This window comes from Danxiaibacter flavus, assembly GCF_041060425.1.
Taxonomy (GTDB): Bacteria; Bacteroidota; Bacteroidia; order Chitinophagales; family Chitinophagaceae; genus Danxiaibacter; species Danxiaibacter flavus.
The window spans coordinates 1-57,671 of sequence record NZ_JAULBC010000012.1 but is presented as its reverse complement, the minus strand read 5'-3'; the positions used below and the strand labels follow the sequence as shown (position 1 = coordinate 57,671).

General features: G+C 42.9%; 44 protein-coding genes and 1 tRNA gene (1 of these 45 running past the window's edge). 15 read left to right on the top strand and 30 right to left on the bottom strand.

All coding sequences use genetic code 11. The features are described 5' to 3' along the window. The 10 genes from QTN47_RS26230 to QTN47_RS26185 form a co-directional block, all read right to left on the bottom strand. A protein-coding gene (locus tag QTN47_RS26230) for an alpha-N-acetylglucosaminidase (protein ID WP_369332425.1) crosses the window boundary here: on the bottom strand, window positions 1–1,534 show its 5' portion. Its footprint begins 626 nt before the window's first position; the window shows 1,534 of its 2,160 coding nt (coding positions 1–1,534); its start codon is at window positions 1,532–1,534; its stop codon lies off the left edge, out of view. Window positions 1,535–1,578: 44 nt separating this feature from the next. After that, window positions 1,579–2,901 (bottom strand): alpha-L-fucosidase, encoded by a 1,323-nt coding sequence (locus QTN47_RS26225; RefSeq protein WP_369332424.1) that lies wholly within the window; start codon window positions 2,899–2,901, stop codon window positions 1,579–1,581. Window positions 2,902–3,192: 291 nt separating this feature from the next. Then, entirely contained in the window at window positions 3,193–4,506 is a 1,314-nt protein-coding gene (locus QTN47_RS26220; RefSeq protein WP_369332423.1) for an IPT/TIG domain-containing protein, read from the bottom strand. Window positions 4,507–4,554: 48 nt separating this feature from the next. Further along, window positions 4,555–6,420, bottom strand: a complete 1,866-nt coding sequence (locus tag QTN47_RS26215; RefSeq protein WP_369332422.1) for a RagB/SusD family nutrient uptake outer membrane protein — start codon at window positions 6,418–6,420, stop codon at window positions 4,555–4,557. 21 nt (window positions 6,421–6,441) lie between these two features. Then, a complete protein-coding gene (locus QTN47_RS26210; protein WP_369332421.1) occupies window positions 6,442–9,870 on the bottom strand; it encodes a TonB-dependent receptor in 3,429 nt (1,142 codons plus the stop codon). Between the two features lie 178 nt (window positions 9,871–10,048). Continuing rightward, a complete protein-coding gene (locus tag QTN47_RS26205) occupies window positions 10,049–11,200 on the bottom strand; it encodes a FecR family protein (RefSeq protein ID WP_369332420.1) in 1,152 nt (383 codons plus the stop codon). Between the two features lie 34 nt (window positions 11,201–11,234). After that, entirely contained in the window at window positions 11,235–11,783 is a 549-nt protein-coding gene (locus QTN47_RS26200; protein WP_369332419.1) for an RNA polymerase sigma factor, read from the bottom strand. Between the two features lie 703 nt (window positions 11,784–12,486). After that, window positions 12,487–13,353, bottom strand: coding sequence for a pirin family protein (locus QTN47_RS26195; protein WP_369332418.1), 867 nt, complete (start codon window positions 13,351–13,353; stop codon window positions 12,487–12,489). 5 nt (window positions 13,354–13,358) lie between these two features. Next, on the bottom strand, window positions 13,359–13,736 hold the full coding sequence (locus QTN47_RS26190) for a DoxX family protein (protein ID WP_369332417.1): 378 nt from the start codon (window positions 13,734–13,736) through the stop codon (window positions 13,359–13,361). Window positions 13,737–13,755: 19 nt separating this feature from the next. Then, window positions 13,756–14,364, bottom strand: coding sequence for an FMN-dependent NADH-azoreductase (locus QTN47_RS26185; protein ID WP_369332416.1), 609 nt, complete (start codon window positions 14,362–14,364; stop codon window positions 13,756–13,758). Window positions 14,365–14,465: 101 nt separating this feature from the next. Between QTN47_RS26185 and QTN47_RS26180 the strand changes: the two genes are divergently transcribed. Both QTN47_RS26180 and QTN47_RS26175 read left to right on the top strand, forming a co-directional pair. Next, the gene (locus QTN47_RS26180) at window positions 14,466–14,855 is read left to right on the top strand and encodes a winged helix-turn-helix transcriptional regulator (RefSeq protein WP_369332415.1); all 390 of its coding nucleotides are present in this window, start codon (window positions 14,466–14,468) and stop codon (window positions 14,853–14,855) included. Between the two features lie 122 nt (window positions 14,856–14,977). Next, the gene (locus QTN47_RS26175; RefSeq protein ID WP_369332414.1) at window positions 14,978–15,208 is read left to right on the top strand and encodes a winged helix-turn-helix transcriptional regulator; all 231 of its coding nucleotides are present in this window, start codon (window positions 14,978–14,980) and stop codon (window positions 15,206–15,208) included. Between the two features lie 185 nt (window positions 15,209–15,393). On the opposite strand, the gene QTN47_RS26170 is transcribed toward QTN47_RS26175, so the two are convergent. Next, window positions 15,394–15,466: transfer RNA gene (locus QTN47_RS26170), tRNA-Lys, on the bottom strand. 555 nt (window positions 15,467–16,021) lie between these two features. Between QTN47_RS26170 and QTN47_RS26165 the strand changes: the two genes are divergently transcribed. The 3 genes from QTN47_RS26165 (at window position 16,022) to QTN47_RS26155 (ending at window position 22,589) form a co-directional block, all read left to right on the top strand. Beyond that, complete coding sequence (locus QTN47_RS26165; RefSeq protein ID WP_369332413.1) at window positions 16,022–17,017, top strand: NAD(P)H-dependent glycerol-3-phosphate dehydrogenase; 996 nt, start codon at window positions 16,022–16,024, stop codon at window positions 17,015–17,017. A 146-nt stretch (window positions 17,018–17,163) separates the two neighbouring features. Then, complete coding sequence (gene ggpS, locus QTN47_RS26160) at window positions 17,164–19,446, top strand: glucosylglycerol-phosphate synthase (protein ID WP_369332412.1); 2,283 nt, start codon at window positions 17,164–17,166, stop codon at window positions 19,444–19,446. Window positions 19,447–19,805: 359 nt separating this feature from the next. After that, window positions 19,806–22,589, top strand: coding sequence for a glycoside hydrolase family 2 protein (locus tag QTN47_RS26155; RefSeq protein ID WP_369332411.1), 2,784 nt, complete (start codon window positions 19,806–19,808; stop codon window positions 22,587–22,589). A gap of 609 nt (window positions 22,590–23,198) precedes the next feature. Here QTN47_RS26155 and zwf read toward each other — a convergent pair. Next, window positions 23,199–24,725 (bottom strand): glucose-6-phosphate dehydrogenase, encoded by a 1,527-nt coding sequence (gene zwf / locus QTN47_RS26150; RefSeq protein WP_369332410.1) that lies wholly within the window; start codon window positions 24,723–24,725, stop codon window positions 23,199–23,201. Between the two features lie 88 nt (window positions 24,726–24,813). Continuing rightward, on the bottom strand, window positions 24,814–26,226 hold the full coding sequence (gnd, locus tag QTN47_RS26145) for an NADP-dependent phosphogluconate dehydrogenase (RefSeq protein WP_369332409.1): 1,413 nt from the start codon (window positions 26,224–26,226) through the stop codon (window positions 24,814–24,816). A 706-nt stretch (window positions 26,227–26,932) separates the two neighbouring features. Between gnd and QTN47_RS26140 the strand changes: the two genes are divergently transcribed. The 4 genes from QTN47_RS26140 to QTN47_RS26125 all read left to right on the top strand — a co-directional run bounded on the left by QTN47_RS26140 (window position 26,933) and on the right by QTN47_RS26125 (window position 30,521). Beyond that, window positions 26,933–27,286, top strand: coding sequence for a carboxymuconolactone decarboxylase family protein (locus tag QTN47_RS26140; RefSeq protein WP_369332408.1), 354 nt, complete (start codon window positions 26,933–26,935; stop codon window positions 27,284–27,286). 43 nt (window positions 27,287–27,329) lie between these two features. Next, the gene (locus tag QTN47_RS26135; RefSeq protein ID WP_369332407.1) at window positions 27,330–28,364 is read left to right on the top strand and encodes a 2-oxoacid:ferredoxin oxidoreductase subunit beta; all 1,035 of its coding nucleotides are present in this window, start codon (window positions 27,330–27,332) and stop codon (window positions 28,362–28,364) included. A 174-nt stretch (window positions 28,365–28,538) separates the two neighbouring features. Beyond that, entirely contained in the window at window positions 28,539–29,405 is an 867-nt protein-coding gene (locus QTN47_RS26130) for a carboxylesterase family protein (RefSeq protein ID WP_369332406.1), read from the top strand. Between the two features lie 243 nt (window positions 29,406–29,648). Beyond that, window positions 29,649–30,521 (top strand): carboxylesterase family protein, encoded by an 873-nt coding sequence (locus QTN47_RS26125; RefSeq protein WP_369332405.1) that lies wholly within the window; start codon window positions 29,649–29,651, stop codon window positions 30,519–30,521. Window positions 30,522–30,848: 327 nt separating this feature from the next. On the opposite strand, the gene ric is transcribed toward QTN47_RS26125, so the two are convergent. The 6 genes from ric to QTN47_RS26095 all read right to left on the bottom strand — a co-directional run bounded on the left by ric (window position 30,849) and on the right by QTN47_RS26095 (window position 38,808). Next, entirely contained in the window at window positions 30,849–31,811 is a 963-nt protein-coding gene (gene ric / locus QTN47_RS26120) for an iron-sulfur cluster repair di-iron protein (protein WP_369332404.1), read from the bottom strand. 80 nt (window positions 31,812–31,891) lie between these two features. Next, window positions 31,892–32,329, bottom strand: a complete 438-nt coding sequence (locus tag QTN47_RS26115; protein WP_369332403.1) for an RrF2 family transcriptional regulator — start codon at window positions 32,327–32,329, stop codon at window positions 31,892–31,894. Window positions 32,330–33,093: 764 nt separating this feature from the next. After that, the gene (locus tag QTN47_RS26110; protein WP_369332402.1) at window positions 33,094–34,254 is read right to left on the bottom strand and encodes a sensor histidine kinase; all 1,161 of its coding nucleotides are present in this window, start codon (window positions 34,252–34,254) and stop codon (window positions 33,094–33,096) included. A gap of 70 nt (window positions 34,255–34,324) precedes the next feature. Continuing rightward, window positions 34,325–36,994, bottom strand: coding sequence for an MGH1-like glycoside hydrolase domain-containing protein (locus QTN47_RS26105; protein ID WP_369332401.1), 2,670 nt, complete (start codon window positions 36,992–36,994; stop codon window positions 34,325–34,327). Window positions 36,995–37,141: 147 nt separating this feature from the next. Beyond that, complete coding sequence (locus tag QTN47_RS26100) at window positions 37,142–37,498, bottom strand: phage holin family protein (RefSeq protein ID WP_369332400.1); 357 nt, start codon at window positions 37,496–37,498, stop codon at window positions 37,142–37,144. 29 nt (window positions 37,499–37,527) lie between these two features. Next, window positions 37,528–38,808 carry a M16 family metallopeptidase gene (locus tag QTN47_RS26095; protein WP_369332399.1) on the bottom strand — a complete coding sequence of 427 codons (1,281 nt, stop codon included), beginning with the start codon at window positions 38,806–38,808 and terminating at the stop codon, window positions 37,528–37,530. Between the two features lie 128 nt (window positions 38,809–38,936). Here QTN47_RS26095 and QTN47_RS26090 point away from each other — a divergent pair, with 128 nt between their 5' ends. The 6 genes from QTN47_RS26090 to QTN47_RS26065 all read left to right on the top strand — a co-directional run bounded on the left by QTN47_RS26090 (window position 38,937) and on the right by QTN47_RS26065 (window position 46,103). Then, entirely contained in the window at window positions 38,937–39,749 is an 813-nt protein-coding gene (locus QTN47_RS26090; protein WP_369332398.1) for a glycoside hydrolase family 16 protein, read from the top strand. A 392-nt stretch (window positions 39,750–40,141) separates the two neighbouring features. Then, the gene (locus QTN47_RS26085; protein WP_369332397.1) at window positions 40,142–41,284 is read left to right on the top strand and encodes a porin; all 1,143 of its coding nucleotides are present in this window, start codon (window positions 40,142–40,144) and stop codon (window positions 41,282–41,284) included. A gap of 126 nt (window positions 41,285–41,410) precedes the next feature. Then, on the top strand, window positions 41,411–42,073 hold the full coding sequence (locus QTN47_RS26080; RefSeq protein ID WP_369332396.1) for a succinate dehydrogenase cytochrome b subunit: 663 nt from the start codon (window positions 41,411–41,413) through the stop codon (window positions 42,071–42,073). A gap of 3 nt (window positions 42,074–42,076) precedes the next feature. After that, window positions 42,077–43,984 carry a fumarate reductase/succinate dehydrogenase flavoprotein subunit gene (locus QTN47_RS26075; protein ID WP_369332395.1) on the top strand — a complete coding sequence of 636 codons (1,908 nt, stop codon included), beginning with the start codon at window positions 42,077–42,079 and terminating at the stop codon, window positions 43,982–43,984. A gap of 276 nt (window positions 43,985–44,260) precedes the next feature. Next, the gene (locus QTN47_RS26070; RefSeq protein WP_369332394.1) at window positions 44,261–45,007 is read left to right on the top strand and encodes a succinate dehydrogenase/fumarate reductase iron-sulfur subunit; all 747 of its coding nucleotides are present in this window, start codon (window positions 44,261–44,263) and stop codon (window positions 45,005–45,007) included. A 352-nt stretch (window positions 45,008–45,359) separates the two neighbouring features. Then, on the top strand, window positions 45,360–46,103 hold the full coding sequence (locus QTN47_RS26065; RefSeq protein WP_369332393.1) for a sensor histidine kinase family protein: 744 nt from the start codon (window positions 45,360–45,362) through the stop codon (window positions 46,101–46,103). On the opposite strand, the gene argH is transcribed toward QTN47_RS26065, so the two are convergent. The 11 genes from argH to QTN47_RS26010 form a co-directional block, all read right to left on the bottom strand. Continuing rightward, entirely contained in the window at window positions 46,097–47,431 is a 1,335-nt protein-coding gene (gene argH, locus QTN47_RS26060; RefSeq protein WP_369332392.1) for an argininosuccinate lyase, read from the bottom strand. The genes QTN47_RS26065 and argH overlap by 7 nt on opposite strands. 96 nt (window positions 47,432–47,527) lie before the next feature. Next, entirely contained in the window at window positions 47,528–48,622 is a 1,095-nt protein-coding gene (locus QTN47_RS26055) for a M20 family metallo-hydrolase (protein WP_369332391.1), read from the bottom strand. Window positions 48,623–48,770: 148 nt separating this feature from the next. Beyond that, complete coding sequence (gene argB, locus QTN47_RS26050; protein WP_369332390.1) at window positions 48,771–49,553, bottom strand: acetylglutamate kinase; 783 nt, start codon at window positions 49,551–49,553, stop codon at window positions 48,771–48,773. 155 nt (window positions 49,554–49,708) lie between these two features. Beyond that, window positions 49,709–50,665, bottom strand: a complete 957-nt coding sequence (locus QTN47_RS26045; protein ID WP_369332389.1) for an N-acetylornithine carbamoyltransferase — start codon at window positions 50,663–50,665, stop codon at window positions 49,709–49,711. 137 nt (window positions 50,666–50,802) lie between these two features. Then, window positions 50,803–51,978, bottom strand: coding sequence for an aspartate aminotransferase family protein (locus QTN47_RS26040; RefSeq protein WP_369332388.1), 1,176 nt, complete (start codon window positions 51,976–51,978; stop codon window positions 50,803–50,805). Between the two features lie 124 nt (window positions 51,979–52,102). Continuing rightward, window positions 52,103–52,462, bottom strand: a complete 360-nt coding sequence (locus QTN47_RS26035) for a four helix bundle protein (protein WP_369332387.1) — start codon at window positions 52,460–52,462, stop codon at window positions 52,103–52,105. Between the two features lie 160 nt (window positions 52,463–52,622). After that, window positions 52,623–53,606: an N-acetyl-gamma-glutamyl-phosphate reductase gene (argC, locus tag QTN47_RS26030; RefSeq protein WP_369332386.1), complete on the bottom strand. Its 984-nt coding sequence runs from the start codon at window positions 53,604–53,606 to the stop codon at window positions 52,623–52,625. Further along, window positions 53,603–54,490, bottom strand: a complete 888-nt coding sequence (locus tag QTN47_RS26025) for a phosphotransferase family protein (protein ID WP_369332385.1) — start codon at window positions 54,488–54,490, stop codon at window positions 53,603–53,605. The genes argC and QTN47_RS26025 overlap by 4 nt, the downstream gene beginning before the upstream one ends. Next, entirely contained in the window at window positions 54,483–54,827 is a 345-nt protein-coding gene (locus tag QTN47_RS26020) for a cupin domain-containing protein (RefSeq protein WP_369332384.1), read from the bottom strand. Before QTN47_RS26020 ends, QTN47_RS26025 begins: the two co-directional genes overlap by 8 nt. Before the next feature lie 50 nt (window positions 54,828–54,877). Further along, window positions 54,878–56,137, bottom strand: coding sequence for an argininosuccinate synthase (locus QTN47_RS26015; RefSeq protein ID WP_369332383.1), 1,260 nt, complete (start codon window positions 56,135–56,137; stop codon window positions 54,878–54,880). Between the two features lie 125 nt (window positions 56,138–56,262). Next, window positions 56,263–56,982, bottom strand: coding sequence for a GNAT family N-acetyltransferase (locus QTN47_RS26010; protein WP_369332382.1), 720 nt, complete (start codon window positions 56,980–56,982; stop codon window positions 56,263–56,265). Window positions 56,983–57,671: the final 689 nt, after the last annotated feature.

The following is a 57,671-nucleotide window of genomic DNA, read 5'->3' as shown; positions in this document are numbered from 1 at the left end:
TTGCACTCCCCCAACTGGATACAGATTTTATCTGCAATGCAGGGCGGGCACATAAAATATTCTCCGGTGGTCCTTCTGCATAACCCAGCTCACTGCTGTAGGCAGTTTGCAGTAATAATTGCCAGGCAGCATTTACTGATTCGTTTGTTTTTCCATAGCGTGCGGTTGCATAATCCCTGATCCATTGTTTTACATCAACATGTTCAGCATGCCATGCAAGCTCCATCATCAGTTCATACACAACCGGGTTATTATTGATGCCTTCGGGCATAATGCCTACACCTTTTAAGTACTGCCCGTATGCACTCTTCCTTGCCCTGTAAACTTCGTCTGCAAAACGTTGCAGCTTTCCGTTAACGCCCGGCCGTTCGCCAAAATTTGTGACAGTGCACCAGATAAAGGGTGTGCCTTCATAACCTTTGCGATCCTCCCAGTTCTGTGTATTCTCACCAAACAATTCCTGGATAAGAATGCCTGATCTATCTATCTCTGCAAGCATTTCCTTCCGGGGATTGGCCTGCCAGCCCTGTAACACCCATACCGCTCCCGGAAAATTCCGCTGCATGGCTTTTTGAACAGCCAGCCCAGCCTTTGCCAGGTTCACACCATCACTTGTTCCTCCTTCATGAAAAGGGTCTCCTGAAAATAAATGGATGTCGTTGCCATAAAGCCTTTTGGTCTCCGCATAAAAAAGGTCAGCCATCTTATCAAACAATGCATCTGTAGGGTCAAGGATATCCGGACGTGTAAAGAATCCCCATGTACCTTGCGTAATAATATGTGCCTTCACTTTATGCTTCAAATCAGCAGGCACCATACCGAAGAACGCAGGCATCACCGGTTCTATGCCCATGCTTTTCATTCGACGCAACATTTTTTGAACCAGTTGTGCTCTATTGTCAATTTGCGACTGTGCCATAGGACCGCCCCAGGCTTGTATATTTCCCATTAGCCACCATGCATTGTAAGCAGGCCCGGTAATAAAACTATCAATCGCGTTAGCTGAATAATTCAGTGCTTTCAACACATGCTGCCACACGGCTTCGGCGCCATTGGCAACGAGCATTGTATTAACCCCGTTTAACGCCATCCAGTCAAGCTCATGTTCCCAGTCTTTCCAGGTGTAGAAACTTGTGGTATAATTATACGTGCAGTAATTCAACGCATAACGGTATTGCGCAAACGAACTAACCGTAACAGGTTTATCCAGCTTCGGTAATGGATAAACCGGGGACAGGTTGTCTCCCATCCTGCTCATTGAACGATGGCAATAATACTTGAGATACCAGTTAAGACCGAATGCTGCAGCACTTGCAGTGGTGGCGGAGATAACAAGTTTATTGTTGTCAGATGTCAACGTAAACTGTTCTTCAGTAAGGGCGGCTGTTTTTTTAAATACCAGCGCTTTGCTGAGCCAGGGAACCCTTCTCTGTGCCAGTGCCTGCACACCTTTAAAATCCGCGCCGGACACAACACTACTAATCACCATTCCTGAGAGAACACAAACCAGGAATTTTGCTTTAAAAAATCTCATACAACAATTCTTGATATTATTTGATGATAGAAGCTTGTTGATAATTATAATGCGAGCCATTGCGTGAACTGAAACGGCTTGTCCAGTTGCAGTGCAATAACCGGGATAAGATTATCCTCACCGGAAGCAGGCACTTCAACACTATATCCTTTCTCCTTTTTAGTAAGCCTGAGCGCCTTGCCTGTAGCTGCATCTTTTGCAGCAACAATGCTGTACCCGTGTAGATCTTTAAGAGCCACTTCTGTAACATTGGCGCGAATATGCAGGTAGATATAATTGCCGTTGTAAGTACTTCCACCCCAGTCACCCTGTTTAAACGGACCTCCGGATGTGTTATAAATGGCATCCTTGTTTTTCAACGCCCATGATGAAACTTCCAGGAAGCGGTCGGTGAGCGGTTTGGGCAAACTGCCATCCAGATCAGGCCCGATGTTCAACAGGAAATTTCCATTTCCACAGACTTCTTTATCAAACATGGTGATCAGGTCCTTTTTACTTTTCAGCGGAGCTGCCGGGTCATACGCATATACGGGGTAACTAACACTTGAACAGGCTTCCCAGGGATAGGTAGGTCCTTCGGATGTTTTTGCCTCAATACACAGGTAGTCTCCCGAAGATCCATCTGGTATAAAAATATCTTCATCGCCATACCTGGTGGATGATAATCCTCTTGATAAAGTGTTGGGCTTTGTTTTTTTGATATCTGCGTATAAGTTCTTTCCGTCTTCGTTTGTCCAGTACTGGTTCAGCCAGTAGCCATCAAACCACAGGATGTCGGGTTTATATTTTGTAAGCAACTCCTTTACCTGGTTATGCGTGAATTGTACAAAATTTGCTTTTCCGCCGGTTGGTTCCGGCATTGTTGAAATCTCAAATGGCATCTTATCCCATCCCATTTGCTGTATATCAAGGATGGAGTAATAGATGCCAAAGAGTAGCCCCTGCCTGCGTGCTTCTCTGGCCAATTCGCCAAGAATATCTTTTTTGAATTTTGTTTGCTGTATATCGAAGGAAGTGTATTTGCTATCCCATATACAAAAGCCGTCATGATGTTTGGAGATCACCGTGATGTACTTACAACCTGCTTTAACTGCAAAATCAACGATGGCTTTTGCATCGAATTTTTCAGGGTTCCATGCAAAGGAGATGGAGTCTGCAACTGCTTTGGGTGTTTTGCGTCCAATCTCCCAGGAGTCACCGGTAGCGGGTGTAAAACAGGCCATCCAATGAATAAACATCCCGAGCTTGGCATCCTGGAAGCGACGCAACAATTTCATATCGGTGCGGGGGTTAACCAGCGTAGTCTGGGCAAATCCGGTCGCTGCCAGCATGAGGATGGCAGCAACAGTGAAAACTTTCCTGATCATTTTGTTTTAATGTGATGTGAATGAGTGAATAAACTTTGCGGGCAAGGCAAGCATTTTCTCCGTGGAACTCTGTGTCAGACTCTGTGCAGCTCTGTGTAACTATAATTGTTAAGGGAAGTGTTAGTACACTTAAGGTGAATTATTGTTACATAGAGAAATACAGGAGAAGACACAGAGTTACACAGAGCTTTCGCGATGAGCATCTGTCAAAAGAAAAAAGGATTGTATTTGATCAGCAATTTCGCACACAACAAATCAGACATCTTCAAATCAGCGATCAGCGATCTATATTTATTCCGAGATTATTTTCCTTACCACATTGTTCCTTTTATCCAACACATACACGGTTCCATTCTTATCAACTGCAACACCAATGGGCCCGGAGAAAGTTGCTGCTGCACCAATGCCATTCGTATAGCCTGCTGTGGCGCTTCCTGCGAGCGTGGTTACATCCCAGGTGCCGGCTTTGATCATCCTTATTGACTGGTCAGCATTGCTACCACCATCTCCGGTGCCGTTGCCGGCTACGTACAAATTATCCGCATCATCTATAGCCAGTCCCCAGGGATTCGAAAACCTTGCGTCACCACCAACGCCATCCTGGTATCCCGCGGTACCCAATGCACCGGCTACAATAGAAGGCGTCCATGTATTGGCGGCAAATTTCCATACTGCCTGGTCGCCCGTTCCAACAGCATACACATTCCCGCTTTTATCGGAGGCAACACCTACCGGCCATAACATACCCTCCGCGATCTTCTGATGAACAGACAGGTCTTTTGTTAACTGATACAAGTCGGTGGACCAGATGCCGAGGTAAAAAATATCACCGGTTGTTTTGTTTACGGTAAGGCTCCAGGATTCTGTCTTTGTAAAAGCAATGGTAGTAGCCGTTCCATCAGGTGTGATCTTGCGGATATCCCAATTGATCGGATCCACACAATAAACATTATCATCAGCATCTATGCCCAGTGAATAAGGGAGCGCAAACCTTGCGGCAGAACCTTTACCATCCGCGTAACCTGAATTGCCCGGAGATCCCGCAAACAATGATACATTGCCGGCCGAATCAATTTTGCGAATACAATTATTACCGGGGTCGGTAACATATACATTCAGGGATTTATCTACCACAATACCTTCAGCACGATACCATGTATTCACCGGATCATAAAAATGAAACTGCGCATCCGCACCGCTTCCATTGAGATAACCGGGAACACCACTTCCCGCCAGCGTAGACACACTTCGCACATATTGATAGTGAAATGTATCAGCGCTTGTTACGGTCTGGCCGCCCATCGTGACCGAGATGACACCTGAGCCTGTTTTTTTCGGGACGATCGCCATGATCTGGTGATCATTGACCCCGATAATTTTTAACGGTTTGCCGTTTATGGAAACAGAAAGCTTTGATGTATCCGTAATAAAGTTTTTACCATTGATCAATATTTCGGTAGTGCTGCCACCCTGGCCGGGTGTAAAGCTTTCTATACTGGCGGAACCAGACGCAGGTTCCGTGCTGCTTTTTTTACAGGAGAGCAATAAAACGGATAGTATAATATATCCTCCCACTAAAATAGCAGGGATAGACCTCTTTTGCATATCATAATTCGTTTAAGATGATGATCTTGTTTTGTAAGGAAATGAAGACTACCAACCAGGATTTTGCACCAATCCTTTAGCATTATCCATTTCTGATTGAGGAATTGGGAACAAATACATTTTGTTTGCCCAGGTTCTTGTCTCGAATAAATTACGGGTATAATAATCCGTAAAAGCAAAGCCCTGGTTATTGTCGTTGGCATTTACATTCATCCGGTAGATGGCGAGGCTTTTAGGATCTCCCATCATCAACCTGCGGGTTAGTGTAAAGTAACGGTCATTCTCAAAGCATAATTCGATCTGTCTTTCACGAAGGATCACTTTGCGCATTTCTTCTTTATTGCCATTCAACCCGGGATAAACAGATTCAAATTCAGGAAGGCCGGCCCTGGACCAGATAGCATTGAGGTATTTCAAAATATCCGGATTGCCGGGACTGTATTCATTTAACGCTTCAATATAATCCAGCAATATTTCTGCATAGCGCATGTGAATGTAGGGGCGATAAGAAACCTGGCTCACGCGGATATTGCTGGCAGGACTTACCGGTTTTTGAACCAGGTAACCAGTCATATCCGGACGGTTGGTAGCAGGCGCACCCGATTTACCTGAATAATAGAATTCTGTTCTACCGCGGCCATCCGCATTTTGTGTTGATGAAAAATAGTTCCTGTCATCGCTTGTTGGCGCGGCAACAGCAGGCTTACCGTTATACATGACGGATGCATAAAAACGGGCTTCCCTTCCTACATACATGTTACTGTTGCCTGCAATATAACCGCGGTTAATGCCGTCTTTTGCTACACCCCATTGTGCAGGATCATCCTCCTGCGCAAACCCTTGTTCTGTATAACCGGATTTTGGATCATCTATCTTTCTGCCATTGCGCATGTAAAATGCATCAACCACATTTTGTGTGGCGCATTGCATATTAAAACCCGCAGGGCCGGGAGCACATCTTATTTCCATACCCCAGATCCATGAGTCACCGGCCAGGTTAGAGGAGAAGATGATCTCTTTGTTCCAGTTAGAGATAAATACATTTCTGTAAGAAACCAGCGGATCAAAATTCGCATCGCCATCATCTGTGTTCATGTAAAGTTTATACGCATTTAAGTCGATAACGGCTTTTGCTGCATCAGCTGCAATTTTCCATTTGTTGGCATCGTAGCTGGCAGGCGCCAATGCAGTCCCGTCTTGGTTTTTTAGCGAAGCAAACATGGTGTTGCCGTTCCATAAAGGGCTTGCGGCTAACAGCGCCAGTTGGGCTTTTACTGCAAGGCATGCACCTTTGGTTGCCCTTCCGTAATTGGCTGTGGTGGACCAGCTTGACGGCAGGCCCGCAGCTGCACGATCCATCAAACTATTAATTTCTGCCACACATGAATCGAAAGGTGCGCGGGTGTATTTGTTATAATCTTCATTTAAACTCAACGTTCCCCGTAACAATACAAAGGGCCCGTACTGGCGCAACAATCTCCAGTAAAACCAGCCTCTTAAAAAAAGGTCCTCGGCTTTATACTGGCTTTTTAACTCATTGCTTAATTCAGAGGAAGGTACTTTATCAATATTCTCTTCAAATACGATAGATTGACGAATGCCCGCATAATAACCCGGCCAGTAATTCCAGAAATCACTTTGTGCGCTCCAGTTACCTACTACCATTTTGCGAACAGAAACACCCGGTAAACTACACACCGTTTCATCGCTGGCGCCAAGCACGGTATAATCATCCGGTTGCAATATTACGTGGCTGTATACCTGGTTGAGATAAGATTCCGTCGTTGATCTTTTTTCCCAGATCAGCTCGGATGTTAAAAGGTTATCCGGTTGTTCGTCGAGATATTTTTTACAACCGCTTAATATAAAAACGGTGCAACAAACCAGGAAGCTGTATGAAAAAAACTTGTTCATTGTAATAGAATTAGTGATGGTTTAAAACAGTGCCCTTATTCCAAATGTGGCCATACGCGTAATCGGATACTTGGCTCCATTGGAACCCAGCTCCGGATCCCATAATTTAAATTTGGAGAAAGTGAGCAGGTTCTGACCGGAGAGATAAACATACAGGGAGTTGAACCCTGCTCTTTTCATTTTGGCTGAGGAAAAATTATATCCCACTGAAACCTGCTTCAAACGGATGTAAGAACCGTCTTTCAGCCACCAGGAACTGTTGAGATAATTATTGTCCTGTGTGCTCGCTATTGTGAGCCGTGGATAGGCTGCATTCTGCCTGGGGTTATCTTCCGTCCACCTGTCTTTGATAATTGTTAAGGAGTTATTGGGGTATCGTCCGAGGCCTGAAAAAGGAATCACACCCACGCCGGGCACACCATAGCCGCTGCTGATGTAATTTCCGTTAGCCATGATCCCCACATCTGAGATCCCCTGGAACAATGCAGATACATCAAAGCCGTGATAGCTGACGGTAAAGCCGGTACCATATTGCCATTTGGGAAAGAATGATTTACCAAGATAGCTCCAATCGCTTGCATCAACGATGTTATCTCCATTCATGTCTTTATAGCGCACATCACCTGGCGCAACGGTCCCAAACTGTTGAACAGGACTTTTATTGATGTCGTTCTGATCTGCAAATAATCCATTGGCGTTATATCCCGTAAACTCACCAAACATGTGGCCGGTGCCGCTCTGGTAAGCATATTTTCTTTGCGGCTCATCCTGGAAGATGATCTTGTTTACAGCATAAGTAAAGTTGCCAAACAGGCGCAATCCTACTTTACCAAACTGGTCATTGTACTCAATATTGCCGTCCACACCCCTGTTCCTCGCTTCGCCTAAGTTGGCATATACCTGGGAGCCGTTGTATCCGGCTATACCCGATACGGTTTTTCGTTCTACCAATATATCCTTACGATGATCTACAAAATAATCAGCTATGATGTTGAGTTTTTTAAACAGGCCAATCTCAATACCTATATCCGTTTTGTAAGAACGTTCCCAGGTAAGATCCTGGATGCCGATAATTTTTTCAGTAATCCCACCCGCATAACCACCATTTAATCCAAAGCCGGTATGCGATCCGTCACCTATCTGGGTTAAATAAGGGAATCGCGTATTGGTACCGCCGATGTTATCGTTACCCACAATACCATAAGAGCCCCGGAGTTTTAGCAGGGACACCGTAGACGACATTCCTTTAAAAAAATCTTCTTTAGATACTACCCAACCGGTAGATACAGAAGGGAAGAAGCCAAACCTTTTACCAGCTTCAAAGTTTTCTGATCCTGTATAACCGGCATTTACCTCCAGCAGGTATTTATCCATGTAACCATAGTTGATGCGTCCGGCAATGCTTTGGTTTTTATAAGGGATGGAACTAATCGCATCTCCGGCAGTGCTGATTAAATGGTTGCGCATATTGTAAAGCACCATGCCACCAAAACGGTGCGGTCCAAATGTTCTGTCGTAGTTAATGTTGGCTTCCAGGTACATGGTACGATCGCCGGTGGAGCTTTGGGAATAACCCAAAAATTCCTGGCCGATCCTGTTTTGTGTATAGATCAGGTTACCATTCTCATCCCGCCCTGTTGCTAAATACAGATCGCTCACACCTGTACGGCGGTTATCAAACTCACCATAACTATCAAAAGAAAAACGCCCGTAAGCTGAAAGACCTTTTGTTAATGCATCCAGCTTTTGTGTAACAGTAAATACAGATTGTACCGTAGGATGAAATTCCCTGGCATAACCATTGTTCTGAACTTCGTTTAATGGATTGGCGCCATCGTTTGGCCCTGCCCATTTTCCATCGGGGTATTGTGGAGGAAAGCCTACCGGTGTTGTAGCAAAAGTGAGGTACCAGAGATTGCCCGCAGAAATACCCGGAAACTGCTGATCTACCAGCATCGCATCCAGGTTCAATTGCATTAACGTAGTACGGGTTATGTTCACGTCGAGATTTGTTCTGAAGTCATACCGCTTAAAAGAGAGATTAGGGTTGTAATCATTTAATGTACGTACGTTATAAGGACCTTTCTGACTATAATACGAACCGGATACAAAGTAGCGTACGTTTTCTCCGCCACCGGTTACATTCAGGTTGATATTGGTAAGCGGTGAATAATCCTTGTACACCTGGTCCATCCAGCTTACATTGGGATAGATGTAAGGGTCCAGGCCACTTGCTGTTTTTTGGATCTGATCCTGTGAATAGGTTTCAGTAAGACCCATGTTTTTACGCGCCTCATTATATAACTGCATATAGCTTATGCCGTCCAGCATCTCAGGTTTTTTGGCAAAGCCTGTTGCCCCTGTTTCCGCTTTTAATGAGATCCTGGCTTTGCCGGCAACACCTCTTTTGGTGGTAATAATCAATACGCCATTGGCACCTTTGGCTCCATACATCGCCGTAGAGGAGGCATCTTTTAATAAAGATATGCTGGCTACGTCCTCCGGGTCTATGTTATTGTATGCGCCGCCGTAGGAACCATTCACATCGTCACGCTGCACACCATCTACAATAATGAGCGGAGAATTGTTGCCGGTAAAACTGCCAATACCCCGGATGGTGAAAGTGGAATTATCATAACCAGGTTCGCCGCTCGATTGTACGGAAATAATACCGGCTACTTTGCCTGCAAGCGCGTTGGTAAGGTTGGGCACAGGCGTTTGCATGTCAGTCATATTTACAGACGCTACAGCGCCGGTAACGGTGATCTTGGTTTGTTTGCCGTAGGATGTAACTACCACATCTTTCATTACATCCTGCTTGGCAGTTAACGTAACTTTTAAAACACCGCGATGTGGTACAAGCACATCCTGCGTGTTCATACCCACCATAGATACACTCAGCGTCTCTCCGGCCCTGCCCTGGATAACGAAGATGCCCAGGTCATCCGTCATCACGCCTTTGCCAGGATCACTTTTAAGCATTACTGCTACGCCGGATAAGGGATTTCCATCTACATCCATCACCTGCCCTTTTATTTCGGCCATAACTTCCTGCACCGGCGGGGGTGTTATCGATGCTTCTGCTGATTTGGTGGGTTCAGCTTTCTTTTCGCTCAGCAGAATTTTTTGTCCGTTGAACTGGTAAGTAATGGGCTTCTCCCGGAACAAATAATCCAGGACCTCTTTCAGTTTTGCATTCTGAAAATTCACGGTCAGTCTTTCTTTATCATTCAGCAGTTGGTTGCTGTAAAAGAAAACATAACCGGTTTGTTTTTTAATAGACTGGAAAACCTGGCGGTAAGAAGCATCATTAAAATGGATGGATACATGCATCTCCGCATCTTTTTGTGCAATTGCTTCATGTGTTGTTGCCAGCAACACGCAACAATAAAAAATGAATTTCATCAGCTGGTACGTGACCGGATGGTGTGGGGAATGATTTCTGCTCATAAGAAGTTCGAATTAGTCAATTAGTATTTAATCGCAAGCTTTTATATTCCAGGAACAACAAAAGGTATAAACCGGGTGAAGGGAAATAACAATTATTTAAAAAAAAAATTACAGACCGCGCCGTAACAAGGATGGAGCAATATTTTGTGTGCGTTTTTTGTAGATGAACAATGAGGCCTTAATAGAAATGCAAGGTGTTGCCGGCGTAATAATATTTTATACCAACAGTTGATTTTAAGTCCTGCAGTAATTCAGGAAAATTATTTTTATCCATAACACCCGATACGGATTTTTTTTCGATGAGAGGATCATCAAAACTGATTGTGACGCCGTATATACGGGAGATAGACTCCGCTAATTCGTGGAAAGAAAGGTCGTGAAAGTAATAAATGCCGTTTAGCCACGAGGTTACATCATCGGTATCAAAGTTTTCTATATTAAATCCTTTCGATGCGTTGAATATAGCTGCCTGACCCGGTGCAAGTTCCTGCTGCTTGTCGCCTCCCGGTATGCCTGTGCGCACTTTACCTTCTACCAATGCGGTGGCAACGGTTCCCTTTTGATACGTATTCACATTAAACTGTGTACCGAGCACTTCTACATTTGTAAGCGGGGTATGCACAATAAAAGGATGCCTGCTGTCTTTGGCCACTTTAAAAAATGCTTCTCCTTCCAGGTACACTTCCCTTGTTGCGTTTACAAACTTAAACGGAAACCTGAGCTTAGAATCTGCATTCAGGGTAATGGAAGTGCCATCTGATAAGTTGATGGTGTAGGTTTCACCCTGTGGAATAGAAAGCAGGTTGAATGCCGTGTCTGTAGAACTGAATCCAAGTTTATTGCTATCGAGATTTAAAGTCGTGTTGCCCAGTTTGAGCTGTTCTCCCTGTGCTTTATCCTTAAGGTCGATATCATTGCCGGTGGCAAGGCGAAGATGCACAGTGCCTTTTTTCTCCTTTATTAAGGATGCAATGGCGCGGTTATCTGTTATTTTCCTGTCGGTGAAAAACATCCATTTGGCGGTTGCTACCAGTAATATCAATACGGCCGCTGCCGCTGCAAGTGTCACTAAGCGCCGCACACGGGGCTTGCGAACAGGGTGGCTTAGCATTGAGCGCTTCAGTTGTTCCAGTTCTTCTTCCGGATGAAGCTGATCAAGAAACCCCTGTATATTCATATCCTCCCCTTCACGTTCCAGCTGTTCCCATATTTGTTTTGACTCCGGATCTGTTTCAAGCCTGTCTTTGAGCCACGCCTCTTCCTCCTGGCTGATCGTGCCAGCCAGTTTTTCGATGTAAAGCCTGTGTAATATGTTAGGATCTGTTGCCATGCTACTATTAGATACAGTAAAAATTCAAATCGGGTTAATTAATTTTTGGGTTCATTCCTTCACGGAGTTTTTTGATGGCTGCTTTCAGGTGTGTTTTAAACGAGTTGACGCCAATCCCCATACCTTCCGCTGCTTCACTGTATTTTTTATCATTAAAGTACACCATGGTAATGGCGGCTCTTTTTTGTCCCTTCATATTAGAAAGCATATCGTTTAATTTATCCCGCAGCTTTTCCTGCGTGTCTTCGTCAGGCGCCTCATTTTCCTGTGTATCGCAAAGCATGGTAAAGCCATTTGCTCTTTTTTCCTGTACCTTTTGTTTTTTAATAAAATTAAGCGCGCGGTTTTTTATTGCCAGTAAAAGATATCCTTTAACATCGTTGTGAAAATGCAGGTACAGCTTCTTATCCCAAATGTCCATGAATAAATTTTGCACCAGGTCCTTTGCATCACTTTCACTCTTCAGGAAAAAGTAGGCGCTTGCACATAGGAGTTTAAAATATTTCAGGTACAGCTCATCATAAGCAGCAAGATCATTGCTCTTTAGTCTTTCAACGATGAACTCATCCTGTTGCTGAGGCATACAACGTAAAAATTTAACGAAAGCGCCGGTTAGTTATGAATGTATGTCGTTTCTTTAAGAATAATTGGCATTTATCAAGTACGATTTACGAAGCCCGCCCGCGCCGAATGCGCATTCGGACGGGTACGAAATACCTAATTTTAGGCTTGCTTTTTTTTTCGTGTCCTCTTAAGGAAACGACATTGATTTATGAATGTATTTTAAATCAAGCTAAGCAAAATCGTTTATACTCATCCCTGTTCTGTAAAGCCAGTTAATTTTATTCCTTACTCAAACGCTCAACCGTTCAACCTGATCTTCAGTTGATCGCCGGTATGCATTACAAATAGGTCTTTAAATACTACATAAGTCAGTCGGTTGAGGAAATTTAGTAAAAAGCTTATGAAGAGATCATTTCAAACGTTTGCGTAAGTTATTGGGAGGTAAAGTTTTGTTTAAAGCGGTTCATTGCCGTCGGTTTTAACCGACGGATAGTGATTAAATTTAAACATGGCTTTAGCCCAATATTATAACATGTGGCTAAAGCCATATTCATGTTGCCTTATGGTTCCGTTCGCTAAAGCCCGCCTGAACTGATCGGGCAGGCGGAACGGCAATGAAAAAAATCACCACACCCAAATCTGTCATTGGCAATTATTAAAGTATGGAAGTCCTGATTTTTGATCTTTAAATCCCTCATATACGCTCAATCCATCATTTGAATTTATTGTTGTGCTTTTCCGAAGCTGATTTTTTGAGTGCCTGGCAAATTATTCAGATGCGGCATTTGCCCGTTGCCATACGCTTTGTAAAGCCTTACAATGTCGTCCTTCGTATCTCCGATAAATGGTCCGTGCGCAACTATGGGTACATTATGCGGTTGGGCAGCATACAATACAAAATGCGTGTCTTCAAGTGATTGCAAGGCAAGCTCACTGTTACCTGTTTCTGCGCTTCTGTTCAGCCATCCTGCTTGTCCTGCTTTAATAGTTTTATCCCCTACCTGAACGCTTCCATCCAGCACATAGATCAGTCCGTTTTGACTGGCAGGTAATTCCTGAACAACAGCCTGACCGGCTTTCATTCTGAAATCTACCAGTGTAAGTGGCGTATGGTTCCTGACTGGTGAAGTCAACCCATTGCTGCTTCCACTGTATACAAGGATTTGGTAATTGTCATTTTTGAGAGACGGTACATCTTCTAACAGAATTTTTTGCCAGAAAGGTTGTGCCCATCTTTTTTCAGGAGGCAATGCCAGCCATACCTGCAGAATGTGCAGGTTTTGTTTTGATGTAATCTCTTCCGTATGAATGATGCCTTTACCGGCAGTCATCAGTTCAAAACTGCCGGTTTTCCAATCTTTTTCGTTGCCTTCCAACACCAATGTAAGTGTTTCAAACCCGGCGTGCGGATGTGCGCCACCCACCGGTTCTCCTCCCGGAAGGTTTAATTTATCATCCATAAACAAAATAAAGGGATCAGATTCCTCATAAGGGATTCCGTCAAAAACGGCCGAAGCACTATGCCCAATCCCCAAAAATCCCTCATGCCAGCTGCCCTGGGTAACTTTCGATATGATTCTTTGTGTCATTGTTTTTAGTTTTTTGTGTTTGTTAAAAGCCGTTGTCTTAATTCGGGAAAACGGATGATGGCTGTGATCCAAAGAACAGTTTGAAAAACAACCGCCATTACCACCGGTTCCTGGTGTTCGAGGTGGGTAACGATGGCGCCACCTAAATAAGCGGCCAATAAAAGTGTTCCCAAAACTCCTGTTCTCGGTATGATGAAGAATATCAGTGAAATAATTTCAATCATCCCGATAAACTGGTAAGTATGCGCATCTATTCCAAATGAAGATGCCTGTTCAATAGCTGTTGCGTTTTGAGTGAGTTTCATAAAAGCACTCATTGTGAAAAGTAACGCTAAAATGATGGTTAGTACCCATCCTGTCATTTTAGATGTTTTTTGTGTCATAATTGTTGAGATTTAATTTTTAAAATGCAAATGCTTCTTCTACCGCATGAATGGCTTTGGGCATGGCTTCCTCTTTAATTCCTGGAATGGCAACGCCTTCCACCCTGAAAGCGAAAATTTCCTGTACACCAAGAAAACCAAGAACACTCCGCAGGTATTTTTCTGTGAAGTCAAAGTCCTTCATCACTCCCTCGGAGTAAATACCCCCCGAAGCAATTGCCAGGTAAACTTTTTTGTTTTTGAGCAATCCTTCTATACCATTTTCGCCATACCGGAAAGTAACCCCGGCTCTTGTAATATGGTCTATCCAGGCTTTTAGTGAAGAGGGAATGGTAAAATTGTACATCGGAACGTCTATCACTATAATATCCGACTCCATCAACTCTTCAATTGCATTATTGGAGTACTGCACTGCACGCTTCAGTTCCGTCGAAAGATCTTGTACCGGAGTTGCAAAAGAGGTAAAATGGATCTCGTTGAAATGCGGAATTTCGTCGTGAACCAGGTTGCGGGTATGCACCTGCGAACCGGGATATTTTTTCACCAAATTTTCCAAAATAGCATTGCCCAATTGAAAGCTTTTGGATGCTTTACCCTGGAAACTGGTTTCTAATCTTAAAATTTTCATTGATCTGATTTTTTGGTTAAATGCAGATGCAAATTTCCAAAGAAGTAGTATACCTTTGTTATCTGTTACAAAAAGGATAGTACTTACAAAAAGGATAGTATATGGAAAAACATACGGTTGAAAGCTGTAAAAAAGCCAAGCTGGCTATAAGGGATACACTGGATGTGGTTGGCGGAAAATGGAAGCTGGTTTTGATCTCCGTTTTAAGAAGCGGGAAGAAAGGGTTTAATGAGTTATCAAGGGAAGCGGGAATTTCTCCGCGTATTCTGTCTAAAGAGCTGCAGGAGATGGAAATGAATGGCCTGGTAAGCCGCGAAGTCTGCAATACCAAACCTGTAACAGTTCAGTATGAACTGACAGATTACAGTGAAACATTGAATGAGGTTTTAACGGCAATGGAGAAATGGGGCTATCTGCACAGGAAACATGTTAGCACAAAGTCCTCCGAAGCTTTCTCTGCACAAGACACTACTGTATCGCAGTTGCAATAAAGTACCTTTAACGCGTAGCAAAGTGTTCTTCTTCTTGAAGGCAAACAAGTAACAATATGGAGTGTAGAACATTGATAAAGAAGAAAATAAAAAAGAAATGAGGGCTATCCAGCATTCAATGGATGTGCTTAATGAGAAATGGAATAGCTATCATCTCGTCAATTTGCCTGTACAACAAAAGAAGATTTTCAGATATATTGAACGATGTAGTTGGGATTTCGAACAAAATGTTGAGCAAAGAACTAAAAGAGTTGGAAACAAATAAATTGATCAAACGAACTGTTTTAGACACCCAGCCCGTAACGGTTCAGTATGAACTCTCGAAACATGGCGCGAAACAATGCAAACAATAATTAAGAATCCTCAGCCTGGGGAATTCAACACCAAAAGGAAATTTTGGTAGAGATTGAATTTCGGGAATTTCCGGTGCATTTTAAAGGTATGGGTCTTGCACTTGCGAAGCAATTGATAAAATATGGGCACAAGGTAGCTATGACTCCAAAAAAACAAAAGCCAATCATCACTGACTGGCTTTCTGTGTCCCCGCAGAGACTCGAACTCTGGACCCATTGATTAAGAGTCAATTGCTCTACCAACTGAGCTACGGAGACATTTTCTTCGCTATTTAATTGCGAAGGCTGCAAAAATATTCATTACAACCGATTTTTAATCAATTAGTTCCTAAAAAGTTGAAAATTTCATTAACAACCTATTTGTTTAGATTTTTTTAACATTCGCCGTTATCCTCCTGATAATGGTAGATACAGACGCCGGTGTTGGGGCTTTGAAGGGGCAAGAGGAGCATCGGGCGGCTTTTCCGGGAGGAAAAAGGTAATTTTGAGATACCCCAGGTGTTAAATGAGAGTCGATATACTTTGGTAATGCTGTCTTGGCCAAAGTACGAAATACGAAGTACGAAGTACGGTACTTCGGTCAGGCTTACCAGAAATCGACTTGCTTATTATCGATCTTATCTGCCACTCTTTTCAGGATGCTGAAGAAATAAAGCGTGTTCGAGTTAACGTACCCGCCTGAATGGACTCAGTCCGGGCAGGCTTCGTACCCGCCTGAATGAGCTTCTGTTCGGGCAGGCTTCGTAGCTCGTACTTGATCAGCTCTGGAAAAGACAATGGTTGCAGATCGCAATTGTTTACTTAAAACCTATTATGTTGAAACAACTCGCCGTTATTGGCAGTGGGAGTTGGGCAACAGCATTGGTAAAAATTTTTGCTGAGAGCGGATGTCCTGTTTCGTGGCACGTTAGAGATGCAGAACAGGCAGATTTTATCAAATCAAACGGAAGAAATCCGCGTTATCTCAGTTTTGCCGAATTAGACCTTGAATATATTATGCCCTCTACATCGCTAAAGGATGTTGTACAGGAGGCACAGTGGGTCGTTTTTGCTGTACCAGCTTCGTACCTGTCTTATTACATACAGGATCTTGAACCGGAATGGATGGCTGATAAACAAATCGCCGTATCCATTAAAGGCTTTGTGCCCGGTACCGGGCTTATTCCGGGTGTTTACCTCAAAAAAATGCTGGCTCCTGATGATGCCGGTGATGTAATGGTACTCGCCGGTCCCTGCCATGCAGAAGAAATTGCCAAAGGACAGGATACTTATTTAACCATCGCCGGCAGTAATCCCGAACATGTTCATCAACTGGCAGCCACTATTAAAACGCCTTATATGCATGTGGTGGAAAACAACGATCCGCTGGGTGTTGAGTATGCCGCCATTTGTAAAAACATTGTTGGTATTGCCAGCGGCATTGCCAACGGGTTGCATTACGGCGATAATTTTCAGTCGGTATTGATTTGTAACGCCATGCGGGAAACCAGCAGGCTTTTGCAATACATCGATGCACGCGAGCGCGATATGTTCGACTCTGCCTATTTCGGCGATATGCTGGTTACAGCGTATTCCGATTTTAGCCGTAACAGAACATTGGGCAAGCTGGTGGGTCGCGGTATGCAGGCCGGCAAAGCGTTAGAGCAAATGGAAATGGTTGCTGAAGGTTACCAGGCATCGCTGGAGATGGCTGCACTGCTTCAACAATCCTGCCTCCGTTTGCCTATCTTACATGGCGTTTATCGCATATTACATCAACACGCAAACCCTTATCACGAGTTTAAACTGTTAGAGAAATTATTACGTTAACCAATCTGAATCGGAAAAGTCCCGCCTGCCCGCCAGGCGCGCAAATTCAACATGATCAATGATAGTGAAAAATCAGCGAGCCTGATCATTTCACTATTGGCCATTCACTATTGACTTCTTCTGATTTGGATTTAAAGAATTTACGCATGTTACTAGCAACAGATCTGGATGGAACTTTTTTGGGTGGCATAAGCCTGCACCGTCAGCAACTATATCGTATTATCAGGAGAAATCCTTCTATAAGACTGGTATTTGTAACCGGCAGAGGATTGGAAACCGTGTTGCCGTTGCTGAATGATCCCATTATTCCGAATCCTGACTTTATTATATGTGACGTTGGAGCCACCATCGTCAACGGACATACATTAGATGCCATTCAACCGCTTCAAAGCAAGATTGAACAGAAGTGGCCGGGCGTTTTACAGGTGCAGCAAAAAATGGAAGCGTTGCCGCAACTACAGTACCAGGAAGTGCCACAGCAAAGAAGATGCTCTTATTATACGAGTGATACTTCGCTGCTGCCCAAGGCCAAAGAGCTGGCTGCAGAAATTGGTTGTGATGTGCTGTATTCTGCCGGGAAATTTTTGGATATTCTTCCCGCAGGTATAAACAAAGGTTCCAGCCTTACCAACCTGGTGGATTACCTGCGCATAGATCCGTCTGAAGTATTGGTAGCGGGCGATACATTGAATGACCTCTCCATGTACCAATGCAATTTTAAAGGCGTGGTTGTGGGTGAGGCTGAACAGTTGTTGCTGGATGCCACACGTGATATTGCTGATGTGTACCAGGCTTCTATTGCCGGTGCCGGCGGTATTATGCAGAGTATGAAACATTTTGAGTTTTTCAGAAAATATATTCCGCAGGAAGCGGAGAAAATTTTACAGCAGAGTAAGTCGACGAGAGAGCCGCAGATCGTGATGATGTATCACCGTTTTCCTTACGAGGTTAAGGACAATGGTGTGCAGAAAGAACGTGTGGCGCCAAAAAGCCCGAATGGTATTTTGCCTACGTTGCAAAGTTTCTTTGCCAACGGAAGATCGGGTGTGTGGATTGCCTGGGAAGAAGTGGCGCGTAGTGGTGAAGTGCTTAGGAACCTGTATATAGATAAAGAAAAATATCCTAACCTGATGGCTTCGCGCATTGGCTTGACCAAAAAGGAAGTGGATATTTTTTATCGTATTTTTTCAAAGGAGGCTTTCTGGCCAACCATTTTTTCTTTTGTTGACAAGGTGAATTTCAATCACAGCCATTGGGATCATTTTGTAAGGATCAACAAACTGTTTGCAGAAAAAGCCGCGCAGCAGGCGGACAAAGGCGCCATTGTGTGGATTCATGATTACAATCTCTGGATGGTTCCGGGTTATTTAAGGCAGATGAGGCCCGATCTGCATATTGGCTTCTTCCACCATACGGCTTTTCCTGCGGCGAATACATTTAATATTTTGCCGTGGAGAAGGGAGATCATCAGTAGTTTGCTGCAATGTGATTATATCGGCTTCCATATTCCGCGTTATGTCGAAAATTTTGTGGATGTGGTGAAGAGTCTGATGCCTGCAACGGTGAAGGAGAAAGTGAATTGTGCACCGAAATATCTTACCTATAGCACGGCGCTTGGTGTTGAGCAAATGACTACGAGCCTGGATTTGGGTAATCGCGTGATACGTCTTGGCGCTAACCCGGTTGGTATTAATGTGAAGTATATTCAATCGTTAATGCAGCAGGATGAAACGCTGGAAAAAGTTGCCAAACTGCGAAGCGAGCTGGGAGATAAACAACTTATTTTAAGTGTGGAGCGACTGGATTATGTAAAGGGACCGTTGGAAAAGATCCAGGCATTTGAACAGTTCCTGGAAGAATATCCTGAGTTTCATGGAAAGGTTGAGCTGATCAATATTTGTACGCCGCCGGCGCAGGGAATGAAAGTGTATGAGAAAGTGCAGAATGAACTGGAGCAGGCTGTGGGCCGCATCAATGGTAAATATTCGCAGTTTAACTGGACGCCCGTTCGGTTCTTCTTCCGCTCGGTGCCGTTTGAGGAAGTGGTGGCTTATTATGCGTTGGCTGATATTGCGTGGATCACTCCGCTGCGTGATGGATTGAATCTTGTGGCGAAGGAGTATGTAGCTGTTCAGGGATGTTTGGAGCAATCGAATGGCGCGTTAATTCTATCTGAATTTGCAGGTGCTGCGGTGGAGCTTCCTTATGCATTGTTGACGAATCCGTATGATTATCGTTCGCTGAAGGAGACTTTATTGCAGGCTTTACTGATGAATGATGAAGAGCGCCAAATGCGAATGCAAAGACTGGCGGAGCATGTGAACCATTATGATGTGGATTATTGGGCGGATGATTTTATCGGCTGCCTGATGCAGCAATCCAGCTTCGAAGCGAAGGAGGAAAAAATATCGAAATTGAGTGTTGTTTAAAATGCAAATGCCTTGCGGCATTGGGTTAACCACAGAGGTAAAGGAGTTTTTTTCACAGAGGACACGGTTTTTGTTGCCACTGAAGCACAGAAGCACAGAGGTTTTGTACTGAGTAAAATAACTCCTTTAACGCTGAGTTTTTTTTTGCCACTGAAACACAGAAGCACTGAGGTTTTGCACTCCTCTGTGAAACTCCGTGAAAAAACTCTATGTTCTCTGTGGTTAACTTCTTTCTTTTTTCTTTGTTTATTTTCTGTGCTTCAGTGGTTATAATACGTCGTGTGTCTTTGTGTCGCCCTGCCCCCGTGGTTCAAAAAACTTTAACTTTGCCCATCTCCTTAAACATTAATTTCTTACAAATGAGAAAGACATTCCAATACCCCATTTTAGCTACTCTTTTTTTACTCTCATTACATTCTCTTTTTGCGCAAAGCGGCAAAGTAAAGCAGGTAAAGCTTACAGCATTTCAGTTACAATCATCATCTGTTACCTCCGCATCTGGCAAAGAATTATCAACTACCGGCTTTCAACCAAAAGAATATTGGTTCCCGGTGAAAGTACCATCAACAGTACTCACCGGGTTAGTCAGAAACAATGTCTATCCTGATCCATACCAGGGCATGAACAACATGCTCATTCCCGATGCATCGGATAGTTTCAATCATCGTTATAATTTATTTCAATACAGCCATCTGCCCAATCAGCAAAATCCCTGGGCAAAACCGTATTGGTACAAAACAACCTTTACAGTCCCTGAGGCTGACAAAGGCCGCCACTTTCAACTCCTGTTTAAAGGAATTAACTACCGCGCGGATGTTTGGCTGAACGGACAACAAATTGCAGATTCATCGCAAATGGTCGGCATGTTTGCCACCTACAGCCTGGATGTAAGTTCTGTTGTAAAAGCCGGAGCAAACAACGCACTCGCCGTTAAAATTTATCCGCTGGATGTTCCGGGTGAGCCTGATAAAGAACAGCTGAAAGCACTGGAAAGCTTTTATTTGAATGGAGGTCCTACGGGAGATATTGGCAAGAACGTCACCATGCTTTGTAGCGTTGGCTGGGATTGGCTTCCCCCAGTGCGCGATAGAAACATGGGTATCTGGCAACCGGTATATTTAAAAACTTCTGGCAATACAACGATCAATACGGTTCAGATCAAAACTGATCTGCCCAATCTTCCTGATACAAGCGTCGCCAATCTTTCTCTTTCTTTATCATTAAAGAATAGCGGCAAAGCAAACGATAATGGCAAACTTACGGTTAAGATAACACCTGAAACATTTGCAGGAACACCCATCACCATCACTAAAAATATTGCTGTCAATGCCGGTTCATCTTCTGATGTAACACTCGATCATAACAGTGTAAAAGAGATGATCATCAGGCAGCCGCATCTATGGTGGCCGCATGATTATGGAAAGACTGATCTCTACAGAATTCAATTGAGCTACAGCAACGGCACTACAGTTTCTGACGACACCTCATTTGTGTTCGGCATAAGAACGGTGGATAGTAAGACAACTGATGTAAACGGTTGGCTGCGTCGCGATTTTTATGTGAATGGAAAGAAGGTGCATTTGGTGGGAGGTGCGTGGGTTCCTGATATGATGTTGAATCGCGATAGCCTGCGATTGGATAATGAACTGCGGCTTTGTCAAAATGCCAATGTAAACCTCGTGAGAATTTGGGGCGGAGGTGTTACACCACCTGATGTATTTTTTGAAATTGCTGATCGTTTGGGATTGATGGTCTGGTCGGATTTCTGGATCACTGGTGATACACAAGGAGAGTTCAAGGGCTCGCCTGACTGGCCGTTGCAGGGTGATGTATTTAACAGGAATATGATCAATACCATTTACCGCATTCGCAACCACGCCAGCTTATTGGTATGGACCGGCGGTAATGAAGGTCATGCAAGAAAAGAAATTTACAACGCCATGCGTGATGGTATTGCCACGTTAGATGGCACTCGACCTTTTATTCCCAACTCTTCCGGCTTTGCAAAGTTCCCGGCAGATATGAAACACTCCTGGCCGGATGATAAAGCCTCTGGTGTTTACAGTGGCGGACCCTACGCCTGGCGCGATCCGATGGATTACTACAAATTCGTCAACAATGGTAAGGATTGGGTTTTTAAAGATGAAACCGGACTGCCTTCCCAGCCGCCAATTTCTACTTTGCACAAGATAATTCCGAACCTGACCTGGGATACATCATTGCCTTATCCGCTCAATCATACATGGGGTTATCATGATGCATGTACCAGCCCGATGTTTTATGATAAGTATTACAAAGAAATGGAAACGCGCTATGGTAAGGCCACCAGCCTGGAGGATTTTTCTACAAAAATGCAATTGCTGAATGCAATAGGCTACCAGGGAATTTTTGAAGCAGCCAATCACAAACTGAATGAAACAGGTGGCGTAATGTTATGGAAATTAAACGCAGCTTTCCCGAGTGTTGCATGGCAGATCTATGACTGGTACCTGCAACCCAATGCCGGATATTACTTTATGCAGAACGCCTGTGAGCCGTTGCATATCCAGTTTAATCATGATGATTCGACTATTGCAGTTGTAAATCGCACCCATAATTTGCAAAGCGGATTAACAGCTGATGTGAATGTGTATGATTTGAGTGGTAAATCCATTTTCAACAAAGGTGTTGGCAATATAAATCTCGCTGCATTGGAAGTAAAATCAGCCGTGGAATTAAACAAGACGTTGGCCTCCGCCAACGGTGTGAGTTTTGTTTTATTAAGATTGAAAAACTCTAAGGGGAAGATTGTTTCGTCCAATACATATTGGCTTGCACCGGGCAACAATTATCAATCCATGCAGAACATGGATAAGACTAGTGTCGGTGTGAAGTTGATAAGCATAGCTCCTTCGAAGAATGAAAAAACATTTACTTACCAGTTAACGAATTCAGGTAAAGAGGTTGCATTCTTTATCAATTTGTCTTTGAATAATGGTGCTGATGAACTGGCGCCATGTTTTTGGTCATCAAATTATATTTCCTTGGCACCGGGAGAGTCTGCGAATGTGTCTGTGACGGTTGCGGGTGATAAAATAACGCAGGGTTCTGTGATGCAGGTTAGCGGGTGGAATATTGAAAAACAACAGGTGCCGTTACCGTAGAGACGCGATGCATCGCGTCTCCACAATATGCATTTGCTCCGTTACAACATGCAATTTGCGGCAGGCCCTACACTCCGTAGAACGAGCCATTGATTTGATTTTTTGCTATCGCCCCTTCAGGGCTTGATCGGCATTTTCGATTTTTCCCAGGGCGTTGCCCTGGGCTAGTGATATGAGGCCTTCAGCCTCAGTCAACACGCGAATTACCGTAGATACGCGATGCGTCGCGTCTCTATCAAATACGGGCAAACCTTATATATCCTTATATGCCCTACATGGTTCAAAATCATTCGCACAAAGAAGGCACGCAGTTTAAAAACCGCGTGCCTTCTTTTGTATTACAATCTTGTCGTTAACAGTACGTTCCATTTTGCCCCCACATCGTACACCGTACATCAGACATCGTACATTGTCTCACATCGTACATCTAAGACCGTACATCTCACATTCCTTCACATCGTACACCGTACCCGCCCGAACGTGCCGTCGGTACGGGCAGGCATCTGACATCGTACATTCAATCGGCCTGTTTCACCTAAGTACTTCGTACTTCGTAACTCGTACTTACTACCCACATCGTACATCTAAAACCGTACGTCTTACATCCCTTTACTCCTTATGCGGTGCAGGCAACGTCACCCAATTTCTTCCATCCCTTGCTATCAATGCTTCTGCATCTTCAGGGCCCCAGCTTCCGGGTGAATAGTTAGGGAAATCAACCGGTGGTCTTTGTTCCCATGCTTCGATGATTGGCATTACTACTTTCCATGCAGATTCTACCTGGTCGGCGCGCATGAATTGTGTCGGGTTGCCTTCCATTACATCGAGCAACAATGTTTCGTATGCTTCAGGCTCATGACCGTCGTAAGCATCTTCATAGTTAAAGATCATATCCACAGGACTCAACGTCATTGTCTGACCCGGACGTTTAGCCTGGAACCTTAAACGGATATCCGTCTTAGGCTGAATGCTGATCGTTAAACGGTTTGGTCTCCATGTTTCGGCAGCTTCCGGTGGGAAGGCGTAATGCGGAGCCTGCTTAAATTGAACGGTAATGATGGTTGTTTTATCGTGCAGGTGTTTACCAGTGCGCACGTAGATAGGAACATCCTGCCAGCGCCAGTTATCAATATAGAATTTGATAGCCGCAAAAGTTTCGGTTGGTGATTGTGGAGCTACTTTCTCTTCCTGCCTGTAACCTTTTACCTTATCACCTTTCATCCAGCCTTCACTGTATTGACCGCGAACTGCATAAGCATGTACTTCATCGCGGGTAATCTTTCTCAACGCATTCAACACATCCACTTTCTTATTACGGATCTCGTTAGCTTCAAAGTTCACAGGAGCGTCCATCGCTATCATGCAGATCAGTTGCAGGATATGGTTCTGCACCATGTCACGCAATGCACCGCTTTGCTCATAGTAGCCACCACGACCTTCCACACCAACTGTTTCAGCGTTAGTGATCTGAATGTGGTCGATATAGTTGCGGTTCCAGATCGGCTCAAACAATGCATTTGCAAAACGCAATGCAAGAATGTTCTGAACGGTTTCTTTACCAAGATAGTGGTCAATTCTATAGATCTGATCCTCAGCAAACATGGAAGTAAGCAAAGCATTCAGTTCGTGCGCACTTTTCAAATCATGCCCGAATGGTTTTTCAACTACTATGCGCGTGTAGATCGTGTCTTTACAAAGATTCAGCTTACCCAGTTTCACAGCAATATCCGGAACCAGTTGCGGAGCAACCGCCAGGTAAAAAATAACATTAGGATGTTCGCCAAACTGTTCTTCAACTTCCTTAACCTTGTCTGCTATTTTGCTGTAAGCCGCTTCGTCTTCACCATCCATCTGCAAATAGCCCACGTGTTGGGAGAATTCTTTCCAATGTCCGTTCTGCTCGCCTTTTCTTCTGCTGAATTCCTGGATGCCATCATACAAATGCTTGCGGAATTTTTCATCAGAGTAAGCTGTTCTTCCCAAGCCTACAATCGCAAACTTTTCAGGCATCCAGCCATCCAAAAAAAGGTTATATAGCGCAGGAGATAATTTTCTTTGATTCAAATCGCCGCTTCCCCCAAAAATAAACAACAAGGTGGCCGGCGGACGGGTGTTATTGTTATTCTGTGTTGACATGTTCATTGGTTAATAAATGCTGTTGCTGAACATCGTTCATGCAAAACATTCAATAGTTAATATAAATGCAGGTTAGCAATCCAATAAATTAGCTCGCCCAATCTTCTGTATGGAATATTCCTTCTTTATCAATTCTCTGGTAAGTATGTGCGCCAAAGTAGTCGCGTTGTGCCTGTACCAGGTTGGTTGGCATTTTTTCTGTCGTGAATGCGTCAAAATAAGCCAGTGTGCTCATCAGGGCAGCGCCGCCAATTTTACTTTCAACCACTTTCGCAACTACTGCACGCAGGCTGTGTTGTTTGCTATCCAATAGTTTTACAATTTCTGTATCGAGCAGGATATTTGTTAACTGAGGATTGCTGCTGAATGATTCATAGAAGTCTTCCAATAGCACCGAACGGATGATACATCCACCTCTCCATACTTTTACGGCTGCTTTTAATTCTATCGCCATATCCAGTTCTTCAGAAGCTTTTTTCAACATTGCCAGGCCTTGTGCATAGCTGATCAGGATCGCAGCGAACAACGCTTCTTCAGCCTGTTTGATGAATGATTCTGCATCCGTGATCTTTCCAAAATCAGATTTGTACAAGCGGGCTGCAAGAATTCTTTCATCTTTAAATCCGGATAAAGTACGCATTGCAACGGCCGCGTCAATTGTAGGAATGGCAACGGGCAGATTCAGCGCATCCTGTGAGGTCCAGATCCCTGTTCCTTTAGAACCAGCTTTATCATTGATCATATCCACCAGGAAGTTGCCGGTAATAGGATCTTTCTTTTTAAGAATATCAGCAGTAATTTCTACCAGGTAAGATTTCAGTTCCCCTTCGTTCCAGCTTTTGAAAATTTCATGCAGGCGATCATTGGGAATGTCTGAACCGCGGTGAAGTAGGTCGTAGATCTCGCAGATCAGCTGCATCACGGCATACTCGATACCATTGTGCACCATTTTCACGAAATGTCCGGCAGCGCCTTTACCCATGTAAGCAACGCAAGGTTCGCCGTCTACATGCGCCGCAATGGATTCAAATATTGGTTTTATGATTTCCCAGGCTTTTATATCACCGCCGGGCATAATGCTTGGCCCGGTACGTGCACCAAACTCACCGCCGGAAATACCAGTGCCCATAAAATGAAAACCTTTATCACTTACATATTTAATTCTTCTCAGTGTATCGGTATAGTGTGAGTTACCGCCATCTATTATAAGATCTCCCTGATCCAGAAGAGGTAATAAACTGTCAATTACATCATCAACCGGCTTCCCGGCAGGCACCAGCATCATAATCTTTCGCGGCACCGCCAACTGCTTGACCATTTCTTCCAACGTTGTTACGCCCTTTACAGTTGTACCCGCTGTTGCCGAAGATTCCAGGGAAGCTCCCTTTTCTGCATCTTTATCAAAACCGATAACGCTAAAGCCATGATCAGCTATGTTTAGCAAGAGGTTGCGGCCCATAACGCCAAGACCAACCATGCCGAAGTCAAATGATGTGTTCATGTGGATATTACTAAATTAAAAGAAATGCAAGTTAAGGCATGTACGTAAATAATTGGCGCTCTTGTTTGAATAACCTGTTAGCTAACAGACGTGTGTATTGCCTGATGCCATTGAGAAAAGAACCAATTTTTAGCTAATGCAAAATACAAAGTGGCCTTGTTTTTTTGTTGTATAGATTGTGGGAGCACGCGTACCCGAAAGAGCATTTAAATGTCTTTTAAAGTTATCTGTTTAAATATGGCTAAGCATTATCGTTTGATTTGTAGTTGTTTAAATATAGCATTCGACGAATGCGATGATTGTTGTGTGTGTCTTTGAACGATAATATTTTACAATTATATAACCGATTCTATTTCCTTTGGAAGCTGGTGAATTTGTTGCTGTAAAGCCATTTCGAGATTGATTCACCTATCTCTTTTCATTGCCGTCTGCTTCAGCTGACGGAGAGTGGAACATATCGAACATGGCTTTAGCCACATAACCTACCCTTTAGGGCTAAAGCCCGGTTTAAAAAATCAATCACTGTCCGTCAGCTGAAGCAGACGGCAATGAATTGGCCCCACAAGCTTTCAAGCAAAATCTAATTATCAGGCGAAATCTAATGTTTCGTGGCGTTTGGAATGTTTATCCCGATTTCTCCTGTTTTTTATTACCCAATTCGACAGCCCGCTAAGCGCTTCGGTCGTAACTTTGGAAAATTTTTTTTATGTCTGAGCTGGTAAAGAAATTTAATGACTACAGGGAGAAGATGAATGAGGTGATCTTGAGCAAAGATAACCTGGTACTCAAGCGTTTATGGAATCTGGATACAAACACTTATGAAGATGGCGCTTTGGATAAAAGAACCAAAGAAATGCTTGGACTGGTTGCCAGCATGGTTTTACGCTGTGATGATTGCATTAAATACCATTTGGGAAAATGCCGCGAATTGGGTGTTACAACCCAGCAGATGTACGAAATTTTTGCCGTAGCCAATATTGTTGGCGGAACAATTGTAATTCCACATACAAGACGTGCTGCAGAATATTGGGAAGAGCTTATGAGCTCTGAGTTAAAATAGGTGTCCGTTAATTGATTAATTTTGCATAGAAATTTTTTTTGAGATGAGTGAAGTTAATTCGGTGTTACCCACATTAACAGCCAAGGATTTTTCGACCGACCAGGAAGTTCGCTGGTGCCCGGGCTGTGGGGACTATTCCATTCTTGCACAGGTTCAGAAGGTAATGCCTACAATTGGCGTTCCTAAAGAAAATATAGTGATTATCAGCGGTATCGGTTGCAGCAGCCGTTTTCCCTATTACATGAATACGTATGGAATGCACTCGATCCATGGCCGCGCAACAGCCATTGCCAGCGGATTGAAAGCTACCAGGCCCGAACTGAGTGTTTGGATCGTTACGGGTGATGGTGACAGCCTGAGCATTGGTGGTAACCATACCATCCATTTGCTGCGCCGCAACTTTGACGTAAATGTGTTGCTGTTCAATAACCAGATCTACGGTCTTACCAAGGGCCAGTACTCACCAACTTCTGAGGAAAACAAGATCACGAAAAGTACACCGCTCGGCAGCATTGACCATCCGTTCAATCCACTGGCGCTTGCCATGGGAGCAGATGCATCTTTCATAGCCAGAAGTATGGACCGTGATCCTAAACATCTGCAACAGATGCTTACACGTTCTCATCAGCACAAGGGCGCTTCTTTCCTGGAAATCTACCAGAACTGCAACATCTTTAATGATGGCGCATTTGAAATATTTACAGAGAAAGGCAGCAAACTGAATGAAACACTGTTCTTAGAACAAGGCAAGCCTTTGATTTTTGGAGCTAACCAAAACAAAGGAATTAAACTGGATGGCTTAAAACCTGTTGTTGTTGAGCTAGGAGAAAATGCAAGCACAGATGATTTGTGGATTCACGATGAAAGGGATTTTTATAAAGCACAGATCTTAATAAGAATGTTTGATGATCCTCGCATTGAAGGTCATTTCCCCCGCCCGTTTGGCGTGTTCTATGAAGCTGACAGAGCTTGTTACGAGGATGCCCTGAACATGCAGATTGAAGAAGCTGTTGCCAAAAAAGGTTCAGGCAATCTTGATAAGCTGCTAAGAGGTTCTGAAGTTTGGGAGATAGCTTAGAAAAATATTTAATAAATAAAAATAATATCGTGAAAAGTCCTTGCTAGCAAGGACTTTTTCATTTTTTACTAATATTAAAATCGATGAAACGGTTATTTTTTTATAGCTCTGGCACCATCTTTGGCATTATTGGTCGAATCAGAAGTATTTGTTAGCCCAAGAAGTTCTCAGTATATGACCAGGTTTAGCTCTATTATCTATTTTTTGTTGATGTTCGCAGTGTTATCCGGCTGCAGCAAGCAATCTGTGTCACCCACATCTCAGAGGGCAGAAGAGGCAAGTAATGGCAATACCGGTAATAATCCAAATAACAATATTGTAGAATCAAAGCCGGCTATTGTAACTCCGAGAGTAGCATCTATCAGCGCCAGCATTCATGGCTTTGGCGAAGCTTTACCTGCTTTATATGATTCTACAACGAAAAACTATCCGCTGATCATATTTCTTCACGGCCAGGGAGACATTGGAAATGGCACTACTGACATATACAAAGTAGGTAGAGAAGGTATTGGAAAAATGGTGAAGAACAAGACCTTTCCTCCCAACTTCAATGTGCAGGGTAAGAACTATTCATTTATCGTATTGCTTCCGCAATTTGACAAATGGGCCGACGCGGGAGATGTGAATGCAATGCTGGATTATGCCGTAAAAAATTACCGGGTGGATCAAAGCCGCATCTATATAGTTGGTTTTAGTATGGGCGGTGGCATTACATGGCTAACCGGCGCCACCGAGGCAGCAAAAATAGCTGCAATTGTTCCAATCTCCAGCGCATCTGCAATAAATGATAAGAACGCAGAAGCACTTGTATCAGCTAAGATGCCGATATGGGCTTTTCATAATACCCAGGACACAATGGTTTCCGTGAACTATACCAAAAATAATGTTGCTAAAGTAGAAGCGCTTAATCCTTCAATTAAGCCAATACTTACTCTTTTCGAGTCGGAGGCGCACGATGCATGGAACAAGGCTTGCAACCCCGGATATAAACAAAACAACATGAACATTTACGAATGGATGCTTCAATATACAAGAAACTAACATTAATTCGGTTTAAAAGATTTTCAACATCGACCAAACAACTTTAAAAAATCTTCTCACCAATCCTTGAACATCATTGTTCGTAACCCTTACTGCTATTGACTTTCATCAATAAATCCAACAATATTCCGAGGAATAATTGACCTGGATTTATTCTACACCGTTTTGGCACCATGTTTGAAAACCTACCCGTGTCCAACAAATTCATCATTCTTTTCAAAGGATCCAACATCCAAATTTTTTATGAGCAAGTTAAAGGCAATTGTAGTCGCATGCCTGGTTGGTGCGACGGTGATCACATCATGTCAGAAAGAATCCGTATCTCCCACACAAACAGCAGAGGAGAACACTTCAAGCGATCATTCAACTTCAGAAAGAACCGCAAATGACATAATTGAAACAAGACCAGCAAATCTTAAGGCAGTTGTTGCTGTCGTAAGCGCAGACATCCATGGTTATTACCGGGCATTACCTGCACGGTACGATTCAACAACTAAAAAATATCCGTTGTTGGTTTACCTGCATGGCAAAGGCGAGATAGGAGATGGTAGTCTTGCCGCGTTACCCAGAGTGCTAAAAAATGGAACTGCAGCATTATTAAAAGCAGGAAAGTTTCCGCCAAACTTTTATGTTAACGGTCAAAACTTTTCATTCATTGTAGTTATGCCGCAATTTACAAGATGGCCGACACCTGATGATGTAAACAGCATGATCACTTATGCAAGGAACAAATACAGGGTAGATACATCGCGTATCTATGTAGCGGGCCTTAGCATGGGTGGCGGCGGAACATGGTTGTTCGCAGAAAAATATCCAACGCGTTCAGCAGCGATTGTTCCTATTGCAGGTGCGAATAAATTGTACAACACAGGGGCAAAGTTCCTGGCATCAAAGAATTTACCGGTTTGGGCTTTTCATAATAAATATGACCCAACGGTGCCTTCTTCCTACTCAGTTAACAACGTTGCAATGATCAATGGCGGATACCCGCTGATTAAACCGAGGTTGACAATCTGGAATGCATATACGCATGATGCGTGGACAAAAGCATCTAATCCGAGCTACAAAGAAAATAACCTGAACATCTACCAGTGGATGTTACAATACAAGAGATAAAAATAAAGACCGTAAGACACGTAAGACAGTAAGATCGTAAGAAGAGCCGTTGCAGGAAGACCGTAAGACACGTAAGACAGTAAGATCGTAAGATTGCTGTTGCAGGAAGACCGTAAGACACGTAAGACAGTAAGATCGTAAGATTGCTGTTGCGGGTGCAGCAGGTTCACAAACTCTTACCATCTTACTTTCTTACTATCTTACATGTCTTTTTTTGGTCTTACACGTCTTACACGTCTTACACGTCTTACACGTCTTACACGTCTTACACGTCTTACACATCTTACACGTCTTACACGTCTTACACGTCTTACACGTCTTACTATCTTACTCTCTTACTGTCTTACTCTCTTCCAGCTGAATTACTTTCGGAAACAGAATATTGTTCTCCAGGTGAATGTGCTGGTGCAGATCTCCTTCAAATTCCTCCAGTTTTTTGTAGAGAAAATTAAAGCTGTTGCAGGCATTTGGCGGCACTGAATAACCGTTGGTCAGTTCACGCAATTGTCTTAACAGATCGCCGGCAACTTCATGGTCCTGCTCCATTACCCAAATTGGTTTTTCGATTGAGTCAAATGTCTGTTTGAATGGACCAGCACTATCATTACCTTGTTCCGTATGCTTGATGTAAGGGAAAAGAATGCGTTCCTCTTTTACCATATGTGTCGTCAGCTCATTGAGCAATTCAACAACACACCTGCGGATCTCCGGAAGTTCAGCAAACTTATCACTGTGTTTTCTTGCCACTTTTTCACTTAGCTCATCCAACAGTTGGGTGCTTTCGCGTACATATTTATGATGCACATTAACGATGTAATCGGCCAGGAACGAAAGCGGCCATGAGTCAAAATCGTGCTGCACTGCTGAAGCGGAGCCAGGCTGTTCGGCTTTTTCAAGCTCGCGTTTTACAGATTCAACATCCAATCCGTGTTTTGCACAAGCTTCCTCAACAGTTTTCTTGCCACCACAACAATAGTCTATTCCCAGTTTTTTGAATACCTCGGCTTTTCTGAAGTTCTTACGGGCCATTTCACCAATGGTTTCAGCGGCATTATTCAGCGCTTCTTTTTTTATTTCCACTTCCCAGGTTAACGGGCCTTCCTGCAGATAAGTCCATGAAAACGAAGCACCGCGGGCGCTTCTAAGTTCATAATACAGCGGCTTGGGATCGTGATCATTCCGGATAGTCAGCGCTTCGCCGTCTCCGAGATTATCAAACAGATTAAAAATAGCAGCATGCCGGTGCACCGGTTCTATTGTAGTAACGTCAACAATTAAATTCGTACTCATAATCGTGTCTTTATTGTAAGTGATTGATTTTGTATTTTAATTAAGGACAAAAACATCCTTAATTTGATCAAAAAAATAGCTTACGCTATCTTTAAAAAACTACTGCCTTTTTGTAATTTTTTGGCCATATCACCAATGGTAATGCCAGTAAGCATGCTGGCAATATTGGTGCGGATTGCTTTGTATTTGTTATGCAGGGGGCAAGGCTCCTTTTCTGAACAAGCTCTTAATCCCAGCCCGCAACGTGATAATGCCTCGGTACCTTCCACCGCTTCAACGAGCGCTATAAGCGGCCGGTTCATTTGCTCTTCATCCATAAAAAAACCACCGTTAACGCCTTTCTGTGAACTAACGAGCCCTTCACGGGTCAGTATCTGGAGAATTTTAGCTGTAAAATGCCTGGGTGCCTCGATCTTTTCGCAGATCTCGGTAATGCCTATTTTATAGTCTTTGTCATGTTGAGAAGCAATATACACTGCAGCTCTGATTCCGTATTCACAGGTTTTTGAAAAAAGCATTTTGCTCGATTTTATGGCAAAGATAATGCAATAAAGGACAAAAACATCTTTTATTTAATGTGCAAATGGGACAATGTGCAGATGAGCAAATATGCGAATGTGCAAATGAAAACCATCCGCAGCCGGGTGAATAAGATAGGATCGATGCTATTCATTGTTTGAATCACTCGTTATTAATTATCTTGCCCGGCTTCACGTTCACACCGTTCATTTTCAACTATTATTGCCCCACTAAAGGTGTGAAATACTTCTTTAATGAACAACGGCCACGTTAACCCAGTCTAATTTTATTAAAAACGTCAAGCTCAATTCGTGCAATCCCGAAGGGATGAAATTATTATAGAAGGATATACACGCCTGTATTTAAAACCCGAAGCCCGCCTGACCGAACGGGCAGGGGTTGACATTATATAATGCCACCCTTTCAGGGTTTGAATAAAGATTTTACGCATTTCTATAATAATTTCATCCCTTCGGGATTGAGTCGATCTGCGCTAACCTATTTCATTATATCGTTGTTATCACCTTACCTGATCGTACGAGCGCGCATGGCTCTGGTTCTTTTCCTTTCATTCTAAGGAGTATGAAACATCAAATACTTCTCTTCCTAGACCCGGCTTAAATTCATTTTACAACTATCGTCTGACAGGGTTTTAGATCTCAATTTTTTCAATCTTTATTCTGACAACGATGATTTTTCAATTGTCCATTTTCAAATCGCCGCACATTCGCATGGTCCATTTTCAATTTTCAATTGTCAATTGTCAATTTTGTCTCACCAACTCAATCCTAAACGTCGTTCCCTTTCCCACCTCACTCCACTTGATAAAAATGTCGCCCTTATGGTATTGTTTCATAATTCTTTTCGTGAGGGTTAATCCAAGGCCCCATCCTCTTTTCTTTGTTGTAAAGCCGGGCTTAAATACGTTGGCGATATTGGCTTTGCTGATGCCTTTGCCACTGTCTGTAACGTCTATTGTTATTTTAGCCGGCGCTTCTGCAACATGCACTTCAATTTTACCCTGGCCTTCCATTGCATCCAATGCATTCTTTAAAAGGTTTTCTATCACCCAATCAAAAAGTGGTGGCGAGATCATAGCCGCGATCTCCGGCTTGCCTTCGGTATCAAGCCTGAACTCGACTCTGTTACTCGCACGCTTCTTCATATAGTCAACCATGTACTGCAACTGGCTGATGATGTTTCTTTCTTCCAATTGTGGTTGGCTGCCAATCTTCCCAAACCTGTCCGTGATCAGTTCCAGCCGGTTCACATCTTTCACCAGCTCGGGGTTTATGGATTCAGTCCCCGGAATTTCTTTCAGCACTTCAATCCACCCTTTAAGGCTGGTTACCGGCGTACCAAGCTGATGGGCAGTTTCTTTCGCCATGCCAACCCAGAGCTGATTTTGCCTGCTGCGGTAGGTGGTTTGCTGTGCAATAATGGTTACAATAATAAACAGTGTTACTATGATCAGTTGCACAATAGGATAATAGCGCACCTGCGATTGCAACTTGCTTTTGCCATAATAATACTTGTTGGCAGTGTAAGGGCTTTTGGTAAGCACCATTACAATTGGCGCATGAAGCCTTTTAAACTCCTTCAGCTTGTGCAGCAGGTAGCCGGCATCTTCTTTTACTTTGATCGTATCGAGGTTAAGATAGTTGTTGGTGATGCTATCCTTCTCGTTTGTTTCAATAATGGGAATATCTTCATTTTCGCTGGAGATCTTTATCGCCAGGTTTAAGTTTGCTTCATCCGGAGCCTGCATGATCGTGCGTTGCGCTTCAACCCAGGATTCTACTCTTCTCGTTTCGTCAATGGCAATTTTATTTGCCAGGTATTGGGAATACCATATCGTACCCGATACAATAATAATCGCAATAAAAGCAAGCAACGTCCGCCAGTTAAGCCATTGTTTGATCATACGTTTTCTATCTGTCCGTTAGTATAGCATAGCCAGCCACAATCTAAATGGCAGAAGTGTATCAGATCTCTTATACATCTTCTTCATTCTCCTCTTCATAAACCTCCTGCGCTTGTTCCACGGGTGGCAGATTCTCAGACATGTCGCAAATCAGGTTCGCCGCAAGAGCGGTCCAGCCTGTTTGATGCGCTGCACCGAGGCCATGCAAAGTATCACCATGAAAATACTCATAAAAAAGAATAAGATGCTCATTTCCCGGTTGCTGGTAAAACCAGTTATAATCACCGTGGGCTTTGCGGCCAGACTGATTCAGTTCAAAAATACTGATCACTCTTTTCATCAGTTCCTCAGATACTTGCTCGAGGTTCAGGTAATTTCCCGATCCGGTTGGATATTCTACGCACAGGTTATCGCCATAAAAATCACCGTATTTTTTAATGGATTGTATAATGAGGTAATTGATGGGAATCCACACAGGACCGCGCCAGTTACTGTTGCCGCCAAAAAAGTTGGAAGTTGAATCTCCGGGATCATATTGTATGGTATAATCCGTTCCGTCGATATTTACCGTATAAGGGTTCTTTTCGTGGTATTTTGATAAAGCCCTGATGCCACCTTCCGATAAAAATTCTGTTTCAGACAGAATGCGCTGTAACAACGCAATCAGGCGTTCTTTTGGAATCAGCGAAAGCAAAATAGTTTCTTCATCGGCTTTTTCCTCATTTGGCCAGAATTTGTTGTTCTTTTTACGATAGTCTTCAAACCAGTCAAATCGTTTTCTGAAATCTCCCAGCTTATCGAATACTTTTTTATCAATAGTGGAAACCGCAAATAAAGAAGTAAGACCCACAATGGAGTGAATTTTTAATTGAATTGGATCATGCTCTTTGATTGCAAGCGTATCATAATAAAACTTGTCTTCGTTGTTCCACATGCCCAGCTCATTCAACCCCTCAGCTATCAATACAAAATGTTCGAAAAATTTAGTGGCGGCATCTTCAAAAGATGGATCGTGCATGGCAATCTCTATGGCCATATCCATGAGGTTAAGCGCGTACATGCCCATCCAACTGGTTCCATCGGCCTGCTCCAGTTCCATCTGGCCGTGCAGTGGCATGCTTCTGTTAAATACACCAATATTATCCAGTCCTAAAAATCCTCCTTCAAAAATGTTATTGCCGTTCGCATCTTTTCTATGGATCCACCAGGTAAAATTGATGATCAGTTTTTGGAAGATGCGTTTGAGAAAATTGATATCGCCCGTTCCTTTCTGCTTTTTCTCGATATGATAAACCTGCAATGCAGCCATGGCGTGTACCGGAGGATTAACGTCGCCAAAGTTCCATTCATACGCCGGGATTTGTCCGTCAGGCTTCATGTACCATTCGCGCATGATAAGAATAAGCTGATGCTTGGCAAATACCGGATCTACCAATGCCATGGAAACGCAGTGAAAACCAAGGTCCCACGCTGCATACCATGGATACTCCCATTTATCAGGCATAAGAACAATGTCCTGGTTCTTTAAATGCTGCCAGTCGTGGTTGCGCCCGGTCTTTCGCTCGGGACTCAGCGGACTTATATCGTCTGTCGTCGACAACCACCTTTCAATATCGAAGTGATAATATTGCTTGCTCCACAGAAGCCCGGCCAGCGCCTGACGCTGGATCTGCTTCCAATCCTCTGAAACATTCTTTGGCAATATTTCCGCGTAAAAGTCGTTAGCCTCCTGTTTTCTTGTAGCGAAGATGTGTTCAAACCCATGTGGAAAAGGCTGATCCATCAAAACATCAGATAATCGCAGGCAAATGCTCTTTGTTGCTCCGCCGGCAATTCTGTATTTGTACACCGGAGAAAATTTTGTGCCTTCAGTGTTTTCGCGCAGCTGATCTACATTCACATTGTTGATAATAGCCTCATTAAAAGCATCTTTTACAAATGGCGATTGATTGGGCCTGCCGAACAACTTTTCATGATTGGTTTCATTCTCGGTAAAAAGCGCCATATCTGCCTTTTGAAAATACAGGTAATAATTACCTAACCTTTCATGTGTTGCCTTTACAGCATTGTTATTTATCTTTTTTATGCAGGGTCGCTCCGTTAACCCACCATAGGACCAACGGTTGTAGAACCAAAGCGTTGGCAACACCGTTATTGGCGCCGCTGTTTTTCCCCGGTTGGTAATGTCTATTCTTATCGCAATGTCCCGCTTGCTATGCTTGGCATAAGTTATCTTAACGTCGAAGTATTTGTTGTCGTTAAATACGCCTGTATCCAGGATTTCGTATTCTGGCTCCAGCCGCGAGCGGTTCCTGTTCTTTTCAACCAGGTCTTCATACGGAAATTCCTGTTGCGGATATTTATACAGAAACTCCATGTAATAGTGGGTAGGAACATTATCGAGGTAGTAGTACAGTTCTTTTACATCTTCGCCATGATTTCCTTCAAAGTTACCCAGGCCATAAAGGCGCTCTTTAAGTATTTTGTCCTTCCCATTCCACAAAGCCACGGAAAAACAGAGATTCTGAAAAAAATCGGAGATCCCTCCCAAACCATCTTCACCCCACCGGTATGCCCTTGCATGAGAATGACTGAAAGGAAAATAGTTCCATGCGTCTCCATTACTGCTGAAATCTTCACGAACGGTTCCCCACTGCCTGTCGGACAAATAAGGTCCCCATTGTTCAAGTGGTACTTTTTTTAGCGCGTTTACTTTTAATCGTTGCTGCTCTGCTGTCATACGCATTCAAATATTAGTGCGACTGCTGTTACAAAAAATCTGTCGCAAATACATCTTCTCTCGCCATTGCATGGCACGGCTTTAGTTTGCAACAAACTACACACGCAAGCTTCGTTAATGAGGTAAGCTTTTTAAAAGTTTATAGAGTTAATCTCTTTCGGCGTGGCGATTGATCAGGGATTCAATAAGAAAGGTGACAATTGATAAAAGTATTCCGAACCAGAATGCACTCCACCAATTTACTACGTTGAAGCCTTTGACAATCAGGGCCGACCATTTGATGATGATCGTATTAATAACCAACAGGAATAAACCAAATGTGACTACAGTTATGGGAATGGTCAATATAATTAATATCGGCCGCACTATTGCATTTAATACCGCCAAAACCAAAGCAAGCAAAACTGCGCTTGTTCCGTTTTTTATAGATACCCCTGGAATAAAATGCGCTGCGATTAAAGCGGCCAGGGCCGTAACCAGTATTTTGCCAATAAATTTTCCCACGTTTTATATTTTACTGTTCAATACAGTTTTTATACAACAACCAGCTCATAAAACTCATCAGCAACCAGGTATTTGTTAGCGAGATCCCTGATTTCTTCCGCAGTTATTGCTCTTATTGTGTTGATACTATTATAAAAATACTCTTCTGTAAGGTTATTTAATACATAATTTTTCCACCGGGATATTACCTGGAACGGACCATCCAGGTCTCCAAGTATTGATCCCATCATGTAATTCTTTACCAGGTGCATCTCTTCATCATCAACGAGTTCTTTCCTGAGTATTTCCATTTCCTTGTACACTTCTTCAATTGTAGCGCGGCTCACATCACGGCCGGCTTCAGTACTAACCATCCAGGCACTGCTTTCAACATGGTTCTGCAGATAACTGTATATACCGTAGGTATAACCCTTTTCCTCACGGATATTACTCATTAACCGGCTGCCAAAAAAACCTCCGAAAATATTGTTCAACACCTGTACCTTGGTAAAATCCGGATGATGCCTGTTGGGAAACGGCCTTGCAATACGGATGGCGCCCTGCACACCGTTTGCATCATTGATCACCTCATATTTTTTTTGCACAGCTGGCTGGCGTAAATGGGTAATCTGCGGAATATCAGCCTTATTCAGTGCCAGGTGACCAAACGATTTATTCAGTTGTTCCTGTATATCCGAAGGAAGTTTTCCTGCAACAAACAGCAAACATTTTCCTTCTGAATAATATTGCTTGTAAAACTTCTCCAGATCCTCGCGTTGTAAAGCATCATAATCGCCAGTCAGCGTATATTTTCCATAAGGATGATCGTAGCCATACAGGTATTCATCAATGAGCCTGTTTGCTACAAACTCTCCCTTTTTAAGATTTACCTCCAGGCGTTGCTTCTGGTTTTGTTTATAAATAGCCAGTTCATCTTCCGGCAATGTGGCATCCGTTAAAAGTTCAGTTACAACCGGCAATAGCTCAGGTAAATGTTTACTTAGCGCATGAAGTGATATAGTTGCGGTTTCATTGTAACAGTTTCTGTTCAGGTAGGCTCCGTAAAACTCAAAATGCTCATTTATCGCAAAAGCATTCTTTTTAGTGGTTCCATTCTTCAACAGGTAATTTGTTGTTGCGGCTACTATATTTTTATCCTCATACCAGTTTCCTGCAAAAAATACCAGTTCAACCATCACAACATCCTGCGCACCGGCATCAATAGTATAAACAGGCACTCCGTTATCTAATTGAAAGTATGTATAGGGCTTAAGTTGTAAGTTAAAATCCACGGCGTCTTTTATGGCTGGCTCTTCTTTTCTGTTTATCATATCAAAAATTAAAAAACAAAAGTACGTGATTATGGCAGTCTCTTTTTCAAATTACGTGGTTAATATGGGGTGATGTAAGTTGTGCTACCGCGAAATTATTTTATCTTCAAAGCCAAACTTGACCTAACATGAGAGCATTCATCATTCTATCTTTCCTGGTTGTCGGGCTTAACGGATTTTCCCAGCAAAAAGATACAATTGCCGACAAACAATGGAAATTTGAAAGCAAGCCTGTATGGGCCGATGAGTTTAACTACACCGGAAAGCCCGACCCTTCAAAATGGGGCTATGATGTTGGAGGCAGTGGTTGGGGAAATAACGAGCTGGAATATTATACGGATAAAGGCAATGCTTCCGTGGCCAACGGAATGCTCACCATTGAGGCAAGAAAAGAAAAAAAAGGCGACAAAGAGTTCACATCGGCGCGCATGGTCACCAAAAATAAAGCTGATTTTTTATACGGAAGATTTGAGATAAAAGCCAAACTCCCAACCGGCAAGGGATTGTGGCCTGCTATCTGGATGTTATCCACCGACTGGAAATATGGCGGATGGCCCGAATCCGGCGAAATAGACATAATGGAACAGGTTGGATATGATCCCGACAGTATTCACATCAGCGTTCACACAAAATCATTTAACCACGTAATACACACGCAAAAAACGAGTGTTACAAATGTGCCTACTGCAACCAGCGATTTTCACATTTACCGCATTGACTGGACGCCTTATGATATAAAAGGATTTATTGATGATAGGCAATGCTTTCAATTTAAAAATACGGGTAAGGGATTTGCAGAATGGCCCTTTGATAAACGATTTCATTTGTTGCTGAATGTGGCAGTAGGAGGTAACTGGGGCGGACAAAAAGGAATTGACGAAAGTGCATTTCCCGGAAAAATGGAAGTGGATTACGTGCGGGTTTATAAAATGATTGAATAGGTTTGTTTCACGCATATTTCTCGCGGCGAGCGCGAAGAAGCAGCGACGCAGCGATTTACGCTCTTACGCTCTGCTAAGCCTCCGGGCTTTGTAGCATTACTCTATCGCTTGCAGCGATTTTTTTGCTCTATCCGATAAAAAAGAAACACATTTATTTCTCGCGGCGAGCGCAAAGAAGCAGCGGCGCGGCAATTTATGCTCTTACGCTCTGCTAAGCCTCCGGGCTTTGTAGCATTACTCTATCGCTTGCAGCGATCCTCTCAGTCATTTTTTTCCATAAAATCAATTACCTGATAAAAATCAAGCCCCAACACACTTTTTATCATTTCTTCTCCAACCCATGCATCCTTACTTCGCGCATTACCATTTTTCTTCATTTATAAAAGGGATGCGTGATCAGACATAAACTTATATGCACAGTTTTTCTTCTTTTCTCAGCATCCCTTAATTTTTGTTTGCGCGCCCAGGAAGTAAAAAAAGATTCGGTATCACGGGGCACAGCTAATCGTATTCTTACTTTCTCCGGATTACTGCAGACCAGATATTCATTATCACTCAACCGCCGTGTTGATGTGGCTGGTAAAAATATTGATTCAGGTAATTGTGTTACCAACAGTTTTTCTTTAAGGCGCGTACGTTTGCAGGCTAACGCAAAAATAAATGCTCACTTCGATGCAAGCCTGCTCATAAATTTTGCGGAGTTCAATTCATCCAATGTAAATAATAAGGTGTTAGAAAATGCGTTTGTACGATATACGCTCAACAGGCACTTGCATGTTATCGCGGGACAATACCGGCCTTTCTTCGGTATAGAAGATCTGATTCCGGCAGATCTTATTCAATCGCTGGACTATTCCAATCAGTACAATGCTTTTGGCAGTAACGGCTGGCAAAGTTTTCAATTGGGCATGTGCATTTATGGTGATCTTAATAAAGAAAACAAAATGCCTGTCCGCTATTATGTCGGCGTACACAATGGAAATAACCGCAATCAGCAAACAGACAACGACAACAACAAACATATTTATGCAAGGATTGAAATAAGCCCTTTTAAAAGGACTACGATTGGCGTTAATGGCGGATCAGGCAGCACCGATAACAGGAATGGTTATGCCTGGGGAGGAGATTTTGCTACCGACCTTTCTTTAAGCAACCGCCTATCACTAAAACTTTCCGGTGAATATAAAGATGGGACAAACTTCTCGGCATTTAAAAGTTGTGGCGGAATTCACCCACTTGATCAGTTTAAAATGAAAGGATTTTATGTTTTGCCAACATTAAAATACCGTTGTATGGGCAAACAAGTAAGTTCATTACAGGTATCGTCCCGCTACGAATATTTTGACGAAAATTACAAACAGCCAACCAACGATACGAGGCAAACAATCACTCCGATGGTAGCAATGGAATTCGCAGATAACTTTTCTGCATTATTACAGGCAGGCGTTTATATTGACATCTATAAAACAAATATTCCCTTAACAACAATGTATTCGCACAATACAGCAATTGTTCAGTTACAGGTGAGATTTTAGTCTGATTTCACGGATCCGGGTGATTGGTTGGCCGGAGCAACAAATGAAGCGGTTGGTTGTTATAGATGTAATAATTTTTTTAAGAAAAGCGTACATAAGTATATTCTTCATCTTAATCAGGAAGCTATGAAATCTGCAACACATCAGCGCAAATTATGGATGGCCGGCACGGGACTCTTTCTCTGTTTTTTTCTCGTCATTCATTTACTTGGCAATATTCAACTACTGCTTCCCGGTGAAGAGGCAAAGCAACAATTCAATTGGTACTCACATTTGCTTGCAGGCAATATTATCATCGAGGTAATTGCTTATGTTTTGTATGCTTCTATTATCGGCCATGTTGTTTACGCCCTAGTCGTAACACGAAAAAATAAACTGGCGAGCGGTAAGAAATATAAATATGACAGACGCAGTTCCGCCTCCACATGGCAGAGCCGCAATATGGGTTTGTTAGGCACAATTATTTTCGCATTCCTCGTTATTCACTTCAAAGACTTCTGGTATCAATACAAATTCACGACGTTGCCTCTGGATGAGAAAGGAAACAAAGATCTGTACACAGTAGTTGTAGCTGCTTACAAAGAATGGTGGTATGTCGTCATGTACGAGGTTGCTATGATTGCACTAGGCTTTCACCTTTTACATGGCTTTTTCAGTGCGGGACGTACGTTAGGCGTTTATCACCCGAAATATATCAGGTGGGTAAAAGTGGCCGGATGGGCTTATACCGGCATTATTACCATCGGATTTATGTTGATACCTGTATACGTTCATTTTACAAAAGCTTAAACCATGAATGCAAAAATTCCGGAAGGCAAATTGTCAGAAAAATGGAGTAATTATAAATCGCATGCAAAGCTTGTAAACCCGGCCAACCGCAAAAAGCTGGATATAATTGTGGTGGGCACCGGTTTAGCCGGAGCATCATGTGCGGCGTCACTGGCAGAACAAGGCTACAACGTAAAATCCTTTTGTTTCCAGGATACGCCAAGGCGCGCACACTCTGTGGCTGCGCAGGGCGGGGTTAATGCATGTAAGAATTATAAGAATGACGGCGATAGCGTCTATCGTATGTTTTACGATACAATTAAAGGCGGTGATTTCCGCTCGCGCGAAGCAAACGTTTACCGGCTTGCAGAATGTTCTGCCAACCTGATTGACCAGGCTGTTGCGCAAGGTGTTCCCTTTGCAAGAGAATATGGTGGTTATTTAAATAACCGTTCGTTTGGTGGTGTACAGGTTTCGCGAACATTTTACGCACGCGGACAAACGGGTCAGCAATTATTGCTTGGTTCATACCAGGCGCTGATGAGGCAGGTTGCTGCCGGAAGGATTCAATTGTTTTCAAGACATGAAATGCTTGAGCTTGTTGTCATCGACGGAAAAGCCAGGGGTATTATTTCGCGTGATCTTGAAACAGGTGAAATTGAACGTCACAGTGCACATGCTGTTGTTCTGGCAACCGGCGGTTACGGAAAGATCTATTATTTATCAACATTGGCGATGGGCTGCAATGGTTCAGCGATCTGGCGTGCGCATAAAAAAGGCGCGTACATGGCGGGCGTGAGCTGGATCCAGGTGCACCCAACATCTCTGCCTCAACATGGCGAACATCAGTCCAAGCTGACATTGATGTCTGAATCGCTACGCAATGACGGCCGGATCTGGGTTCCTAAAAAACAAAATGACACGCGGCATCCTAATGACATTCCGGAAGAAGAAAGGGATTATTACCTCGAGCGTCGCTATCCATCCTTCGGCAATCTTGCACCCCGCGATATTTCTTCCAGAGCTGCCAAAGAACGCATCGATGCTGGCCATGGTGTTGGCGAAATGAAGAATGCTGTATGTCTTGATTTTTCAAAAGCGATCAGGGAACAGGGCAAAGACAAGATTGAAGAAAAATACGGCAACCTTTTCCGTATGTATGAAAAGATCACGGGGATCAATGCTTATACGGAGCCCATGCTGATCTCGCCATCTGCGCATTTCACCATGGGAGGCTTGTGGGTAGATTATGAACTGATGACTACCATTCCTGGTTTGTTTGCTTTGGGCGAAGCCAACTTTGGAGATCATGGCGCAAACAGGCTTGGAGCAAATTCGTTATTGCAGGCCTGTGTGGATGGCTATTTTATTGCTCCATATACTATCCCCAATTACCTGGCAGGAGAACTAAAGACAGGCAAGATCGACGTAAAGGATCCTGCGTTTGATTTCGCAGAAAGAAAGGTTCGCCGGCAGCTGGGTGATTTAATGCATATTCAAGGGCATCTGTCTGCGGACTACTTCCACAAAACACTGGGCAAATTATTGTATGACAAATGCGGGCTCAGCCGCAGCAAAGAAGGGTTGGAAGAAGCGATCAAAGAAATTAAAATGTTACGCGAAAGGTTCTACAAGGAACTGCGAATACCTGGCGACGGCAAGGTAAACAGTGAGCTGGAAAAGGCCGGCCGCGTGGCAGACTATCTTGAACTGGGAGAACTCATGTGTTATGATGCGTTAACCCGCAACGAATCCTGCGGTGCGCACTTCAGAGAAGAATACCAGACTCCCGATGGCGAGGCACTCAGAGATGACCAAAATTTCTGCTTTGTATCAGCCTGGGAGTACAAGGGAAAAGACGCAGAAGAAGAACTGCATAAAGAACCATTGGAGTTTACAGAGGTGGAACTGGCGGTGAGAAGCTATAAGTAGCAAGTACGAAATACGAAGTACGAAGTACCTTGATTGATCAGGCGAACTGAATACAGGCTTTTTAATTGTTAGTAAGTATGAAGTTGGAAGTACTTAGGTTTATCGGGCTCATTAAATCATTGGCCTTTTAATTATTTAGAAGCTTCAAAAAATATTAGCAAGATCACAGCAACGTACTTCGTACTTCGTAACTCGTACTTGAAACCAGGTCAAAATAAAAAGGACACTGATGCACCTTTCACTATTCACCATTCACTATTGACTTAATTTATTGATATGAAACTATACTTAAAAATATGGCGGCAGGAAGACCGGACCAGCTATGGAAAGCTTGCGGACTATACACTGGATAATGTTTCCGAGCACATGTCCTTTCTTGAAATGCTGGACATGCTGAATGAAGCGCTTGTTGAAAAAGGTGAACGTGTGGTTGAATTTGATCATGATTGCAGGGAAGGAATTTGCGGACAATGCGGCGTTATGATTAACGGCCGGGCACACGGACCGCTGTCGAACACAACAACCTGTCAGCTTCACATGCGTTCATTTAAGGATGGTGACACGATTTATATTGAACCGTTCCGCGCGACAGCGTTTCCTATCATCAGGGACTTGAAGATAGATCGTACTTCTTTTGATCGCATTATAGCCGCGGGAGGATTTATTTCTGCCAGCACAGGACAAGCACCGGAAGCAAACAGTATTCCGATCAATCACGAAACTGCAGAAGCGGCATTTGACTCTGCAGCCTGCATTGGTTGCGGCGCCTGTGTAGCCACTTGCAAAAATTCAAGCGCGGCGCTGTTTACATCAGCCAAGGTTGCTCACCTTGCATTACTACCACAAGGAAAAGAAGAAGCGCGCACCCGGGTAAAGAGTATGATGAATCAAATGGACAGCGAAGGATTCGGCCACTGCACAAATACCGAAGCTTGTGAAGTTGAATGTCCACAGGAGATCTCGGTCCTGAATATTGCGCGTATGAACTACGAATACAACAAATCACGGATCCTGGAAAAATAAACGGGCTGTTGGCACGGATTCGTATTTGAAGAAACTGTAAGGGTAAGCCTTAAATATCGTCACATGAGAAAAAACATTGGATGGCTATGGGTGATACTGTCACTTATAGCTTCCACCTCCAGTATCACATATGCTTACTGTATGCGGTTAGAGCTGAATGAAAAAAAGCTGCATTCTTTATTACTATTATCAGCTTGTTTTTTTGCCATGGTCTTTCACGCAATTGGTTACTTGAAAAAGCTCAACCAAAATGATTAGCACGCTTTGTTACTGAACAAATGCAGCTACCGCGGTTTGCTGTCAGGCCATCAACAGTCAGGCTCTTGATGAAACACCTTCTGCATAAATTTTTATGGTGAAATATGGTGATTACCGTATTTTCACATTACGCCTGATTATTATGACCAGCAACAATAAAGAAAAACATCCCGAGGGGCCCGATAAGCCATTGCAAACCCTGCTTGCATTGTCTGAAAACTTTTATAATTGCTTTTATGATATAATCAATGCGATCCCGGACTTCATTTTTGTCATGGATAAAGAAGGCAACTATGTTGATTATAAAAAAGGAATTGGGGAGATTTACCAGCAGGATTCATTTATCTACAACTCCAACATCCGCGATCATAATTTTCCAGGAGATTTCGCTTCAGAATTAATGCATCACATCACTTATCCTATTGAAACGGGTAAAATCCATTATTTCAACTATGACCTTCCTTTTCCCAATGGAATTGTGCGTAGTTACACATCAAGATGCATAAAAATCAATGATCAGTACTCCATGCGCATCGTACGCGATGTAACTGATATACAGAACAATGTAAAATTGCTGCACCAGCGCAACAAAGAGCTGATGCATCAATCAACACAATTGCGTCAGTACGCTTATCTTGTTTCACACAACCTGCGTTCTCCTATCACCAATATGCTGGGTATTATAGATCTGATCAAGGATGGCCTTGTAAGCGATGAAGAACTTAACGAAATGATGGGCATTCTGTACAAAGAAGTTTCCAAACTGGATGTAATTTCCAGGGAAATGAACCAGGTACTTAAGGCCAACGAAAACGAACAGGTCTTTAAGATCTATTGATGTAACAGATTATCGATCGCTGCGTGATATACCTCAAAATTGAAGGATTGTAACAGCCGCTGCATATTATCTGTGATTGCGTCGTTTTTCAGATTACCAATACTTCCCTCGTGTGTGTGCGCCACTTTTGTATCGTAGGTAAACACATTGTCTTCAATAGCAAAACCAACTTGCTTGTAAGCATCTCTAAAAGCCACGCCTTCTAAAACAAGCTTGTTTACTTCTTCAACACTGAACAGGTATTTGTACTTCTCGTCTTCAAGAATATTCTTCTTAACCTCCATGTTGTTCAGCATCAGGCCGGCCATATCAATACAATCGCGCAATATGCCGAGGGCAGGGAACAGGTGTTCTTTCAGCAGTTGAAGATCGCGATGATAGCCGGAAGGCAGATTGGTAGTCATCATCATGATCTCGTTAGGCAAAGATTTTATCCTGTTGCATTGAGAGCGGATCAGTTCAAAAACATCCGGATTCTTTTTATGAGGCATAATGCTGCTTCCTGTGGTTAACTCAGTGGGAAAACTAATAAAACCAAAGTTCTGATTCAGATACAGACAAGCATCCATTGACAATCTTGCCAGTGTATCAGCAACATTCGCCAAAGCCATCGCTACAATTCGTTCCGCTTTTCCCCGCCCCATTTGTGCATACACAACATTATAGTTTAAATCGGCAAAGCCAAGCAACTCTGTCGTCATGGTCCTGTTGATCGGGAAAGAAGATCCGTAACCGGCGGCAGAGCCTAACGGATTTTTATTAACAACATCATAGGCAGCTTTCAGCATCACGGTATCGTCTACAAGACTTTCCGCATAAGCGCCTAACCACAAACCAAAAGAAGATGGCATTGCTAACTGCAGGTGGGTATAGCCTGGCAATAAATCGTCTTTGAATTCTTCGCTTTTAGCAATCAATAATTCGAAGAATGATTGTACAGACAAAACGGTCTTTTCTATCTCACTGCGCAAAAACAGTTTAACATCCAGCAAAACCTGGTCATTACGGCTTCTGGCAGAATGGATCTTTTTACCTGTATCACCTAGTTTCTCCGTTAATAAAAACTCTACCTGGGAATGAATGTCTTCAACATCTGGTCTGATAGAAAATTCATCTTCGCTGATGCTGGTGTATATTTTTCTAAGCTCTTTTACAAGATCAGCAGCTTCGTCGTTTGTCAACAGGCCCACGCTGGCCAGCATTTTTGCGTGCGCAATATTGCCGATCACATCAAAAGGCGCCAATAAAATATCGAATTCACGATCATTACCAACAGTAAATTGTTCTACCTCTTTAAGTGATGCTGTATTCTTTTGCCAGAGCTTCATAGTAAATATTTTACCTTATTTCATTTAGTTCAAAAGTCCCCGCCTGACCAGTCGGGCAGGAAAATTAAAAAGTCAAAATCGATTCGTGTGTTAGGATCAGCGTAAAATCTTATCTAACAACTGAATATATAAGTCAATGCCGTTGGTTATTTCATCAAGGAAGATGAACTCATCCGCAGTGTGGCTACGTGCGCTATCGCCAGGCCCCATTTTAAGTGTTGGAAAGTTCATCAGAGCTTTGTCGCTGGTAGTGGGCGAGCCGTAATAAGTTCTTCCCAACTCAACACCTGCCTGGATCAGCGGATGGTCAACCGCAATTGAAGTAGACCGAAGACGGCTGCTTCTCGGCTGAACATCGCTTTTAACATTGGCACGGATTATATCCAGGACCTCTTCAAAAGTGTACAGTTCGTTCACTCGCACATCAACCGTAAACTTACACTCATGCGGAACTACATTGTGTTGGGAACCAGCATTGATAATGGTTACGCTCATTTTCATGGGGCCAAGCAGGCTCGAAACCTTATCATATTTATAATTGCGGAACCACTGAATATCGTCAACTGCTTTATACAAAGCATTTTCGCCTTCCTCACGTGCAGCATGGCCGGCTCTTCCGTGTGCCGTACAATCGAGCACGAGGAGACCTTTCTCAGCGAGCGCCATATTCATTAATGTAGGCTCGCCTACAATTCCGAAATCAATTTTTGGCAGACGTGGTAACAGGATTTCCACACCGTTGTGGCCGGAAATCTCTTCTTCAGCTGTGGCTGCAATAACCAGGTTATATTTTAAAGATGGCTCCTTATAAAAATGAAGGAATGTAGCAATGAGTGAAACAAGACATCCGCCTGCATCATTGCTGCCCAAGCCATATAATTTTCCATCTTTTTCAATGGGAGAGAAGGGATCTAATGTGTACCCCTTATTGGGTCGTACCGTGTCGTGATGAGAATTTAAAAGAATGGTGGGTTTGCTTTCGTCGAAATATTTGTTCTTAGCCCAAATGTTGTTGAGGTAGCTGTACGTTGTAACTCCTTTGGACTCAATAAAACTTTCGATGATCTCCGCTGTTACTTCTTCCTCTTTACTAAAGGAAGGCGTGGAGATCAATTGTTTCAGCAGACTTGTCGCATTTTTTGCAAGTATCGAAATATTCTCATTCATTACAGTCGGTAAATTCATTATCATAAAATCACTGATCTTTCAACCAGTTATTTGTTATAAAATGTTGCTGTAGTAGTTTGGTGTTTCTCATTGTGAATGTCATGTCAAGTACGAGTTACGAAGTACGAAGTACCTATGTTCAACAGTTCGCCTTTTCGCACAGCCCTTCGTACTATTCTTGTATTGTTGTCCCTGCCTTGCCTGTTATAAGGGCCTGCAACTCTTCGGCTTTTCCTATCACCACTTTGCTTACACCTTTTTTAAGAGCGGTGAAAGCATTGTCCAGTTTCGGGATCATGCCGGCGAAAATCACATTCTTTTCTTTCAATTCCTTGTATGATTCGGGATTTATGCCCGGGATCACCGTGCTATCGTCTTCTGCATTTAACAACACACCGCTTTTTTCAAAAGAGTAGATTAGCTGCACACTATATAGACCACTCATTGCCTGGGCAATCTCCTGCGCAATTGTATCTGCATTGGTGTTAAGCAGTAAACCTTCTTTATTATGAGTGATGGGCGCCATTACCACATTTACATCCTGGTCAAGCAAGCTTTTCAGTAAACTGGTATTGATGGAATCAACGTCTCCCACAAAACCATAGTCAATTGTCGGATGAACTCTTTTGTGAGATTGAATAACATTTCCATCTGCACCGCATAAACCGATCGCATTGCAACCTCTTGCCTGTAACTGCGCTACAATATTTTTGTTAATGTAACCGGCATATACCATGGTTACAATCTTGAGTGTTTCAGCGTCGGTAATTCTTCTGCCATCAATCATCTGTTGCTCAACGCCAAGCTGTGCAGCCATTTTGGTCGCCAGTTTTCCGCCGCCGTGCACCAGGATCTTCTTGCCTTCAACCGAAGCAAAAGAAGTTAAGAATGATGACAGCTTTTGTTCATCATCTATAATGTTACCGCCAACCTTTATGATAATCAACTTGTCCATGATAAGTCAAAAATAAAAAGTCAAAATTCAAAAGGCCCTAACGTTCAATCCATCTTCCATATCTCTATCTTGACTTTATGCAAAAAAATCTGATTCCAATTACTTAACCTGTCTCACCTTTCACTATTCACCCTTCACTATTCACTTTACCAGAACTATTCACCTCTCTGAAGGATCTCACTAATCACCGCCTGCGCCGCCCAAACCCTGTTAGCCGCTTCCTGTGTTACGATGCTGTTTGCACTGTCCAACACTTCATCGCTCAATTCAACATTTCTTCTTACGGGAAGGCAATGCAATACTTTGGCGTTATTTGTCAGTTTCAGCTTTTCTTCAGTAAGCATCCATTTAGGATCATTCGCATAGATCTTTCCATAATCATTAAAAGTGCTCCAGTTCTTTACGTATACAAAATCCGCATCTTTTAAAGCTTCGTCCTGGTTATGCGTGATGGTTGCTCCTTTGGTAAACTGTTCTGATAATTCATAATCTTCCGGATGCGTAATTACAAATTCAGCTTTGCCATCCCATGCGTTTACCCATTGTGCAAAGCTGTTGGCAACGCACTGAGGTAATGTTTTAACATGCGGCGCCCAGGTAAGAACCACCTTGGGTTTGTGTGCCGGTGCATGTTCTGTCATGGTAATGATATCGGTAAGACTTTGTAATGGATGCAATGTTGCACTTTCCAGGCTGATCACAGGAACTCCACAATATTTGATGAACTGGGAAATATACAATTCGCTGTAATCATCTTCGCGGTTTTTTAGTGAAGGAAAGGTTCTGATACAAAGGATATCAAAATAGCTTCCCAGGACCGGTGCTGCATCTTTAATATGTTCAGCCTTGTTTCCGCTCATAATGGCACCTTCTTCAAATTCAAGTGCCCAACCCTCTTTATCCACATTAAATACAATGGCTTCCATACCCAGGTTCTGCGCTGCCACCTGTGTGCTTAAACGGGTTCGCAAACTTGGATTAAGGAATAATAGACCGATGCGTTTGTTTACGCCAAGATTTTTGTCTGTAAGTGGATTGGCCTTGTATGCCAACGCTTTTTTTACCAATGCATTGATGTCTGTAACATCATGAACGGAAATAAATTGCTTCACTGTTGAGTTGTAAGTTTTACGTTGTACGTTATACGTTTATTATAGCGTAGTTAAAATCATACGCTGTATGTTGTTACGTAGCCGGTATTTGTGCCCCCGGGCCTAAACGTACAACGTACAACGTATAACTTCTAACCTTATTCTACAGTTTCTTCTGTTGTTGTGGTGGAAGCTGGCTGTAATTCAGCGATAGCTTCTTTTAATGCATCCAGGAATTCATCTACCTGTTTTCTGCTGATACCGAGTGATGGTAATAAACGGATCACGTTTGGTTTTGCTTCTCCGGTGAAGATGAAGAAGTCGTTCAGCAATTTCTTGCGCAGATCTTTCAATTCCTCAGGCACGTCAAAACCAATCATTAAACCGCGACCACGCACGTTGGTAATGCCGTCGATGGCTTTCAAACGGTTCAACAAATACTGACCTCTTTGTTTTGCTACATCAATCAGCTTTTCATCTTCCAGCACTTCCAGTACCGCAATGGCGGCAGCACATGCAAGATGATTACCGCCGAAAGTTGTGCCGAGCATTCCATGTTTAGGCTTGATGTGTGGCGCAATCAAAATTCCACCAATGGGGAATCCGTTGCCCATACCTTTTGCCATAGTATAGATATCAGCATTTACTTCTGCATAATCGTGCGAGAAGAATTTACCGGTACGACCGTAACCGCACTGCACGCTGTCCGCGATAAATACTGCATCGTTTTGATCACAAAGTCTGCGGATCAGTTGCAGAAAGCTTTCCGTAGCGATCTGAATACCGCCAACACCCTGAATACCTTCTACAATAACCGCACAAACATCTTTTCCCTTTGTCTGGAAATAGGTTTTCAGTGCAGCTTCATCGTTGAATGGCAGGAAGTCAACATTATCCGTTTCATTCACCGGTGCAACTATTGCCGGATTGTCTGTAGCGGCTACTGCTAAAGATGTCCTTCCATGAAACCCTTTCTTAAAAGCAACGATCTTCTTTCTTCCTGTGTGGAAAGAAGCCAGTTTAAGTGCATTCTCATTTGCCTCAGCACCGCTGTTGCAAAGGAATAGCTGGTAGTCTTCTTTGCCGCTCAGCTTACCGAGCTTGTCCGCCAGCTCCTGCTGCAACGGAATACGGACAGAATTTGAATAGAAAGCAATTTTTTCTAACTGCTCTTCAATTCGTCTTACCCACACAGGGTGAGTATGTCCGATACTGATAACGGCATGACCGCCGTACATGTCTAAGTACTGTACACCATTCTCATCCCAAACATAAGAACCCTGGGCCTTGGTGATGGTGATGTCGTTGATGGGGTAAACGTCGAAAAGCTTCATATAAGTTGTACGTTATAAGTTTTACGTTATACGTGAAAAGAGTTGCAGAGTGTGCGTTCCGGTTATATGCTGAATTTTAAAACGCCCAAAGATCAGGCTTACAATATAACTCGTTACTTATACCTCACAACTTCTTCCTCACTTTATTAATAAGGGCGATAAGCATGGCTTTGATCTGATTGATATCATCGTCAAGTTCTATGTACTTATCTTCCCCGATGTAATTTAAATCCTTCGATAGCAATAGAAAATATTCCGTTTCGTTGGCAGAACCTAGTGCTATATTTAAAAAATGTGCCAACTCATTTTGTGAACATTTACCGCATCCTTCCGCAATATTTGCGGGAATAGATGAAGTAGCTCGTCTTAACTGGTTTGTCAGGCTATACAGCTCATCTTTCGGAAAACCTTTTGTCAAACCATACACACTCAATGTAAATGAGTGTGCTCTTTCCCAAACCTTCAGCTCTTTATAATTTTGCATGATATACGTTTTACGTTGTTACGTTGTACGTTTTTCATGGTAGCATTTACGTGGTACGTTGTAAGTTATACGTGGTACGTTTATCAAATTTTATGTGATACCGTCGTTTTTTCTCCGCTAAGATCAACGTAAAACGTATAACGTACAACTTATAACTCTCCTAAAATCCCGCACTTTTCAACCTCAACCCCGCACTTTCCTCCAACCCAAACATCAAATTCATATTCTGCACTGCCTGGCCGCTGGCTCCTTTGAGGAGATTGTCGATGGCGGAATGGATGACGAGTTTGGTACCTACCTTTTCCAGTTGAATGACGCATTTGTTGGTGTTAACCACCTGTTTAAGGAAAATGGCGTCGTTGCTTACAACGGTGAAAGGATGAGCTGCATAAAATTCGTTGAACAAAGCAGTTAATGATTCCAAAGAACTGTCGCAGGTGATGGTGGAGCTGATAAAAATGCCCCGTGTAAAATCTCCCCGCCATGGCACAAAACTAAGATCAATATCGCTGTCCGGATACAATTGTTGCAAGGTTTGTCCAATTTCTCCTAAGTGCTGGTGTGTCAATGTTTTGTAAGCCTGTATATTGTTTGCTCTCCAGCTAAAGTGGGATGTGGAGCTTAAACCCTGTCCCGCGCCGGTAGAACCTGTAATGCCTGTTGTGTAAATATTTTCCAGTAATCCGGCTTTTGCAAGCGGCAATAATCCGAGCTGGATTGCTGTTGCAAAACAACCGGGATTGGCAATATTATGTGCCGATTTGATTTGCGCTTTATTTAATTCCGGCAGACCATACACAAATGTGCGGTCGCCCAGAACTGCATGCTGAGAAAGCCTGAAATCGTTGGAAAGATCGATGATTTTAATGTGAGGAGCGATAGTATTTGCCTGCAAAAATTTCTTTGCCTCACCGTGGCCGGTGCAAAGGAACAGCACATCCACATCATCAGACAATTCACCGGTGAAGTGTAAATCTGTGTCTCCAACTAAATCCTGGTGAACCTTATAAAGCGGGTTACCAGCATTGCTTTTACTATGTACAAAACTAATTTCTGCGTGAGGGTGATTGATGAGTAAACGAATTAACTCTCCGCCTGTATAACCGGCGCCACCTATTATGCCTGCTTTAATTTTCTTGCTCATAATAATTGCATCAATTTATTTCTATCCAGATGATAAATCTTTTCGTTGCGGGTGTGTGCCGCGATGGCTACAGAGTTGAGTCCGATAACCATTTGATAGCACCTTAACCGCTCTTCCATGAATGGAATTTGTAGTTGCCTTTGTTGCACGAACTGTTGCCAGTAGCCTTTGTAATCAACCGTCTCTGTATTGAAAAAAAGGTAGGCAATGTCGTAGAGAAAATCTCCCAGCGCCGCTTCGCCCCAATCAATTACTCCTGTAATTTTCTTTCCGTCGCTTAACACATTGTCGAAGCCGGCATCGCCGTGAACAAGGTATTTTTCCGTTTTACAAAAGGGTAGAAGTTGTTTTATTCTATTCAGCGCAACTTTGTGAAGCATGCTTTCAAAAAGTCCGTCGTTCACCAGTTGCTGAAGCGTGTAATCCATTTTGTGATTGTGGAAACTTAGCAGCCAGTCTTCCCAACTATTATATGTTCCCTCAAAACGCTCGTTCATTAATGCCCAGCCGTTCAATCCGTTTGTGTTGAAAGTCCGCATCTGCAGTAGCGTATCGAACAGCTCAAAAACAATTTCGGAGGATGTTACATGGTCATCAATCAAAGTAATCCCGCTGCATTTCTCACTTACTGCGTAGAAATTATCTCTGAATTTTCCGATTAGTCTTATTCCAGGGACCGGAGTAATTTCGTGCAATAACTCCCAGGCTTTTTGATCCTTTCTGAAATCTTTATCACTTCCGTTAATTCTTAATACCCAATCTTTTCCCTCGTGTCTGAATGAATAAGCTTGCGACCACCAGCCTTTTGATAATTGTTTTACTTCATCTGCAGGATAAAATCCGGCATCCTTGCAAAGGCTCATTATATCTTGCTCATCAAACATTCACCCTGTCGTTGTTGGTTGATGGTTGAGAGCTTAATATAAACTCGAGATCATCAGCAGCATTGTTGCTGATGCGGTGCTTCTTTCCTGCTTCAATGTGAAAACCGTTGCCGGCAATAACGTTGAAGCTTTCTCCTTCAACTTCAAAAGTTGCTGTTCCGCTTAATATGAAAAAGAACTGTTGTGCATTTTTATGAAAATGCAGCGCCTCACTTGTTTGAGGAGGCATGCGTTCCTGCTTAACTGATAATTGTTCGGTATCAGCTAAAACCCAGCCATCACAATTGTTTCCCCAGAGGTAGTGTTGTAATGGCTGTTCTTTGCTGCGTATTGACATGTAAAAAGTTAAGCTGTTATAAGCACAGTGATGCTATACTTATTAGGATATTATTGTTGCTTTTCTGCATCTTCCCTTATCAGGTGATACATGGAAGTTTGATTACCAAAAATCTTGCTAAATCCACGCACATCTTCACCAGTCCATCCATTATTCATTTCTCCGTATTTACCAAATTTGCTACTCATCAGGTCATACTTAGATTCGATACCCAATACCTGGAAACGGTAAGGTTGAAGGTAGACAAACACATCACCGGTTACAGTTTGCTGTGAACTTTGAAGGAATGCTTCAATATCGCGCATAACAGGATCCAGAATTTGACCTTCATGCAGCCAGTTTCCGTAGAAATTAGCAATATTGTCTTTCCAGCTTAACTGCCATTTGGTAAGAACATGTTTTTCCAAAGCATGATGCGCTTTTAGAATAACCATTGGCGCAGCGGCTTCAAAACCAACGCGTCCTTTAATACCGATGATGGTATCACCCACATGTATATCGCGACCAATGCCATAAGCGCCGGCAATACTTTGCAAGTATTGAATAGCTTCTGAAGGGTGACTGAAGGTTTTGTCGTTTACAGCAGTTAGTTCACCTTTTTCAAAATGTAGTTTAACTTCTTCACCTTCGTGTTTGGTAACCTGTGTGGGCCATGCTGATTCAGGCAACATGCCTTTTGAAGAAAGTGTTTCTCTTCCGCCAACACTTGTTCCCCATAGTCCTTTATTGATAGAGTACGCGGCTTTCTCAAAGTTCATGTTCACACCCTTGGCCTTAAGGTATTCTATCTCCTGCTCGCGGCTTAGTTTAAGATCACGGATCGGCGTAAGGATCTTCACGTCAGGGATCATGATGTGGAACACCATATCAAAACGTACCTGGTCGTTACCTGCGCCAGTGCTACCGTGTGCAACTGTATCTGCGTTCAATGCTTTTACATGATCAGCAATATGCAGCGCCTGAACAAGTCTTTCAGCACTTACACTTAGAGGATAAGTATTGTTTTTCAACACATTCCCAAATACCAGGTATTTGATAATGCGGTCGTAGTAGCCTTTAACGGCATCTACTGTTGTATGTGTTTTAACGCCCAGCTTGTAAGCGTGAGCTTCAATATTTTTTAATTCTTCTTCACTAAATCCACCCGTGTTAACAATAACACTGTGTACATCATAACCAAGATCGTCACTTAAATATTTTACGCAATAAGTTGTATCCAGGCCGCCGCTAAAACCAAGCACCAGTGTTTTCTTTCCGCTGCCGGCAGCATCGGGACTAAACTGAAAATTTACATTGTTGGAAAAGCTCATTGTAAGATGTTGATATAGTTGAAAAAAAGAAAGTCAAAAGTAAAAATTCCCCGCCTGACCAGTCGGGCAGGAAAAGTCAAAAATCAAAAGTCAAAACATTCGTAGCTGTTTCTGCGCCCTGCTAACTAGAAATTAAAGAAATGGAAGAACGATTTGGTTTTGGTGGGATTGCCGCCGCCGCCATTTTCGTCTTTGCTCTTTTTTCTGAATGCCTGCAGGAACTTGCTTTGCTTTAAACGCAGCAAACGCTCATAGATCTTTGATTTCTTTTCAAAGTATTCTTTGGTTTCCTGTGGCTCGTAGTGATCTTTAGGATCATACAGCATAGCAGTGCACATACAGTTCTTTCTGTCCTTGCTCATCAGAATATCATAGTTCACACAGCTTTTACAGCCTGCCCAGAAAGAATCATCCTGTGTCAACTCAGAATAAGTAACCGGCTCGTAACCCAGCTCACTGTTGATCTTCATTACTGCAAGACCGGTGGTTAAGCCAAAAAGTTTTGCATTAGGATATTTCTCCCTGCTAAGGTCGAAGATCCTTTTTTTAATTCCTTTGGCAACACCGCTTTTACGAAATTCAGGGGAAACGATCAATCCGCTGTTCGCTACATACTCACCATGGCTCCAGGTTTCTATATAACAAAAACCAACCCATGTACCGTCTGTTGTTAACGCTATCACAGCTTTACCTTCTTCCATTTTGTTGGCAACGTAATCGGGACTGCGTTTAGCAATACCTGTTCCACGCGCTTTGGCTGAAGATTCCATTTCATCTGTAATAGTTTTAGCGTAATGAACATCGCCACTATTAGCTACACGAATGATGATATTATTTTGTTCCACTTTTGTCTTTTTGATAAATAAGCTAATCGAAGTATCCTTTGCAGCCTGGAATTTGAGGCTGCCTGACGCATTGAATTGATATGGATGCAATGCATTGAGTTAGTCTCAGATACGAGGTCGTCGGATAGGTCGGAAAACAGGGAGATTAGCCAAAGAAACAACACCCATCAATGAAGGATGGAAAGCGAATAAGTTGTGATGTGTTGTGTTTTCTTTCAACTTCAGTTCAGAATGAAATTGTTATCCAAAATTGTTAAGACGCAAAAATAATGATGTTTATAATATGTGAATAGATTTTTTTATCAAATTATGGTTAAGAAAGAAAGTAATAAACGAATGGTTGTTTTTTTGTTGAACCACGGAGGCCCGGCGAACACAAAGGGACACGGAGGCGTATGTTTAGTGAAAATTGAAAATTCCTGCCCGACCAGAGTCATTCAGGCGGGGACAATTGAAAATGAATGACGAGGAGATGGATTAACTGGCAAAAAAATGCAAAGCAATAACATAGGAACACTGTCATGTCCGTACTGTATAGCGATCAGCATCTTAAATTAAAAAGAGCTAATACAAAAGCACCTAAAATTTCCCTGTGCCTCCTATGTTTGCCATATACAAAAAACAGGATTTTCAAAGTTGTTTAATATACCAATAGATTTGATACCCAAAAGTGAAAAAGGGTGAGAGTA

Coding starts and splice junctions, on each gene's coding strand:
- QTN47_RS26020 (WP_369332384.1), bottom strand. CDS start 54,827: ATGTCAATACGCAGCAAAGAACAGCCATTACAACACTACCTCTGGGGA.
- gnd (WP_369332409.1), bottom strand. CDS start 26,226: ATGAACACATCATTTGACTTCGGCATGGTTGGTCTTGGCGTTATGGGC.
- QTN47_RS26105 (WP_369332401.1), bottom strand. CDS start 36,994: ATGACAGCAGAGCAGCAACGATTAAAAGTAAACGCGCTAAAAAAAGTA.
- QTN47_RS26095 (WP_369332399.1), bottom strand. CDS start 38,808: ATGATAAACAGAAAAGAAGAGCCAGCCATAAAAGACGCCGTGGATTTT.
- argC (WP_369332386.1), bottom strand. CDS start 53,606: ATGAGCAAGAAAATTAAAGCAGGCATAATAGGTGGCGCCGGTTATACA.
- QTN47_RS26015 (WP_369332383.1), bottom strand. CDS start 56,137: ATGAGCTTTTCCAACAATGTAAATTTTCAGTTTAGTCCCGATGCTGCC.
- QTN47_RS26200 (WP_369332419.1), bottom strand. CDS start 11,783: ATGCCTCAGCAACAGGATGAGTTCATCGTTGAAAGACTAAAGAGCAAT.
- QTN47_RS26065 (WP_369332393.1), top strand. CDS start 45,360: ATGGTGAAATATGGTGATTACCGTATTTTCACATTACGCCTGATTATT.
- QTN47_RS26055 (WP_369332391.1), bottom strand. CDS start 48,622: ATGATAATGAATTTACCGACTGTAATGAATGAGAATATTTCGATACTT.
- ric (WP_369332404.1), bottom strand. CDS start 31,811: ATGAGTACGAATTTAATTGTTGACGTTACTACAATAGAACCGGTGCAC.
- QTN47_RS26110 (WP_369332402.1), bottom strand. CDS start 34,254: ATGATCAAACAATGGCTTAACTGGCGGACGTTGCTTGCTTTTATTGCG.
- QTN47_RS26025 (WP_369332385.1), bottom strand. CDS start 54,490: ATGTTTGATGAGCAAGATATAATGAGCCTTTGCAAGGATGCCGGATTT.
- QTN47_RS26165 (WP_369332413.1), top strand. CDS start 16,022: ATGTTGAAACAACTCGCCGTTATTGGCAGTGGGAGTTGGGCAACAGCA.
- argB (WP_369332390.1), bottom strand. CDS start 49,553: ATGGACAAGTTGATTATCATAAAGGTTGGCGGTAACATTATAGATGAT.
- QTN47_RS26175 (WP_369332414.1), top strand. CDS start 14,978: ATGTGCTTAATGAGAAATGGAATAGCTATCATCTCGTCAATTTGCCTG.
- QTN47_RS26185 (WP_369332416.1), bottom strand. CDS start 14,364: ATGAAAATTTTAAGATTAGAAACCAGTTTCCAGGGTAAAGCATCCAAA.
- QTN47_RS26205 (WP_369332420.1), bottom strand. CDS start 11,200: ATGGCAACAGATCCTAACATATTACACAGGCTTTACATCGAAAAACTG.
- QTN47_RS26140 (WP_369332408.1), top strand. CDS start 26,933: ATGTCTGAGCTGGTAAAGAAATTTAATGACTACAGGGAGAAGATGAAT.
- QTN47_RS26195 (WP_369332418.1), bottom strand. CDS start 13,353: ATGACACAAAGAATCATATCGAAAGTTACCCAGGGCAGCTGGCATGAG.
- QTN47_RS26040 (WP_369332388.1), bottom strand. CDS start 51,978: ATGAAGCTTTTCGACGTTTACCCCATCAACGACATCACCATCACCAAG.
- QTN47_RS26190 (WP_369332417.1), bottom strand. CDS start 13,736: ATGACACAAAAAACATCTAAAATGACAGGATGGGTACTAACCATCATT.
- ggpS (WP_369332412.1), top strand. CDS start 17,164: ATGTTACTAGCAACAGATCTGGATGGAACTTTTTTGGGTGGCATAAGC.
- QTN47_RS26125 (WP_369332405.1), top strand. CDS start 29,649: ATGAGCAAGTTAAAGGCAATTGTAGTCGCATGCCTGGTTGGTGCGACG.
- argH (WP_369332392.1), bottom strand. CDS start 47,431: ATGAAGCTCTGGCAAAAGAATACAGCATCACTTAAAGAGGTAGAACAA.
- QTN47_RS26215 (WP_369332422.1), bottom strand. CDS start 6,420: ATGAACAAGTTTTTTTCATACAGCTTCCTGGTTTGTTGCACCGTTTTT.
- QTN47_RS26035 (WP_369332387.1), bottom strand. CDS start 52,462: ATGCAAAATTATAAAGAGCTGAAGGTTTGGGAAAGAGCACACTCATTT.
- QTN47_RS26075 (WP_369332395.1), top strand. CDS start 42,077: ATGAATGCAAAAATTCCGGAAGGCAAATTGTCAGAAAAATGGAGTAAT.
- QTN47_RS26180 (WP_369332415.1), top strand. CDS start 14,466: ATGGAAAAACATACGGTTGAAAGCTGTAAAAAAGCCAAGCTGGCTATA.
- QTN47_RS26115 (WP_369332403.1), bottom strand. CDS start 32,329: ATGCTTTTTTCAAAAACCTGTGAATACGGAATCAGAGCTGCAGTGTAT.
- QTN47_RS26090 (WP_369332398.1), top strand. CDS start 38,937: ATGAGAGCATTCATCATTCTATCTTTCCTGGTTGTCGGGCTTAACGGA.
- QTN47_RS26130 (WP_369332406.1), top strand. CDS start 28,539: ATGACCAGGTTTAGCTCTATTATCTATTTTTTGTTGATGTTCGCAGTG.
- QTN47_RS26220 (WP_369332423.1), bottom strand. CDS start 4,506: ATGCAAAAGAGGTCTATCCCTGCTATTTTAGTGGGAGGATATATTATA.
- QTN47_RS26210 (WP_369332421.1), bottom strand. CDS start 9,870: ATGAGCAGAAATCATTCCCCACACCATCCGGTCACGTACCAGCTGATG.
- QTN47_RS26225 (WP_369332424.1), bottom strand. CDS start 2,901: ATGATCAGGAAAGTTTTCACTGTTGCTGCCATCCTCATGCTGGCAGCG.
- QTN47_RS26070 (WP_369332394.1), top strand. CDS start 44,261: ATGAAACTATACTTAAAAATATGGCGGCAGGAAGACCGGACCAGCTAT.
- zwf (WP_369332410.1), bottom strand. CDS start 24,725: ATGTCAACACAGAATAACAATAACACCCGTCCGCCGGCCACCTTGTTG.
- QTN47_RS26155 (WP_369332411.1), top strand. CDS start 19,806: ATGAGAAAGACATTCCAATACCCCATTTTAGCTACTCTTTTTTTACTC.
- QTN47_RS26080 (WP_369332396.1), top strand. CDS start 41,411: ATGAAATCTGCAACACATCAGCGCAAATTATGGATGGCCGGCACGGGA.
- QTN47_RS26135 (WP_369332407.1), top strand. CDS start 27,330: ATGAGTGAAGTTAATTCGGTGTTACCCACATTAACAGCCAAGGATTTT.